Source organism: Streptomyces sp. NPDC017940 (genome assembly GCF_044328435.1).
In the GTDB taxonomy this organism is placed as follows: domain Bacteria; phylum Actinomycetota; class Actinomycetes; order Streptomycetales; family Streptomycetaceae; genus Streptomyces.
The window spans coordinates 1263726-1321175 of the sequence record NZ_JBIRHJ010000001.1 but is presented as its reverse complement, the minus strand read 5'-3'; the positions used below and the strand labels follow the sequence as shown (position 1 = coordinate 1321175).

At 71.6% G+C, this 57450-nt stretch carries 50 protein-coding genes; 16 read left to right on the top strand and 34 right to left on the bottom strand.

All coding sequences use genetic code 11. The annotated features are described in order from the left end of the window. Window position 1: 1 nt before the first annotated feature. The 11 genes from dapD to ACH4DX_RS05510 all read right to left on the bottom strand — a co-directional run bounded on the left by dapD (window position 2) and on the right by ACH4DX_RS05510 (window position 8839). On the bottom strand, window positions 2-991 hold the full coding sequence (gene dapD, locus ACH4DX_RS05560; RefSeq protein ID WP_398154069.1) for a 2,3,4,5-tetrahydropyridine-2,6-dicarboxylate N-succinyltransferase: 990 nt from the start codon (window positions 989-991) through the stop codon (window positions 2-4). A gap of 130 nt (window positions 992-1121) precedes the next feature. Next, window positions 1122-1694 (bottom strand): TetR/AcrR family transcriptional regulator, encoded by a 573-nt coding sequence (locus tag ACH4DX_RS05555; protein ID WP_398154068.1) that lies wholly within the window; start codon window positions 1692-1694, stop codon window positions 1122-1124. Then, the gene (locus tag ACH4DX_RS05550; RefSeq protein WP_398122707.1) at window positions 1694-2014 is read right to left on the bottom strand and encodes a DMT family transporter; all 321 of its coding nucleotides are present in this window, start codon (window positions 2012-2014) and stop codon (window positions 1694-1696) included. The genes ACH4DX_RS05555 and ACH4DX_RS05550 overlap by 1 nt, the downstream gene beginning before the upstream one ends. Window positions 2015-2132: 118 nt before the next feature. Beyond that, on the bottom strand, window positions 2133-2471 hold the full coding sequence (locus ACH4DX_RS05545) for a metal-sulfur cluster assembly factor (RefSeq protein WP_030564757.1): 339 nt from the start codon (window positions 2469-2471) through the stop codon (window positions 2133-2135). Then, complete coding sequence (gene sufU / locus ACH4DX_RS05540) at window positions 2468-2947, bottom strand: Fe-S cluster assembly sulfur transfer protein SufU (RefSeq protein ID WP_398122708.1); 480 nt, start codon at window positions 2945-2947, stop codon at window positions 2468-2470. The genes ACH4DX_RS05545 and sufU overlap by 4 nt, the downstream gene beginning before the upstream one ends. A gap of 13 nt (window positions 2948-2960) precedes the next feature. Next, window positions 2961-4229 (bottom strand): cysteine desulfurase, encoded by a 1269-nt coding sequence (locus ACH4DX_RS05535; RefSeq protein ID WP_398122709.1) that lies wholly within the window; start codon window positions 4227-4229, stop codon window positions 2961-2963. Continuing rightward, window positions 4226-4990, bottom strand: coding sequence for a Fe-S cluster assembly ATPase SufC (gene sufC, locus ACH4DX_RS05530; protein ID WP_398122710.1), 765 nt, complete (start codon window positions 4988-4990; stop codon window positions 4226-4228). Before sufC ends, ACH4DX_RS05535 begins: the two co-directional genes overlap by 4 nt. Window positions 4991-4997: 7 nt before the next feature. Further along, complete coding sequence (locus tag ACH4DX_RS05525; protein ID WP_398122711.1) at window positions 4998-5327, bottom strand: bifunctional 3-phenylpropionate/cinnamic acid dioxygenase ferredoxin subunit; 330 nt, start codon at window positions 5325-5327, stop codon at window positions 4998-5000. After that, window positions 5327-6550, bottom strand: coding sequence for a Fe-S cluster assembly protein SufD (gene sufD, locus ACH4DX_RS05520; protein ID WP_398154187.1), 1224 nt, complete (start codon window positions 6548-6550; stop codon window positions 5327-5329). Before sufD ends, ACH4DX_RS05525 begins: the two co-directional genes overlap by 1 nt. A 109-nt stretch (window positions 6551-6659) precedes the next feature. After that, complete coding sequence (gene sufB, locus ACH4DX_RS05515; protein WP_058851576.1) at window positions 6660-8081, bottom strand: Fe-S cluster assembly protein SufB; 1422 nt, start codon at window positions 8079-8081, stop codon at window positions 6660-6662. After that, the gene (locus ACH4DX_RS05510) at window positions 8078-8839 is read right to left on the bottom strand and encodes a helix-turn-helix transcriptional regulator (protein ID WP_398154067.1); all 762 of its coding nucleotides are present in this window, start codon (window positions 8837-8839) and stop codon (window positions 8078-8080) included. Before ACH4DX_RS05510 ends, sufB begins: the two co-directional genes overlap by 4 nt. A 161-nt stretch (window positions 8840-9000) precedes the next feature. On the opposite strand from ACH4DX_RS05510, the gene ACH4DX_RS05505 reads away from it, so the two are divergent. The 4 genes from ACH4DX_RS05505 to ACH4DX_RS05490 all read left to right on the top strand — a co-directional run bounded on the left by ACH4DX_RS05505 (window position 9001) and on the right by ACH4DX_RS05490 (window position 12803). Continuing rightward, the gene (locus ACH4DX_RS05505) at window positions 9001-9807 is read left to right on the top strand and encodes an aminoglycoside N(3)-acetyltransferase (RefSeq protein WP_398122713.1); all 807 of its coding nucleotides are present in this window, start codon (window positions 9001-9003) and stop codon (window positions 9805-9807) included. A 187-nt stretch (window positions 9808-9994) separates the two neighbouring features. Then, window positions 9995-10921, top strand: coding sequence for an ABC transporter ATP-binding protein (locus ACH4DX_RS05500; RefSeq protein ID WP_398154066.1), 927 nt, complete (start codon window positions 9995-9997; stop codon window positions 10919-10921). Next, window positions 10918-11688, top strand: a complete 771-nt coding sequence (locus ACH4DX_RS05495) for an ABC transporter permease (RefSeq protein ID WP_398122715.1) — start codon at window positions 10918-10920, stop codon at window positions 11686-11688. The genes ACH4DX_RS05500 and ACH4DX_RS05495 overlap by 4 nt, the downstream gene beginning before the upstream one ends. 104 nt (window positions 11689-11792) lie before the next feature. Next, complete coding sequence (locus ACH4DX_RS05490; RefSeq protein WP_398154065.1) at window positions 11793-12803, top strand: heme A synthase; 1011 nt, start codon at window positions 11793-11795, stop codon at window positions 12801-12803. 102 nt (window positions 12804-12905) lie between these two features. Here ACH4DX_RS05490 and ACH4DX_RS05485 read toward each other — a convergent pair whose 3' ends face one another. After that, window positions 12906-13994, bottom strand: a complete 1089-nt coding sequence (locus tag ACH4DX_RS05485; protein WP_398154064.1) for an amidohydrolase — start codon at window positions 13992-13994, stop codon at window positions 12906-12908. A gap of 117 nt (window positions 13995-14111) precedes the next feature. After that, on the bottom strand, window positions 14112-14393 hold the full coding sequence (locus tag ACH4DX_RS05480; RefSeq protein WP_398154186.1) for a hypothetical protein: 282 nt from the start codon (window positions 14391-14393) through the stop codon (window positions 14112-14114). Window positions 14394-15349: 956 nt separating this feature from the next. Between ACH4DX_RS05480 and ACH4DX_RS05475 the strand changes: the two genes are divergently transcribed. Beyond that, window positions 15350-16681, top strand: coding sequence for an AMP-binding protein (locus tag ACH4DX_RS05475; RefSeq protein WP_398154063.1), 1332 nt, complete (start codon window positions 15350-15352; stop codon window positions 16679-16681). A 44-nt stretch (window positions 16682-16725) separates the two neighbouring features. Here ACH4DX_RS05475 and ACH4DX_RS05470 read toward each other — a convergent pair whose 3' ends face one another. Further along, window positions 16726-17679 (bottom strand): heme o synthase, encoded by a 954-nt coding sequence (locus ACH4DX_RS05470; protein WP_398122719.1) that lies wholly within the window; start codon window positions 17677-17679, stop codon window positions 16726-16728. Between the two features lie 390 nt (window positions 17680-18069). Here ACH4DX_RS05470 and tkt point away from each other — a divergent pair, with 390 nt between their 5' ends. From tkt to pgl, 5 genes are read left to right on the top strand one after another with little or no spacing between them, the layout of a single operon-like run. Then, window positions 18070-20157, top strand: a complete 2088-nt coding sequence (tkt, locus tag ACH4DX_RS05465) for a transketolase (protein WP_398122720.1) — start codon at window positions 18070-18072, stop codon at window positions 20155-20157. Between the two features lie 34 nt (window positions 20158-20191). Then, window positions 20192-21334, top strand: a complete 1143-nt coding sequence (gene tal, locus ACH4DX_RS05460) for a transaldolase (protein ID WP_398154062.1) — start codon at window positions 20192-20194, stop codon at window positions 21332-21334. A gap of 4 nt (window positions 21335-21338) precedes the next feature. Beyond that, window positions 21339-22871 (top strand): glucose-6-phosphate dehydrogenase, encoded by a 1533-nt coding sequence (gene zwf, locus ACH4DX_RS05455; RefSeq protein WP_398122722.1) that lies wholly within the window; start codon window positions 21339-21341, stop codon window positions 22869-22871. Further along, window positions 22868-24025, top strand: a complete 1158-nt coding sequence (gene opcA / locus ACH4DX_RS05450) for a glucose-6-phosphate dehydrogenase assembly protein OpcA (protein WP_398154061.1) — start codon at window positions 22868-22870, stop codon at window positions 24023-24025. The genes zwf and opcA overlap by 4 nt, the downstream gene beginning before the upstream one ends. After that, window positions 24022-24801 carry a 6-phosphogluconolactonase gene (gene pgl / locus ACH4DX_RS05445; protein ID WP_398154060.1) on the top strand — a complete coding sequence of 260 codons (780 nt, stop codon included), beginning with the start codon at window positions 24022-24024 and terminating at the stop codon, window positions 24799-24801. The genes opcA and pgl overlap by 4 nt, the downstream gene beginning before the upstream one ends. Window positions 24802-24929: 128 nt before the next feature. Here pgl and pgi read toward each other — a convergent pair whose 3' ends face one another. From pgi to ACH4DX_RS05375, 14 genes are all read right to left on the bottom strand, one after another. Beyond that, window positions 24930-26591 (bottom strand): glucose-6-phosphate isomerase, encoded by a 1662-nt coding sequence (gene pgi / locus ACH4DX_RS05440; RefSeq protein ID WP_398154059.1) that lies wholly within the window; start codon window positions 26589-26591, stop codon window positions 24930-24932. 72 nt (window positions 26592-26663) lie between these two features. Continuing rightward, window positions 26664-27941: an MFS transporter gene (locus ACH4DX_RS05435; protein ID WP_398154058.1), complete on the bottom strand. Its 1278-nt coding sequence runs from the start codon at window positions 27939-27941 to the stop codon at window positions 26664-26666. Between the two features lie 195 nt (window positions 27942-28136). Then, window positions 28137-28472: an RNA polymerase-binding protein RbpA gene (locus ACH4DX_RS05430; RefSeq protein ID WP_003957010.1), complete on the bottom strand. Its 336-nt coding sequence runs from the start codon at window positions 28470-28472 to the stop codon at window positions 28137-28139. Between the two features lie 250 nt (window positions 28473-28722). Continuing rightward, window positions 28723-28953, bottom strand: a complete 231-nt coding sequence (gene secG / locus ACH4DX_RS05425) for a preprotein translocase subunit SecG (protein WP_030358806.1) — start codon at window positions 28951-28953, stop codon at window positions 28723-28725. Between the two features lie 142 nt (window positions 28954-29095). Then, window positions 29096-29881: a triose-phosphate isomerase gene (gene tpiA / locus ACH4DX_RS05420; protein ID WP_398122727.1), complete on the bottom strand. Its 786-nt coding sequence runs from the start codon at window positions 29879-29881 to the stop codon at window positions 29096-29098. A gap of 8 nt (window positions 29882-29889) precedes the next feature. After that, entirely contained in the window at window positions 29890-31101 is a 1212-nt protein-coding gene (locus ACH4DX_RS05415) for a phosphoglycerate kinase (RefSeq protein WP_398122728.1), read from the bottom strand. Window positions 31102-31227: 126 nt separating this feature from the next. Then, entirely contained in the window at window positions 31228-32238 is a 1011-nt protein-coding gene (gap, locus tag ACH4DX_RS05410) for a type I glyceraldehyde-3-phosphate dehydrogenase (protein WP_398122729.1), read from the bottom strand. 188 nt (window positions 32239-32426) lie between these two features. Continuing rightward, window positions 32427-35387: a M14 family zinc carboxypeptidase gene (locus ACH4DX_RS05405; protein WP_398154057.1), complete on the bottom strand. Its 2961-nt coding sequence runs from the start codon at window positions 35385-35387 to the stop codon at window positions 32427-32429. 359 nt (window positions 35388-35746) lie between these two features. Further along, complete coding sequence (whiA, locus tag ACH4DX_RS05400) at window positions 35747-36736, bottom strand: DNA-binding protein WhiA (RefSeq protein ID WP_030564696.1); 990 nt, start codon at window positions 36734-36736, stop codon at window positions 35747-35749. Further along, window positions 36727-37743: a uridine diphosphate-N-acetylglucosamine-binding protein YvcK gene (gene yvcK, locus ACH4DX_RS05395; protein WP_398122731.1), complete on the bottom strand. Its 1017-nt coding sequence runs from the start codon at window positions 37741-37743 to the stop codon at window positions 36727-36729. The genes whiA and yvcK overlap by 10 nt, the downstream gene beginning before the upstream one ends. Continuing rightward, window positions 37740-38675 (bottom strand): RNase adapter RapZ, encoded by a 936-nt coding sequence (gene rapZ, locus ACH4DX_RS05390; protein ID WP_058851595.1) that lies wholly within the window; start codon window positions 38673-38675, stop codon window positions 37740-37742. The genes yvcK and rapZ overlap by 4 nt, the downstream gene beginning before the upstream one ends. A 48-nt stretch (window positions 38676-38723) precedes the next feature. Beyond that, complete coding sequence (gene uvrC / locus ACH4DX_RS05385; RefSeq protein ID WP_398154056.1) at window positions 38724-40874, bottom strand: excinuclease ABC subunit UvrC; 2151 nt, start codon at window positions 40872-40874, stop codon at window positions 38724-38726. Between the two features lie 289 nt (window positions 40875-41163). Continuing rightward, window positions 41164-42054, bottom strand: a complete 891-nt coding sequence (locus ACH4DX_RS05380) for a hypothetical protein (protein ID WP_398122733.1) — start codon at window positions 42052-42054, stop codon at window positions 41164-41166. Between the two features lie 5 nt (window positions 42055-42059). Next, window positions 42060-42725 carry a papain-like cysteine protease family protein gene (locus ACH4DX_RS05375; RefSeq protein WP_398122734.1) on the bottom strand — a complete coding sequence of 222 codons (666 nt, stop codon included), beginning with the start codon at window positions 42723-42725 and terminating at the stop codon, window positions 42060-42062. 413 nt (window positions 42726-43138) lie between these two features. On the opposite strand from ACH4DX_RS05375, the gene ACH4DX_RS05370 reads away from it, so the two are divergent. Beyond that, complete coding sequence (locus ACH4DX_RS05370) at window positions 43139-44044, top strand: hypothetical protein (protein ID WP_398122752.1); 906 nt, start codon at window positions 43139-43141, stop codon at window positions 44042-44044. 18 nt (window positions 44045-44062) lie between these two features. On the opposite strand, the gene ACH4DX_RS05365 is transcribed toward ACH4DX_RS05370, so the two are convergent. Continuing rightward, window positions 44063-44482: a Rieske (2Fe-2S) protein gene (locus tag ACH4DX_RS05365; protein ID WP_398154055.1), complete on the bottom strand. Its 420-nt coding sequence runs from the start codon at window positions 44480-44482 to the stop codon at window positions 44063-44065. A gap of 213 nt (window positions 44483-44695) precedes the next feature. Here ACH4DX_RS05365 and ACH4DX_RS05360 point away from each other — a divergent pair, with 213 nt between their 5' ends. Further along, window positions 44696-45811, top strand: coding sequence for a carbohydrate kinase (locus ACH4DX_RS05360; RefSeq protein WP_398154054.1), 1116 nt, complete (start codon window positions 44696-44698; stop codon window positions 45809-45811). A gap of 190 nt (window positions 45812-46001) precedes the next feature. Here the strand turns inward: ACH4DX_RS05360 and ACH4DX_RS05355 are convergent, their stop codons facing one another. Further along, on the bottom strand, window positions 46002-46862 hold the full coding sequence (locus ACH4DX_RS05355) for a helix-turn-helix domain-containing protein (protein ID WP_398154053.1): 861 nt from the start codon (window positions 46860-46862) through the stop codon (window positions 46002-46004). Window positions 46863-46974: 112 nt separating this feature from the next. On the opposite strand from ACH4DX_RS05355, the gene ACH4DX_RS05350 reads away from it, so the two are divergent. Then, a complete protein-coding gene (locus tag ACH4DX_RS05350) occupies window positions 46975-47571 on the top strand; it encodes a YceI family protein (RefSeq protein WP_398154052.1) in 597 nt (198 codons plus the stop codon). A 56-nt stretch (window positions 47572-47627) separates the two neighbouring features. Here ACH4DX_RS05350 and ACH4DX_RS05345 read toward each other — a convergent pair whose 3' ends face one another. Beyond that, window positions 47628-48686, bottom strand: coding sequence for a crotonase/enoyl-CoA hydratase family protein (locus tag ACH4DX_RS05345; RefSeq protein WP_398154051.1), 1059 nt, complete (start codon window positions 48684-48686; stop codon window positions 47628-47630). A gap of 273 nt (window positions 48687-48959) precedes the next feature. Beyond that, a complete protein-coding gene (gene uvrA / locus ACH4DX_RS05340) occupies window positions 48960-52070 on the bottom strand; it encodes an excinuclease ABC subunit UvrA (RefSeq protein WP_398154050.1) in 3111 nt (1036 codons plus the stop codon). Between the two features lie 237 nt (window positions 52071-52307). Between uvrA and ACH4DX_RS05335 the strand changes: the two genes are divergently transcribed. Together ACH4DX_RS05335 and ACH4DX_RS05330 are read left to right on the top strand one after the other, a co-directional pair. Continuing rightward, window positions 52308-53006: a maleylpyruvate isomerase family mycothiol-dependent enzyme gene (locus ACH4DX_RS05335; protein WP_398122740.1), complete on the top strand. Its 699-nt coding sequence runs from the start codon at window positions 52308-52310 to the stop codon at window positions 53004-53006. A gap of 10 nt (window positions 53007-53016) precedes the next feature. After that, window positions 53017-53673 carry an MBL fold metallo-hydrolase gene (locus tag ACH4DX_RS05330; protein WP_398154049.1) on the top strand — a complete coding sequence of 219 codons (657 nt, stop codon included), beginning with the start codon at window positions 53017-53019 and terminating at the stop codon, window positions 53671-53673. A 44-nt stretch (window positions 53674-53717) separates the two neighbouring features. Here ACH4DX_RS05330 and aroQ read toward each other — a convergent pair whose 3' ends face one another. After that, on the bottom strand, window positions 53718-54182 hold the full coding sequence (gene aroQ, locus ACH4DX_RS05325; protein WP_398154048.1) for a type II 3-dehydroquinate dehydratase: 465 nt from the start codon (window positions 54180-54182) through the stop codon (window positions 53718-53720). Between the two features lie 487 nt (window positions 54183-54669). Here aroQ and ACH4DX_RS05320 point away from each other — a divergent pair, with 487 nt between their 5' ends. After that, complete coding sequence (locus ACH4DX_RS05320; RefSeq protein ID WP_398154185.1) at window positions 54670-55938, top strand: MFS transporter; 1269 nt, start codon at window positions 54670-54672, stop codon at window positions 55936-55938. 214 nt (window positions 55939-56152) lie between these two features. On the opposite strand, the gene ACH4DX_RS05315 is transcribed toward ACH4DX_RS05320, so the two are convergent. Further along, a complete protein-coding gene (locus ACH4DX_RS05315) occupies window positions 56153-57253 on the bottom strand; it encodes a calcium:proton antiporter (RefSeq protein ID WP_398154047.1) in 1101 nt (366 codons plus the stop codon). Between the last annotated feature and the right edge of the window lie 197 nt (window positions 57254-57450).

Sequence of the window (57450 nt, the reverse complement as noted above, 5' to 3'; positions counted from 1 at the left end):
GTCAGTTGTGGCTGTGCAGGACGTCGTTGAGGCCGCCCCAGACCGCGTTGTTCGGGCGGGCCTCGACGGCGCCGGTGACCGAGTTGCGGCGGAAGAGGATGTTCGAGGCGCCGGACAGGTCGCGGGCCTTCACGATCTCCCCGTCGGGCATCGTGACGCGCGTACCCGCGGTGACGTACAGGCCCGCCTCGACGACGCACTCGTCGCCGAGCGCGATGCCGACACCGGCCTCGGCGCCGATGAGGCAGCGCTCGCCGATGACGATGCGGACGTTGCCGCCGCCGGAGAGGGTGCCCATGGTGGAGGCGCCGCCGCCGATGTCGGAGCCGTCGCCGACGACGACGCCGGCGGAGATGCGGCCCTCGACCATGGAGGTGCCGAGGGTTCCGGCGTTGAAGTTCACGAAGCCCTCGTGCATCACGGTGGTGCCCTCGGCGAGGTGCGCGCCGAGCCGCACGCGGTCGGCGTCGCCGATGCGCACGCCCTTGGGGGCGACGTAGTCCGTCATGCGCGGGAACTTGTCGACGGAGGTCACCGCCAGGTGCAGGCTCTCGGCGCGGGCGTTCAGGCGCACCTTCTCCAGGTCGTCGACGGCGACCGGGCCGAGCGAGGTCCAGGCCACGTTGGCGAGGAGCCCGAACATGCCGTCGAGGTTCTGGCCGTGCGGCTGGACCAGGCGGTGGCTGAGCAGGTGCAGGCGCAGGTACACGTCGTGCGCGTCCAGCGGCTTGTCGTCCAGGGACGTGATGACCGTGCGGACGGCGACGACCTCCACGCCCCGGCGGGCGTCGGCACCGATCGCCTTCGCGGCACCCTCACCGAGCAGTTCCACGGCGCGCTCGGCGGAGAGCCGCTCGCTGCCCGCGGGGCCCGGCTCGGCGATGAGCTCGGGCGCGGGGAACCAGGTGTCGAGAACGGTGCCGTCGGCAGCGACGGTGGCGAGCCCGGCGGCAGCGGCGCCGGTAACGCGAGGAGCAGTCGTATCGGTCATGGGGGAAACCTAACCGGGGCGGGGGCACGGAGGCGAACCGGTGCGGGGGAACGCCTCAGGCACCGGCCGTCCCGACCTGCGCACGGGTCGCTTCCCGGTCGCACCGGGGGCCTCCCGCCCCGCCCAGCCGTCAGCCGCCCTCCGGCCGAGGAGAGGCGGCCCGCGCCGGGGTCAGGACCCGCGTGAGCATCTCCCGCGTGTACGCCTCGTCGTACTGCCCGCCCGTGAGCAGCACCTGGAGACAGATCCCGTCCATCATCGCGACCATGCCCCGCGCGGTGACGGGGTCCGTCCGCTCCCGCAGGACCTCGGCGACCCCCTCGCACCACTCGGCGGCCACCGGGCGCAGGGCGGGGCGGCGCAGGGCGGCCAGATACAGCTCGTACTCCAGCTCGACGCCCTCCCGCCCCCCTGCGGCCCACTCGCCGAGCAGCGCCGCGAGTTCGGCGGGCAGGTCGGCGTCGGGGTCCCGGAGCACGCCGCGCTCCCGCACGAGTCGCGCGAACCCTTCGTTGGACTGCCGCAGCGCGGCCACGAGGAGGTCGTCGAGGGTCTTGAAGTGGTACGTGGTCGACCCGAGGGGGACGTCGGCCTCGGCGGCGACGGACCGGTGGCTGAGGCCCGCGATGCCCTTCCCTGCCGCGACCCGCATCGCCGCGTCGATGATCCGCTGCCGTCTCCCGGGGTCGTAGCGCCGGCCCATCAGTGAGCACCGCCCAGGTTCAGGACCACGACGCCCGCGATCACGAGCACGATCCCGAGGACCTTGACCGGGTTCGCCGACTCCCCGAGGAACAGCATCCCGATGCCCGCGACCGCGGCGGTCCCCACCCCGGCCCAGATCGCGTAGGCGGTCCCCACCGACAGTGTCTTCAGGGTCTGCGCGAGCAGCGTGAAGGCCAGCAGATACCCCGCGACGGTCAGCAGCGAGGGCCAGAGCCTGCTGAAACCCTCGCTGTACTTCATGGCCGTCGTTCCGGCCACCTCCGCCGCGATGGCCGCGGCCAGCAGTCCGTATCCCATGCGTACAAGCGTACACAACGATGCGTACGCCAGTACATATGCAGGCGCATACGAAAGGGCCCGCACCGGTCGGTGCGGGCCCTTTCGAGGTGCTCGGCTGCGCCTGTCGCGGGCGGAGTCAGACGTTGAACCCCAGCGCCCGCAGCTGCTCGCGGCCGTCGTCGGTGATCTTGTCGGGGCCCCACGGCGGCATCCAGACCCAGTTGATCCGCAGTTCGTTGACGATGCCGTCCGTCGCGGACTTCGCCTGGTCCTCGATGACGTCGGTCAGCGGGCAGGCCGCGGACGTCAGCGTCATGTCGATGGTGGCGATGTTGGCGTCGTCGACGTGGACGCCGTAGATCAGGCCCAGGTTGACGACGTCGATGCCCAGCTCGGGGTCGACGACGTCGTAGAGCGCCTCCCGGACCTCCTCCTCGGAGGCGGGCTTGGTCGTGAGGGTCTCGTTCTCGCTCATGCCGTCTTCCTTTCGGCCTCGGCGGCCTCGACGTCGGCGCCCAGTGCCTGCGCCGTCGCGTCCTTCCACGCCATCCAGCTCAGCAGAGCACACTTGACGCGCGCGGGGTACTTGGAGACACCGGCGAACGCGACCGCGTCCTCCAGGACCTCCTCCATCGCGTCGTCCGGCTCCAGCCTGCCCTTGGACTGCATCAGCTCCAGGAACACGGCCTGGATCCGCTGCGCCTCGGCCAGCTCCTTGCCGACGAGCAGGTCGTTGAGCACGGAGGCGCTGGCCTGGCTGATGGAGCAGCCCTGGCCCTCGTAGCTCACGTCCTCGATGCGGGCGCCGTCGTACTTCACCCGCAGCGTGATCTCGTCGCCGCACGTCGGATTGACGTGGTGCACCTCGGCGTCGCCGGGGCGAAGACCGCGCCCGTGCGGGTGCTTGTAGTGGTCCAGGATCACGTCCTGGTACATCGAATCCAGCTTCACACCAGCCAGCCCCTCAGCCGAAGAAGTTCCGTACGTGCTCCAGGCCGTCGGCGAGGGCGTCGATCTCGCCGGGCGTGGAGTACAGATAGAACGACGCTCGCGTGGTCGCGGGAATTCCGTACCGCAGGCAGACGGGGCGGGCGCAGTGGTGGCCGACCCGGACCGCGATGCCCTGCTCGTCGAGGACCTGGCCCACGTCGTGCGGGTGGATGTCGCCGAGCGTGAAGGAGATCGCGGCGCCGCGCTCCTCGGCCGTCGCCGGGCCGATGATCCGGAGGTCGGGGACCTCCAGGAGGCGCTTGACCGCGTACTCGGTGATCACCTGCTCGTGCTGCGCGATCCTGTCCATGCCGATCGAGGTCAGGTAGTCCACCGCCGCGCCGAGGCCCACGGCCTGCGCCACCGGCGGGGTGCCCGCCTCGAACTTGTGCGGCGCCGGGGCGTACGTCGACGAGTGCATCGACACCGTCTCGATCATCTCGCCGCCGCCGAGGAACGGCGGCAGGTCCTCCAGGAGCTCCTGGCGGCCCCACAGCACGCCGATGCCCGTCGGGCCGCACATCTTGTGGCCCGTGAAGGCCACGAAGTCGGCCTGGAGGGCCTGTACGTCGAGCGGCATGTGCGGCGCGGCCTGGGAGGCGTCGATCAGGACCAGGGCCCCGACCTCCTGGGCGCGGCGCACGATGGCCTCGACCGGGTTGTGCGTGCCCAGGATGTTGGAGACGAGCACAAAGGAGACGATCTTCGTCTTCTCCGTGATGACCTCGTCGATGTTCGACAGGTCGAGCCGGCCGTCGTCGGTGAGGCCGAACCACTTCAGCTTCGCACCGGTGCGCTGCGAGAGCAGCTGCCACGGCACGATGTTGGAGTGGTGCTCCATCTCCGTGATGACGATCTCGGTCTCGTGGTCGACGCGGTAGGGCTCGTCGGCCCAGCCGAGCATGTTGGCCACGAGGTTGAGCGACTCGGAGGCGTTCTTGGTGAAGATCACCTCGTCGCGGCTCGGCGCGTTGATGAACTCCGCGACCTTGTCACGGGCGCCCTCGTACAGCGCCGTGGCCTCCTCGGCGAGGACGTGCACACCGCGGTGGACATTGGCGTTGTGCTGCTCGTAGTACTCAGTGAGCACGTCGATGACCTGGCGCGGCGTCTGCGACGTCGCCGCGTTGTCCAGGTACACCAGCTTCTTGCCGTCGTGGAGCGTGCGCTCCAGGATGGGGAAGTCCTTGCGGAGCGCCTCGGTGTCGAGGAGGCCGGGCAGCCCCTGTCGGGCCACAGTCACTCGGATGCGCCACCCTTCACATAGGCCTCGTAGCCCTCGTTCTCCAGCTTGTCGGCGAGCTCGGCGCCGCCGGACTCGGCGATCCGGCCGTTGGCGAAGACGTGCACGAAGTCGGGCTTGATGTAGCGCAGGATGCGCGTGTAGTGCGTGATCAGGAGCGTGCCGACCTCACCCGTCTCGCGGATGCGGTTGACGCCCTCGGAGACCACGCGCAGGGCGTCGACGTCCAGGCCGGAGTCGGTCTCGTCGAGGATCGCGATCTTCGGCTTGAGGAGCTCCATCTGGAGGATCTCGTGGCGCTTCTTCTCGCCGCCGGAGAAGCCCTCGTTCACGTTGCGCTCGGCGAAGGAGGGGTCCATCTGGAGCGCGGCCATCGACTCCTTGACCTCCTTCACCCAGGTGCGCAGCTTGGGGGCCTCGCCGCGGATCGCCGTCGCCGACGTGCGCAGGAAGTTGGAGACGGAGACGCCGGGGACCTCGACCGGGTACTGCATGGCGAGGAACATGCCGGCGCGGGCGCGCTCGTCGACCTCCATCTCGAGGACGTCCTCGCCGTCGAGGGTGACGGTGCCCTGGGTGATCGTGTACTTGGGGTGGCCCGCGATGGAGTAGGCGAGGGTCGACTTGCCGGAGCCGTTCGGGCCCATGATGGCGTGGGTCTCGCCCTGCTTCACGGTCAGGTCGACACCCTTGAGAATTTCCTTGGTGCCGTTCTCGACCTCGACGGTCACGTGCAGGTCGCGGATTTCAAGCGTTGCCATGGGTGCCTCAGGACTCCTGGGTGACGGAGGCGCGTACGTCAACGAGGACGCTGCCCCCTTCGATCTTTACGGGGTATACGGGGACGGGGCGCGTCGCGGGCAGGCCGGACGGCTTGCCGGTACGCAGGTCGAAGGCGGAGCCGTGCAGCCAGCACTCGATCTGGCAGTCCTCCACCTCGCCCTCGGAGAGGGAGACGTTCGCGTGCGAGCAGATGTCGTGGATCGCGAACACCTCGCCCTCGGTGTGGACGACCGAGACCGGCGTGCCGTCGAGTTCCACCCGCTTCGGGGTGTCCTCCTCCAGCTCGCTCAGGTCGCAGACGCGTTCGAATGCCATCAGACGGACGCCTCCAGCTCCTCGTCGATCTTCACGAGGAGGCGCTCTTCGATGTCGTCGACCCCGATCTGCTGGACCAGCTCGGCGAAGAAGCCGCGCACGACGAGACGGCGCGCCTCCTGCTGCGGGATGCCGCGCGCCATCAGGTAGAACAGCTGCTCGTCGTCGAACCGGCCGGTGGCGCTCGCGTGCCCCGCGCCGACGATCTCGCCGGTCTCGATCTCCAGGTTGGGCACGGAGTCGACGCGGGCGCCGTCCGTCAGGACGAGGTTGCGGTTCATCTCGTAGGTGTCGGTGCCCTCGGCCTTGGCCTCGATGAGGACGTCACCGATCCACACGGCGTGCGCCTGCTCGCCCTGCAACGCGCCCTTGTAGACGACGTTGGACTTGCAGTGCGGGACGTTGTGGTCGACCAGGAGGCGGTGCTCCTGGTGCTGGCCCGCGTCCGTGAAGTACAGGCCGAACAGCTCCGCCTCGCCGCCGGTGCCCGCGTACGCCACCCGGGGGTGCAGGCGCACGAGGTCGCCGCCGAAGGTGACCACGAAGGACTTGAAGGTGGCGTCCCGGCCGATCAGGGCGTTGTGCTGGCCGACGTGCACGGCCTTGTCGTCCCAGTCCTGCACGGAGACGACGGTCAGCTTGGCGCCGTCCCCGAGGACGTAGTCGACGTTGGCCGCGAGCGCGGCGTCGCCGGTGTGGTCGATCACCACGACGGCCTCGGCGAAGGCGCCGAGCTCGATGACCTGGTGGCCGTAGGCGACCCCGCCCTGGCCGTGCACGGCGATGCGGATCGGCTCGGTGAGCACCGTCTCCTTGGGGACGGTGACGACACCGGCCTCCTTGAACGCGGAGTAGGCCTGGGCTGCGACGCGGTCCACGGGGACGCCCGCCCTGCCGAGGCGCGCGTCGTCACGGCCGACGGTCTCGACGACGACGGCCTCGGGGGCCTCGATGTCGATCCTCACTCCGCCGCCGGTGGCGACCGCGGTGCCGTCGTGCAGCCCGCGCAGGCGCTCCAGCGGGGTGAACCGCCACTCCTCCTCGCGGCCGTGCGGCACCGGGAAGTCCGCCACGTCGAAGGACGGGGGCGCGCTCATGCGGGTGGCGACGGTCGACTCGGCGGCCACCGCGATCGAGCCGGAGGTCGTGGTGCCGCCCACCGAGGGGGGTCCCCCCTGCCCGAGCGAAGTCGAGAGCTTGGGGGCGTTCTGAGCCTGAGCCATGGCTTCGGTGTTGCTCGCTTTCTGCCTCATCGTGTTCACCTGCCGGCGACGGCAGGCTCGTGGGGCTCAGCGACTGAGCCCCGTGTCGTGGTCGGTCCGGCGGGGCGCCCTAGCCCACCGCGCCTTCCATTTGCAGTTCGATCAGCCGGTTGAGCTCCAGGGCGTACTCCATGGGCAGCTCCTTCGCGATGGGCTCCACGAAGCCGCGCACGATCATCGCCATCGCCTCGAACTCGGTGAGGCCGCGGCTCATCAGGTAGAAGAGCTGGTCCTCGGAGACCTTGGAGACGGTGGCCTCGTGGCCCATGGAGACGTCGTCCTCGCGAACGTCCACGTACGGATACGTGTCGGAGCGGGAGATGGTGTCGACGAGCAGCGCGTCACAGAGCACGTTGGACTTGGAGCCCGGGGCGCCCTCGCCGATCTCGACCAGGCCGCGGTAGGAGGTGCGGCCACCGCCACGCGCCACGGACTTCGACACGATGTTGGACGAGGTGTTCGGCGCCATGTGGACCATCTTGGAGCCGGCGTCCTGGTGCTGGCCCTCGCCCGCGAAGGCGATGGAGAGGGTCTCGCCCTTGGCGTGCTCGCCCATCAGGTAGACGGCGGGGTACTTCATCGTCACCTTGGAGCCGATGTTGCCGTCGATCCACTCCATGGTCGCGCCCTCATAGGCCACGGCGCGCTTGGTGACCAGGTTGTAGACGTTGTTCGACCAGTTCTGGATCGTCGTGTAGCGGCAGCGGGCGCCCTTCTTGACGATGATCTCGACGACCGCGGAGTGCAGGGAGTCCGACTTGTAGATCGGCGCCGTGCAGCCCTCGACGTAGTGGACGTAGGCGTCCTCGTCGACGATGATCAGCGTCCGCTCGAACTGGCCCATGTTCTCCGTGTTGATGCGGAAGTAGGCCTGGAGCGGGATCTCCACGTGCACGCCCTTCGGCACGTAGATGAAGGAGCCGCCGGACCACACGGCGGAGTTCAGCGAGGCGAACTTGTTGTCGCCGACCGGGATGACCGTGCCGAAGTACTCCTTGAAGAGCTCGGGGTGCTCCTTCAGGGCCGTGTCGGTGTCCAGGAAGATGACGCCCTGCTCCTCCAGGTCCTCACGGATCTGGTGGTAGACGACCTCGGACTCGTACTGCGCGGCGACACCGGCGACCAGGCGCTGCTTCTCCGCCTCGGGGATGCCGAGCTTGTCGTACGTGTTCTTGATGTCCTCGGGCAGGTCCTCCCAGGACTCCGCCTGCTTCTCCGTGGAGCGCACGAAGTACTTGATGTTGTCGAAGTCGATGCCGGAGAGGTCCGAGCCCCAGTTCGGCATGGGCTTCTTCTCGAAGAGGCGCAGGCCCTTGAGACGGAGCTTGGTCATCCACTCCGGCTCGTTCTTCTTCGCGGAGATGTCCCGGACGACGTCCTCGTTGATGCCGCGCTTGGCAGAGGCACCGGCCGTGTCGGAGTCGGCCCAGCCGTATTCGTACTTGCCCAGGCCCTCGAGTTCGGGGTGGGCAGTCTCCGTGGGGAGAGTCATGCGGGGTTCCTCCCGGCCGTGCTTGCAGAAGTGTTGGCAGTGGTGTCTGTGACCGCAGGGGGCTGCGGGGCCGCCTTCGGGATGAACGTCGTGCAGACGCCGTCCCCGTGGGCGATGGTGGCGAGCCGCTGGACGTGGGTCCCGAGGAGCTCGGAGAAGATCTCCGTCTCCGCCTCGCAGAGCTGTGGATACTGCTCGGCCACGTGCGCGACGGGGCAGTGGTGCTGGCAGAGCTGCTCGCCCACGGGCGCGCTGCGCGCCGTAGCAGCGTACCCGTCGGCGGTCAATGCCTTCGCCAGGGCGTCGGTGCGCTGCTCCGGGGGGGCGGCTTCGACGGCCTCGCGATAGGCCTCGGCCTGCTCGGTGATGCGGGCGCGGGCGAATTCCGCGACCGCGGCCTCGCCGTGGGTCAGGGCGATCCAGCGCAGGGCGTCGGCCGCGAGCTTGTCGTAGGACTGGTCGAAGGCGTCGCGGCCGCAGTCCGTCAGCGCGAAGACCTTGGCCGGGCGGCCCCGGGTGCGCGCGCCGTAGACCCGCTTCTCGCGTCCCTCGACCACGTTCTCCTGGACCAGGGTGTCCAGATGGCGGCGGACCGCGGCCTGGGTCAGGCCGAGCCGCCCGGCGAGGTCGGCGACGGTGGAGGGGCCGTGGTCCAGGATGGAGCGCGCGACGCGGTTGCGGGTGGACCGCTCACCGGTCGCGAGCTCTTCCTGCGGGGCCCTCGCCGGGGCCTCCCGAGCCTCGCCAACGTTTTTCACAACGCCATTGTTGCGTAATTCCTCAGAGCCTGACAACCCGCGTCCGGATCAGTGTTCGGTGCCGTGTGTCACTTAGGTATACCTAAACTGACCTGCGGAAACGATCATTGATCGATCAAAGGAGTGGCGTCGGGCGCTCCCGTCCACAAGACTCCCTGACCATGTCGACACCCCCTCTCACCGGCCCTTTGTGCACGCGCGACTCGCTGGCACAGGACCTGCGCGCCCTGGGCCTGCGCCCCGGTGACACCGTGCTCGTCCACACCTCGCTCAGTTCGCTCGGCTGGGTCAACGGTGGCCCGGAGGCGACCGTTCTCGCCCTGCTCGACTGTCTGGGTGACGGCGGGACGCTGGTGGTGCCCGCCCACTCCGGCGACAACTCCGAGCCCGCCGAGTGGCAGCACCCGCCGGTGCCCGCCGCGTGGTGGCCCGCCATCCGCGACACGATGCCCGCCTACGACCCGCGCACCGCCCGCACGCGCGGCATGGGCGTACTCCCCGAGACCGTGCGCACCTGGCCCGGTGCCGTCCGCAGCGCCCACCCCCAGACGTCCTTCGCGGCGCTCGGCCCCCGCGCCGCAGCCCTGATGGACGGCCACGCCCTGGACTGCCGGCTCGGTGAGCGCAGCCCGCTCGCCCGCCTCGAGGCCGCCGGGGCACGGGTGCTGCTCCTCGGCGCGGGCTTCGCATCCTGCACCGCCTTCCACCTGGCGGAGTACCGGCTCCCGGCGCCGCCGCTCGTGGAGAACTCGTTCGCCGTCATGACGGACGAGGGCCGCCGCTGGATGACGGTTGGCGACACCGACATCGACGAGACGTGCTTCGACGAACTCGGCGCCGACTACGAACGGGCGCGGCCCGTGCTGCGCGGCGCGGTCGGTGCGGCGACGGCCCGCCTGTTCCCGCTGGCCGACGCGGTGGCCTACGCGCAGACGTGGCTGCCGAAGCACCGGCCGGGGGCCCCGTGAGGGGTGCGGGGAACCGCGCGCTCGGCGTGCGGTACCGCGCGCTCGGCGCGCGACGAGCGGCAGACGCGCCCGCCGAGAGGGCGCAGACGCGTCTGCGGGTGCTTCGTCGCTGGTAGCGCGGTTCCCCGCGCCCCTGACGGGGCGCCCCCCGGCCGAGAGTCGCGCGGCGCTCTCTAGACTTCCCGGCATGGGAAATGAGTCCGTCGTCCAGGCCGAGGGTCTGGTCAAGCGGTACGGGACCAAGACCGCGGTGGACGGCCTCGACCTGGACGTCCGCGCGGCCGCCGTCACGGCCGTACTCGGCCCGAACGGCGCCGGCAAGACCACCACCGTGGAGATCTGCGAGGGCTACCGCAGGCCGGACGCGGGCGAGGTCCGCGTCCTCGGCCTCGACCCGGTCCGCGAGGCCGCCGCGCTGCGGCCCCGCATCGGCGTGATGCTCCAGTCCGGCGGCGTCTACTCCGGCGCCCGCGCCGACGAGATGCTGCGCCACGTCGCCAAGCTGCACGCCCACCCCCTCGACGTCGACGCCCTCATCCAGCGCCTGGGCCTCGGCTCCTGCGGCCGCACCACCTACCGGCGCCTCTCCGGCGGCCAGCAGCAGCGCCTCGCGCTCGCCATGGCCGTGGTCGGCAGGCCCGAACTCGTCTTCCTCGACGAGCCGACCGCGGGCCTCGACCCCCAGGCCCGCCGGGCCACCTGGAGCCTGGTCCGCGACCTGCGCGCCGACGGCGTCTCGGTGATCCTCACCACGCACCACATGGACGAGGCCGAGGAACTCGCCGACGACGTCGCGATCATCGACGCGGGCAGGGTCATCGCCCGGGGCAGCCCCGAGGAGCTGTGCCGCGGCGGCGCCGAGAACACGCTCCGCTTCACCGGCCGCCCGGGGCTCGACGTGGCCTCCCTGCTCAAGGCCCTGCCACCGGACTCCGCCGCCGCCGAACTCACCCCCGGCGCCTACCGCGTCAGCGGCACCGTCGACCCCCAGCTGCTCGCCACCGTCACCTCCTGGTGCGCCCAGCACGGCGTCATGCCGGACCGGATCTCGGTCGAACGCCACACCCTCGAAGACGTCTTCCTCGAACTCACGGGCAAGGAGCTGCGCGGATGAGCGCCGCCGGTACGTACACGCCCAGGCCGGGCGCCGCCCCGCTCCCCCGCATGATCGGCGCGCAGGCCGCACTCGAGACGAAGATGCTGCTGCGCAACGGCGAGCAGCTCCTGCTCACCGTCGTCATCCCGACGCTCCTGCTCGTCCTCTTCAGCGCGGTCGACATCGTCGACACGGGGAAGGGCGACGCGGTCGACTTCCTCGCGCCCGGCGTCCTCGCTCTCGCCGTCATGTCGACGGCCTTCACCGGGCAGGCCATCGCGACGGGCTTCGAGCGGCGGTACGGCGTGCTCAAGCGGCTCGGCGCCTCGCCGCTGCCGCGCTGGGGCCTGATGGCCGCCAAGACGCTGTCCGTCCTGGTCACCGAGGTGCTCCAGATCGCGCTGCTCACCGCGATCGCCTTCGCGCTCGGCTGGTCGCCGCACGGCAACCCGCTCGCCGTCCTGCTGCTCCTGGTCCTCGGCACCGCCGCCTTCTCCGGCCTCGGCCTGCTGATGGCGGGCACGCTCAGGGCGGAGGCGACCCTGGCCGCCGCGAACCTGGTCTTCCTGCTCCTGCTGGTGGGCGGCGGCGTCATCGTGCCGCTCGACAGGTTCCCCGGGGGCGTCGAGTCGGCGCTCGGACTGCTGCCCATCTCGGCGCTCTCCGACGGACTGCGGGACGTGCTCCAGGACGGCGCGTCGATGCCGTGGGGCGACCTGGGGATCCTCGCGGCGTGGGCGGTGCTCGGGCTGGGTGCGGCGGCCCGGTTCTTCCGCTGGGAGTAGCGGCTCCACCGCGGGGCCGGGGACGTCACGTAACCGGCGTCACAGATGGACCGGATACGTCCCCCTCGTGAAGCCGTGCACAAGCGGCCCCCTACGATGGGTCCGTGCCAAACGTGACCCGGGCCGAACTGGCTCAAGCAGCACGCAATCCGCTCGCCTTCATCGCGGAACGCTGGACCCCGACCGATCGGACCGTCCGGCGCGCGGTGCTCGCCTCGCTCGTGATGACGGTGGTCATCGTGGTCACCGGCGGCGCCGTCCGGCTCACCGGGTCCGGACTCGGCTGCCCGACCTGGCCCAAGTGCACCGACGACTCCCTCACCACGACCCACGAGATGGGCTTCCACGGGGTCATCGAGTTCGGCAACCGCCTGCTGACGTACGTGCTGTGCGCCGCCGTCGGCTGGGCCATCATCGCCGTACGCTCGCAGAAGCCGTGGCGGCGCAGCCTGACCCGGTACGGCTGGGCCCAGTTCTGGCTGGTCATGGGCAACGCGGTGCTCGGTGGCATCGTCGTGCTCGTCGGCCTCAACCCGTACACCGTCGCCGCGCACTTCCTGCTCTCCACCGCCCTGATCGCGGTCGCCACGTCGATGTGGCAGCGCACGCGGGAGGGCGACGGGGAGCCGCGCCCGCGGGTCGGCAAGGCCGTCGCGCAGCTGGTGTGGGTCATGGTCGGGGCCTCGGTGCTGCTCATCGCCGTGGGTACGGTGGTGACGGGCGCGGGTCCGCACGCCGGTGACTCCAGCGACGTACCGCGCATGGACGTCGGCGCGGTGGGCCTGGACTGGGAGGGTGTCTCCAAGCTGCACGCCGTCCTCGCGTGGATCGTGGTGACGCTGACCTTCGCCCTGTGGTTCGTCCTGAAGGCGGTGGACGCGCCCCCCGGGCCGCTCGCCCGCACCCGGGACCTGTTCGTGATCCTGCTCGCGCAGGGCGTCATCGGCTACGTCCAGTACTTCACGGACCTGCCCGAGGCGCTGGTGGCGGCGCACATGCTGGGGTCGTGCCTGGTGTGGATCGGGGTGCTGCGGGTGCTCCTGTCGCTGCGGGAGCGGCCCGCGGTGGCGCCGGGGGTTCCGGCGCAGGCGGATCCGGCGCTCTCCACGGTCTGAATCCGCTCCGGCCCGCGGCGATACCCCTTCTGGTCGTGGCGGTCCGAACCTGCCCGCCGGTCGCGGCGGTCTGGACCCGCCTGCCGCGACCGGCGGCCCTGCCTACTCCTCCGCCAGTCCGTACACCCGCTCCGCGTTCCCCGCAGCGATCAGCCCCGCCACGCGTTGCGCGTCCGTCAGCGACCACGCGCCGTCCGCGACCCAAGTGCCGAGCACCCGCCCGAGTGCCTCCCTGAACAGGTGTGCGCCCACCACGTGCAGCTCCGGCAGCCCGTGCGCGCCGCTGGAGAACAGCAGCTTGCCGAAGGGAGCGAGTTCCAGGATCTCCGCGAGGACGGCCGCGGCCCGGGCCCCGGTCCGTACGAGCGCGGAGCCGAGGTCGGCGTACACGTGCGGGAAGACACCCGCGAGGTGGGCCGCCGCCCGGTGGTGCGGATAGGTGCCGAGGAGCACCAGGTCGGTGCCGAGCCCGGCCGTGGCGCGGGCGAAGTCCTTGAAGGAGCCCTCCGGGTCGGCGGCGCCCGCGTGCAGTTGCAAGGGCAGGCCGGAGGCGACGGCGATCCACAGCAGGTGCCGCAGCAGCACCGGGTCCGCCAGCTCACCGCCCACCTGCCGTCCGGCCAGCCACCGCCCCGCCGCCCCGCGCACCTCGCCGGGACCCGGCGGTTCGGCGGTGAGGGCCGGGCATCCGCGCGCCCCCGCGACGGAGGCGAAGGCCACGGCACCGTTCGCGGCGCCGTGCACGGACTCGGCGAGGTTGGCGAGAAAGCAGTCGACCGTGCCGGAGGTGTCGGCGACCTGTTCGGCGAGGAGTTCCAGGCGGACGATCTCGTGGGCGTCCGCCGCCCCCGCCGACGCCAGCTCGCCCGGCCCCGTCAGGTCGCCGGGCAGACCGGTGTCGACCAGGTACGTCGTGATGCCGCTGCCGCGCAGCAGCAGCCGGCCCGCGTCCAGGACCCCGAGCTCGCGGCGGCGCGCGAGATAGCGGGCGGGCGGGCAGTGCGGTTCCAGGCCGAGCAGCGGCGGACACCAGCGGCGTACGGCGAAACCCGTCTGGGTGTCGAAGAAGGTGGTGCCGGGGGCGGGCGGGCCCTCACCCCGGCCGAGATGGGCCTCGAAGGTGCCGAGTCCCAGCTCCGTCCGCAGGACGCCGTGGCAGTGCTGGTCCACCAGGGACGGCGTTCCGATCATCCTGGCTCCCTCGCGTGGACCGTGTTCGGCTGTGTTCCGCTGGTTTCACGGTCCTAACGGTCGAGCCCGGCGTCAGGTGTTGCCCGCCGTGCCGCCGGGGCGCGCCGCACGCGTGTCTCAGTCGTTCGCCGGTCCGCCGACCTGGATGCCCGCCATGCGGGTCCACTCATACGGTCCGGTCTTCACCTTGGCCGCGAACTCGCCGTCGAAGTCCTCGTGGACGGTGATTTCGGACCGTTCCACGGCGCTCGTCGCGATGGCGTGGGTCGGCGCCACGAGGTCGCCCCAGTTGCCGTCCGCGCCGACGAGGACGATCCGCGCGCCCCGCTCACCGATGTAGGCGACCTGGCCGTCGGCGCCGCCGTGCTTCCGCGCGAACGCCGTGATCGCCTTGGCCAGCTTGGCGGCCGCGCGGTCGGCCCGAACAGCCTCCTTGTCGGGCTTGCCGCCTGCGGCGGCCTTGCCCTGGGGGGCGGGGGTTTCGTCTGTGGCGGTTTTGGTCGTGGCTGCCTCGGCCGTGGCGGCGGTGTCGGTGGCGGCCTTGGCCGTGGCGGCGGTGTCGGCGGGGGTCTTGGTCGTAGCGGCGGTGGCCGCAGCGGTCTTGCCCGTGGCGGCCTTATTCGTCGCGACGGTATCCGTGGCGGTCTTGCCCGCGGCGGCGGTGTCCTTGCCGGTCCTGTCCGTAGCACCCGTGTCCGTGGCGGTCTTGGCCGCAGCGGCGGCGTCCACAGTGGTCTTGGCCGCAGCGCCGGTGTCCGCAGCGGCCTTGCCCGCAGCACCGGTGTCCGCAGCGGCCTTGGCCGCAGCACCGGTGTCTGTGGCGGTCTCATCCCCAGCGGCGGCGCCCACAGCGGCTTTGTCCGCAGCGGCGGCGTCCACAGCGGCCTTGTCCGTAGCGGCCTTGTCCGCAGCGGCGATGCTCGCGGTGGCCTTGTCCGCAGCGCTGGTGTCCGTGGCGGTCCTATCGGTAGCGGCGGCGCCCGCAGCGGCGGTGCCCGCAGCGCCGGTGCTTGCGGTGGCCTTGTCCGCAGCGGCGACGTCCGCAGCAGCCTTGTCCGCAGCGCCGGTGCCCGCGGCGGCCTCAGCCGTAGCACCGCCGTCCGCGGCACCGGTGCCCGCAGCGGCGGCCTCCGCGGCGGCGCCGTCCGTAGCGCCGGTGCCCGCAGCGCCGGTGTCCTGGTCCGTGCTCTGGTCCCTGCCCTGCTCCGTGTCAGCCATGGCACAGGATGCTACCGACGGGTAGATCATTCGGCGACGTCCGGGTGGCGTGGTCTCGGCCACGGTGCGGCCGGAGTCGGCCCATGACCCGTACGTACGTTCCCCCGTGCGCCGCCCCCATGGTAGGACCGGGGACCATGTCCGGTCTGCTGATCGACGAGGTCTTCCGGTCCGCCGCGGGAGCGGCCCCGCACCGCCCGGCCGTGGTGTGCGGGGATCGCGCGCTCTCCTTCGCGGAGCTGGACGCGGCGGCCGACCGGGCCGCCGGGCGCCTGCGGGCGTGCGGTGTCCGGCGCGGGGATCGCGTGGTCTGCCTGACGGGCGACCTGTTCGCCGCGCTGCCGCTGTTCGCCGGGGCGGCGCGGGCCGGAGCGGCGTTCGTCCCGCTGGACCCGCTGGACCGGGGCGCGGCCTCCGTCCCTGTCGTGCGGACCGCGGCGCCACGCCTCGTCGTGACGGACGGGCCGTGGGCGGAGGCGGAGGCCGGGACGGGGGCACGGCTCGCCGCCGCGGCCGGCGCCAGGCACCTCGTACTCCCGAAGCAGGAGGAACTCCTCGTACCGGCACAAGAGGCCGCAACGGGTGGGAAGCCCCCGGGACGCCCGCCGCGAAGGCCCGCCGGACGGTCACCGTCCGAGTCCGACGCCCACCTCGTCCTCTTCACCGGCCGCACCGGCGCGCTCCCCGGCCCCACCCCCGTACGCACCGGCGCACCGCGCCCGCGAGGCGTCGTCCTCTCCCACCGCGTGAGCGCCCTGCGCACCCACCCGGGGAGCCGGCCCGAGCCCCCGGGCCCCCTGGTGTGCGGCTTCCCGCCGGGTCACCCGGCCGCCTGGACGGCCGTCCTGCGGCAGTGGCAGACCCGGGGCACCGTGGTCCTGCCCGCGGAGCCGGGCCCGGCGGCGGTCTGCGCGGCCGTGCGGGAGCACCGGGCCGCCCGCCTGACGGGCCCGCCCGACGTGTGGTGGGCCGTCCTGGACACCGCTCCCCACCAGCTGGCCCCCCTGCGCCTCGCCGTGGTGGAGGCGGCGGATCCGGCCGACACGCCACCGCGGCTCATCGAAGCCGTCCGCACCGCCACCCCCGCCGCGCTGGTACGTGCCGTCCTCGGCACCCCCGAGACGGGCGACATCGCCGCGCTCGACCACGCCGACGTCCGCGCCAGGCCGGGCAGCTGCGGCTCGCCCGCGCCGGGTGTCGGGGTGCGGGTCGTGGACGGCGAGCTGTGGGTGCGTGGCCCGTCCCTGTTCGACGGGTACTACGGGGACGCGGAGGCCACGGACGCGGTGCTCAGGAACGGCTGGTTCCGCACCGGCCGCACGGTCCGGAGGGACGGGGACGGCTACCTGTACCCCGGCGCGGAACCGGAACCGGAACCGGAATCGGAACCGCCGGAGGAACCGGAAGAGGGACCGGAAGCGGAAGCAGCACGACCGGACGCAAAGAACAGAGCGGCCCCGCCGTCCTGAGGACGACGGGGCCGCTCACCGCTCGCGCGGGGAACCGCCGGAGGCTAGCGCAGGAAGGGATCCACCGCGACCGCCACGAACAGCAGCGAGACATAGGTGATCGACCAGTGGAAGAGCCGCATCTCCTTCAGCTTGCCGCCGGTCGCCTCGGACTTGGCGCGGTTCTGGAGGCCGTGCGCCTCCCACAGCCACCAGCCGCCGGTGGTGAGGGCGACCGCGGTGTAGAACCAGCCGGTGTAGCCGAGGGGCTGCAACAGCAGCGAGACGGCGACCATGACCCAGCTGTAGAGGACGATCTGGCGCGCGACGACCTTGTTGGAGGCGATCACCGGAAGCATCGGCACGCCCACGCGCGCGTAGTCCTCCTTCACCCTCATGGACAGCGGCCAGTAGTGCGGCGGCGTCCAGAAGAACATCACGAGGAAGAGGACGACCGGCGCCCAGGACATCGAGTTGGTGACGGACGACCAGCCGATGAGGACCGGCAGGCAGCCCGCGATGCCGCCCCAGACGATGTTCTGGGAGGTACGGCGCTTGAGCAGCATCGTGTAGACGACGACGTAGAAGAGCAGCGCCCCGAGCGACAGCCAGGCGGAGAGCCAGTTGACGGTGAGGCCGAACAGGAGCGTGGAGACGACGGCGAGCGTGATGCCGAAGACCAGGCACTCCCGGGGGCTGACCATGCCCGTGACCAGCGGCCGCTGCGACGTACGTTCCATGAGGGCGTCGATGTCGCGGTCGATGTACATGTTGAGCGCGTTGGCTCCACCGGCCGAGAGATAGCCGCCCACGCAGGTGAGCAGGACCAGCGTGAGGTCCGGCACCCCCTGCTCGGCGAGGAACATCACCGGAACGGTGGTGATCAGGAGCAACTCGATGATCCGCGGCTTGGTCAGCGCCACGAACGCCTTGACTCGGGCCCCGAACGGCCGGTTGCTCGGGTTCTGGCTAGTCCCGATTACCCCCGCTGGACGGGATTCGACGGCCGTCACGCACACCCCTGACAGAGACTCCCAGCAAGCCCTGCGTCGGACGTTCGGACATGAAGATCCGGTAAAGGCTCGCGCGTACCACGCCACTGTAGACGTTGCCCATACCTTGCCCTTCGCGGGGGTGGGTTCGTGTTGAGGGGCAACACGGGTGGAGTGGGAAGCGTCGCGCGCATCCGGTGCGCGGCGTCGCCGGGGCGACCGGAACCGGCCACCAGATGAGCAGTACCGCATTCACATGGTGAACGAGGGATTCCTTTCAGGAGGCGGATTCGAATCCGCCCCTGCACTCTGGAATGACTCGAAAGAATGCACGTTCTTGCAGCGGTAGGCTCGTCAGCGGCCGGTGGATCCATACGCCGCCGGCATTCGACATGTGGAGAGGAGCCCTGACCCAGGGTGAGCACCAAGCCGACCACCACAGACCTCGAGTGGACCGAACTGGACCAGCGGGCTGTCGACACCGTCCGCGTCCTGGCCATGGATTCCGTACAGAAGGTCGGCAACGGCCATCCGGGTACGGCCATGAGCCTCGCGCCTGCCGCGTACACCCTTTTCCAGAAGGTGATGCGGCACGACCCGGCGGACGCCGACTGGACCGGCCGCGATCGTTTCGTCCTGTCCGCGGGACATTCGTCTCTGACGCTTTACATTCAGCTGTACCTGGCCGGGTTCGGCCTGGAGCTCGACGACCTGAAGGCCTTCCGCACCTGGGGTTCAAAGACCCCGGGCCACCCGGAGTACGGCCACACGGTGGGTGTCGAGACGACGACGGGCCCGCTCGGCCAGGGCGTCGCCAACGCCGTGGGCATGGCCATGGCCGCCCGCTACGAGCGCGGCCTCTTCGACCCGGCCACCGCGGCCGGCGAGTCGCCGTTCGACCACTACATCTACGCCATCGCCGGTGACGGCTGCCTCCAGGAGGGCATCTCCGCCGAGGCGTCCTCCATGGCCGGGCACCAGAAGCTCGGCAATCTGATCCTGCTGTGGGACGACAACCACATCTCGATCGAGGGCGACACGGAGACCGCGATCTCCGAGGACACCGAGAAGCGGTACGAGGCCTACGGCTGGCACGTGCAGCGCGTGGAGCCCAAGGAGGACGGCGACCTGGACCCGGCCGCGCTGTACGCGGCGATCCAGGAGGCCAAGGCCGTCACCGACCGGCCGTCCTTCATCGCGATGCGCTCCATCATCGCCTGGCCCGCCCCGAACGCGCAGAACACCGAGGCCGCGCACGGCTCGGCGCTCGGCGACGAGGAGGTGGCGGCCACCAAGCGCGTCCTCGGCTTCGACCCGGAGCAGTCCTTCGAGGTCGCCGACGAGGTGCTCGCGCATACCCGCGCGGCGCTCGACCGGGGCCGCGAGGCCAAGGCGACCTGGTCGAAGTCCTTCGCCGAGTGGCGCACGCAGCAGCCCGAGCGCGCCGCGGAGTTCGACCGCGTCGCCGCGGGCGAGCTGCCGGCCGGCTGGGAGGAGAAGCTCCCGGTCTTCGAGACGGGCAAGGGCGTCGCGACGCGAGCCGCGTCCGGCAAGGTCCTCCAGGCGCTCGGCGCGGTGATCCCCGAGCTGTGGGGCGGCTCCGCCGACCTCGCGGGCTCGAACAACACCACGATCGACAAGACGTCGTCGTTCCTGCCCGAGGGCAATCCGCTGCCGGGGGCCGACCCGTACGGCCGTACGATCCACTACGGCATCCGTGAGCACTCCATGGCCGCGGAGATGAACGGCATCGCGCTGCACGGCAACACGCGCATCTACGGCGGCACGTTCCTGGTCTTCTCGGACTACATGCGCAACGCGGTGCGGCTCTCGGCCCTGATGCACCTGCCGGTGACGTACGTGTGGACGCACGACTCCGTCGGCCTCGGCGAGGACGGCCCGACGCACCAGCCGGTCGAGCACCTGGCCTCGCTGCGCGCCATCCCCGGCCTGAACGTGGTCCGCCCCGCGGACGCGAACGAGACCGCTCTGGCGTGGCGCGAGATCCTCAGGCGCTACACGAAGGAGTTCGGCAAGGGCGCCCCGCACGGCCTCGCGCTGACCCGTCAGGGCGTGCCGACGTACGAGCCCAACGAGGACGCCGCCAAGGGCGGGTACGTCCTGTTCGAGGCGGAGGGCGGCACTCCCGAGGTCGTCCTGATCGGCACCGGCTCCGAGGTGCAGCTCGCCGTGGAGGCGCGCGAGCAGCTCCAGGCGGCGGGCGTGCCGACGCGGGTCGTCTCGATGCCGTCGGTCGAATGGTTCGACGAGCAGGACCAGGGGTACCGGGACTCGGTGCTGCCGCCGTCGGTCAAGGCGCGAGTGGCGGTCGAGGCGGGCATCGGCCTGACTTGGCACCGCTTCGTCGGGGACGCGGGCCGCATCGTCTCGCTGGAGCACTTCGGTGCGTCGGCGGACGCCAAGGTGCTCTTCCGCGAGTTCGGCTTCACCGCCGACGCGGTCGCCGCGGCCGCGCGGGAATCGATTGCCGCCGCTCAGCGCTGACGCCCATATACGACCAAGTAGGAGATGTAATTCCATGACAGACGCACTCAAGCGCCTCTCCGACGAAGGCGTCGCGATCTGGCTGGACGACCTGTCGCGCAAGCGGATCACGTCCGGCAACCTCGCCGAGCTGATCGACCAGCAGCACGTCGTGGGCGTCACGACCAACCCCTCGATCTTCCAGAAGGCGATCTCGGAGGGCGACGGCTACGACACGCAGCTCACCGACCTCGCCGCCCGCGGGGTCACGGTCGAGGAAGCCATCCGCATGATCACGACGGCGGACGTCCGTGACGCCGCCGACATCCTGCGCCCGGTGTTCGACGCGACCGAGGGCCAGGACGGCCGGGTCTCGATCGAGGTCGACCCGCGGCTCGCCCACAACACGCGCGCCACGGTCGCCGAGGCCAAGCAGCTCGCGTGGCTGGTGGACCGGCCGAACACGCTGATCAAGATCCCCGCGACCAAGGCGGGCCTGCCGGCCATCACCGAGGTCATCGGGCGCGGCATCAGCGTCAACGTCACGCTGATCTTCTCCCTCGAGCGCTACCGCGAGGTCATGGACGCCTACCTCGCCGGTCTGGAGAAGGCCAAGGCGGCGGGCCTGGACCTGTCGAAGATCCACTCGGTGGCGTCGTTCTTCGTGTCCCGCGTGGACACCGAGATCGACAAGCGCATCGACGCCCAGGGCACGGACGAGGCCAAGGCGGCGCGCGGCAAGGCCGCCCTCGCCAATGCCCGGCTCGCCTACGCGGCGTTCGAAGAGGTGTTCGGCTCTGCCGACAAATCGACCCAGGGCTCGGACCGCTGGGCCGCGCTCGACAAGGCGCACGCCAACAAGCAGCGCCCCCTGTGGGCGTCGACGGGCGTCAAGGACAAGGCGTACAAGGACACGCTGTACGTCGACGACCTGGTGGCCCCCGGCACGGTGAACACCATGCCCGAGGCCACCCTCGAGGCCGTCGCCGACCACGGCCAGGTCACCGGCAACACCATCGCCGGTGCCTACGACCAGGCGCGCGCGGACATCGCGGCCCTGGAGAAGCTCGGGGTCTCCTACGACGAGGTCGTGCAGCTCCTCGAGGACGAGGGCGTGCAGAAGTTCGAGGCGTCCTGGAACGACCTGCTCAAGTCGACCGAGGCGGAGCTGAAGCGCCTTTCCCCCTCGGAGGGCTGACACCTTGACCGCAGTTCATGGAGCCAATCCGCTTCGTGACGCCGCGGACCGACGGCTCCCGCGTATCGCGGGGCCGTCGGGCCTCGTCATCTTTGGCGTCACGGGCGATTTGTCCCGTAAAAAGCTGATGCCCGCTGTCTATGACCTCGCCAACCGGGGCCTGCTGCCGCCCGGCTTCTCGCTCATCGGGTTCGCCCGCCGCGAGTGGCAGGACGAGGACTTCGCACAGGAGGTGCACGACGCGGTCAAGCAGCACGCGCGCACGCCCTTCCGCGAGGAGGTCTGGCAGCAGCTCATCCAGGGGATGCGTTTCGTCCAGGGCAACTTCGACGACGACGACGCCTTCGAGCAGCTGAAGGACACCATCCAGGAACTCGACAAGGCACAGGGCACGGGTGGCAACTTCGCCTTCTACCTCTCGGTGCCGCCGAAGTTCTTCCCGCAGGTCGTCCAGCAGCTGAAGAAGCACGAGCTTGCGGACGCGCCGGAGGGCGCCTGGCGCCGCGCGGTGATCGAGAAGCCGTTCGGCCACGATCTGAAGTCCGCGAAGGAACTGAACGCGATCGTGCACGAGGTGTTCGCCCCGGACCAGGTGTTCCGGATCGACCACTACCTCGGCAAGGAGACCGTCCAGAACATCCTGGCGCTGCGCTTCGCCAACCAGATGTTCGAGCCGATCTGGAACCGGTCGTACGTCGACCACGTGCAGATCACGATGGCCGAGGACATCGGCATCGGCGGCCGCGCCGGCTACTACGACGGCATCGGCGCCGCGCGCGACGTCATCCAGAACCACCTGCTCCAGCTGATGGCCCTGACCGCCATGGAGGAGCCCGCCTCCTTCGAGGCCGACGCGCTCGTCGCGGAGAAGGCGAAGGTGCTGGGCGCGGTCCGGCTGCCCAAGGACCTGTCCAAGGACACCGTGCGCGGGCAGTACGCGGCGGGCTGGCAGGGCGGCGAGAAGGCCGTCGGCTACCTCCAGGAAGAGGGCATCGACCCCAAGTCGAAGACGGACACGTACGCCGCCATCAAGCTGGGCGTCGACAACCGCCGCTGGGCGGGCGTGCCCTTCTACCTGCGCACCGGCAAGCGCCTCGGCCGCCGTGTCACGGAGATCGCGGTCGTCTTCCAGCGCGCCCCGCACTCCCCCTTCGACCAGACGGCGACGGAGGAGCTCGGGCAGAACGCGATCGTCATCCGCGTCCAGCCGGACGAGGGCATCACGGTCCGGTTCGGCTCGAAGGTGCCGGGCACCTCGATGGAGATCCGGGACGTGTCGATGGACTTCGCGTACGGCGAGTCCTTCACCGAGTCCAGCCCGGAGGCGTACGAGCGCCTGATCCTGGACGTCCTGCTCGGCGATGCCAACCTGTTCCCGCGCACGGAGGAGGTCGAGCTGTCCTGGAACATCCTCGACCCGATCGAGCAGCACTGGGACGAGAACGGCACGCCCGCGCAGTACCCGGCCGGCACCTGGGGTCCGGTCGAGGCGGACGAAATGCTCGCACGAGACGGACGGAGCTGGCGTCGGCCATGAAGATCGACCTGACGGACACCACGGCCAGCAAGATCAACAAGGCCCTCGTGCAGGGCCGCCGCGCCATCGGCTCACCGGCCGTCGGCATGGTGCTCACCCTCGTCATCGTCACCGACGAGGAGAACGCGTACGACGCGCTGCGGGCGGCGAGCGAGGCATCTCGCGAGCACCCCTCGCGGACCCTGGTCGTCATCAAGCGGGTCTCGCGCTCCCCGCGCGACCGCACGACTTCGCGCCTGGACGCCGAGGTGCGGGTCGGCGCGGACGCGGGCACCGGCGAGACGGTGATCCTGCGCCTGTACGGCGAGGTGCTCAACCACGCCCAGTCGGTGGTCCTGCCGCTGCTGCTCCCGGACGCGCCGGTGGTGGCGTGGTGGCCGGTGAACGCCCCGCTCGACCCGGCCAAGGACCCGCTCGGTGCCCTGGCCCAGCGCCGCGTCACTGACACCTACGCGGCCGAGCAGCCCATCCACGAGCTGACCGCGCGCGCCGAGGCCTACTCCCCCGGTGACACGGACCTGTCCTGGACGCGCATCACGCCGTGGCGCTCGATGCTGGCCGCCGCCCTCGACCAGGTGGCCTGCGAGGTCACCGGTGCGCAGGTGGAGGGCGAGGAGTTCAACCCGAGCGTCGAACTGCTCGCGATGTGGCTCGCGGAGCGCCTGGACGTGCCGGTCAAGCGCGCCCTCTCCCCGGGCCCCGGCCTGACGGGCGTGCGGATGGACACCAACTGCGGCCCGATCGTCCTGGACCGCGCCGACGGCTCCCTCGCGACGCTGTCCATCCAGGGCCAGCCGAACCGCGCGGTCGCGCTCAAGCGCCGCGAGACGCCCGAGCTGATCGCGGAGGAGCTGCGGCGCCTCGACCCGGACGACACCTACGCGGCCGCGCTGCGGTTCGGCGTGGACCGGCTCGGTGAGACGGTGGTGCCGGAGCCGTCGGTGGACGCGCGGGACGAGGAGTCCCCGGGGTCCGGCTCGGGTTCCTCCGGGGGTTCCGCCGCCGGGGACGGCTCGTCCGGCAAGGACGACGCCTCCGGTGGGGACGACGCCCCGGACAAGGACGACGCCTCCGCCAAGGACGGTGGGAGCAAGTCGGGTACCGCCAAGAAGGCGGCGGCGAAGGCCCCGGCCAAGAAGGCGGCGCCCAAGTGAGCACCGCCCCGCAGCTCGTCGTGCACCGCGACAAGGAGCTGATGGCCCGTGCCGCAGCGGCCCGGCTGATCACGAGGATCGTCGACGCGCAGTCGGCCCGCGGCTCCGCCTCCGTGGTCCTCACCGGCGGCCGCAACGGCAACGGCCTGCTCGCGGCGCTCAGTTCGGCGCCCGCCCGCGACGCCGTGGACTGGTCGCGCCTCGACCTGTGGTGGGGCGACGAGCGGTTCCTGCCGGACGGCGACCCCGAGCGCAACCACACGCAGGCCCGCGAGGCCCTGCTCGACTCGGTGCCGCTCGACCCGGCGCGGGTGCATCCGATGCCCGCGTCCGACGGGCTCCACGAGGCGGACGCGGCAGCGGAGTCGTACGCCGCCGAACTCGCCGCGGCGGCGGGCCCCGAGGACCACGGTCCGGTCCCGACGTTCGACGTGCTCATGCTGGGCGTCGGGCCCGACACCCATGTGGCCTCGCTGTTCCCGGAGTCGCCCGCCGTGCGGGAGACCGAGCGCACGGTGGTCGGCGTCCACGGCGCGCCCAAGCCGCCGCCCACGCGCGTCTCGCTGACCCTGCCGGCGATCCGGTCGGCCCGCGAGGTGTGGCTGCTCGCGGCGGGCGAGGACAAGGCGAAGGCCGCGGCGATCGCGCTGTCCGGGGCGGGCGAGGTCCAGGCCCCGGCGGCGGGAGCGTACGGCAGGGCGCGCACGCTGTGGCTCCTGGACGCGGCGGCGGCGTCACAGCTGCCGCGGAGCCTGTACCCCCCGGCGTCCGCCTGACGGAGCGTCGGCCGGGCGGCACGCCCGCCCGACGGCGTGTCCGCCCACGGCACGCATGGTGCTCTACGCGGGGCCCCGGACCGGGAATCGGTCCGGGGCCCCGCGCGTGTGCGCCGTACGGCGGGGGCTCAGCGCCCGCGCAGCTGCCGGTACTTGGTGACAAGGGCCGTGGTCGACGGGTCGAGGCCCGGGACGTCCGCGCCCTCCGTCAGGGCGGGCTCGACGCGCTTGGCGAGCACCTTGCCGAGTTCGACGCCCCACTGGTCGAAGGAGTCGATGTTCCAGACGGCGCCCTGCACGAAGACCTTGTGCTCGTAGAGCGCGATGAGCTGCCCGAGGACCGAGGGGGTCAGCTCCTTCGCGAGGATCGTCGTCGTGGGGTGGTTGCCCTGGAACGTCTTGTGCGGAACGAGGTCGTCCGGAACGCCCTCCGCGCGGACCTCGTCCGGTGTCTTGCCGAAGGCCAGGGCCTGCGTCTGCGCGAAGAAGTTGGCCATCAGGAGGTCGTGCTGGGCGACCAGGCCCGGCCGCAGATCGGCGACCGGCTCGGCGAAGCCGATGAAGTCCGCGGGGATGAGCTTGGTGCCCTGGTGGATGAGCTGGTAGTACGCGTGCTGCCCGTTCGTGCCCGGGGTGCCCCACACCACGGGTCCCGTCTGCCACCCCACCGGGTTGCCGTCACGGTCCACGGACTTGCCGTTGGACTCCATGTCCAGCTGCTGGAGGTAGGCCGTGAACTTGGACAGGTAGTGCGAGTACGGCAGGACGGCGTGCGACTGGGCGTCGTGGAAGTTGCCGTACCAGATGCCGAGCAGACCGAGCAGCAGCGGTACGTTCGTCTCGGCGGACGCCATGCGGAAGTGGTCGTCGACGAGGCGGAAGCCGTCGAGCATCTCGCGGAAGCGGTCCGGGCCGATGGCGATCATCAGGGAGAGGCCGATCGCCGAGTCGTAGGAGTAGCGCCCGCCGACCCAGTCCCAGAACTCGAACATGTTGGCCGTGTCGATGCCGAAGTCGGAGACCTTCTCCGTGTTCGTCGACAGCGCCACGAAGTGCTTGGCGACCGCGCTCTCGTCGGCCCGCAACTCGGTGAGCAGCCAGTTCCGCGCGGACGTCGCGTTCGTGATCGTCTCGATCGTGGTGAACGTCTTGGAGGCGACGATGAACAGCGTCTCGGCGGCGTCCAGGTCCCGGATCGCCTCGTGCAGGTCGGCGCCGTCCACGTTCGACACGAAGCGGACGGTCAGCTCGCGGTCGGTGAAGGAGCGCAGCGCCTCGTACGCCATCGCGGGGCCGAGGTCGGAGCCGCCGATGCCGATGTTGACGACGTTCCTGATGCGCTTGCCGGTGTGGCCGGTCCACTCGCCGGAGCGGACCTGGTCGGCGAAGGACGACATCTTGTCGAGCACGGCGTGCACGGCGGGGACGACGTTCCCGCCGTCCTCGCCGTCGACCTCCACGACCGTGTCGCGCGCCGCGCGCAGGGCCGTGTGCAGGACCGCGCGGTCCTCGGTGGTGTTGATCTTCTCGCCGCGGAACATGGCGTCGCGCAGACCGAAGACGTCCGTGGCCGCGGCGAGGTCCCGAAGGAGCGCCAGGGTCTCGTCGGTCACCAGGTGCTTGGAGTAGTCGATGTGCAGGTCGCCGACCTGGAGGGTGTACTCGTCGGCGCGCGCCGGGTCGGCGTCGAACAGCTCCCGCAGCCGCACCTCCCCCAGCTGCTCCTTGTGCTTGGCCAGCGCCGTCCATTCGGGCGTCTGATTCAGCCTGGTACGGACTTCTGCATTCATCTCGGACTTCAGCTCTCTCTCGTGCCACCTGAGTACCGTGCGTGCGCCCCTGGGCCCTTCCAACCTAATTGATCAGCGCCCGCTACGAGTCGTCTGCCCGCTGTCTGCGGACTCGACCACGGGTGCTTCGGACTCGGCCAGGGGGGTGAGGGCGAGGACCGAGAGCGCGAACAGGGCGGCGGCGAGCAGCATCGGCGTCCGGGGGCCCCACAGGGCCGCGGCGGCCCCGCCCAGGACGGCGCCGAGGGGCGCTCCCGCGACCGCCAGGGTGCGGAACGCCGAGCTGACGCGGCCGAGCACGGCGGCGGGCGGTCGCTGCTGCATGAGGGTGTGGCTGCTGACGTTCCACACCATCCCCATGGCCCCGAACAGGGTCATGCTCACGACGAGCGCCTCGATGTCTCGGATCGTGCCCATCGCCACGAGCGCGGCGACCTGGGCCGTTCCGGCGACGAGCACGCTGCGGACGCGTCCGAACCTGCGGGCAAGCCGCCCCGCCAGCGCACCGCCCACCAGGCTTCCGGCGGCGTAGGCCGTCATCGCCGCCGCGTACCCGCCGCTGCCCGCGTGCAGCCAGTGGGTGACGAGGACGACGAGGGTGGCCAGGAGCGCGCCTATGCCGACATTGCCGAGGGCGGTCGCCACGCACAGGCCCCGCAGCACCCGGTCCCGCCACAGGGCCCGCAGTCCGTGCGCGATGTCGGACCGCAGGGTGGCCCCCGCCGGTCTGGGCGGACGCTCGGGCACGGGCACGCGCAGGGAGGCCACGAGCGCGGCCGCGACCAGATACGTCGCCGCGTCCGCCGCGTACGGCAGGCCCGGTCCCGCGGCCATCAGGAAGGGCACCGCGGGCGCGGCGACGAGGCCGCCGGCGAACTGCTGTCCGGTGAGCAGCCGGGCGTTCGCACTGCCGAGGGCATCGCGGTCCACGAGGGCGGGAAGGAGTGCCGTGGCGGCGTTGTCGAACAGGGTCTGGAGGGTGGTGAGCAGCAGGGCGAGGGCGATGAGCAGGCCGATCGTGGCGTGGCCGAGGGTGACGGCCACGGCGAAGGCGGCCACGAGCAGGCCCCGCACCACGTCCACCATCCACATGGCGCGCCGCTGGTCCACCCGGTCGGCGACGGCACCGCCGAGCAGTCCGAAGACGAGCCAGGGCAGATAGCCGCAGGCGGTGACCGAGGCGATGAGCAGCGGGTCGTCCGTGAGGGACGCGGCGAGCAGGGGCAGGGCGGCCTTGCGCAGCGCGTCGCCGAAGCTGGACAGGGCGGCGGCGCTCCACAGCCGCCCGAAGCCGCCGCGCCACGCGACGCTCCGCGTACCGATGTCCGGCGTCTCGACAGCACTCGCCACAACTCCCCCTTGGAGCCGACGGGTTCACGGCTCGGCCCGGCGGTCCACCGAGCCACGACCAACCGTGGACGCCACCACTGACACTCGGCCGGGCACGCCGTTGACCAGGCGCTCTGTGAGGTGCGGCAGCTCGCAGGAAGCCGGAGGGGATACAGCTTCGGCCGGGCACCTCAGGATGCCCGGCCGGTTCGTGTCCTAGATCTCGCCCCGCAGTTTGGCGAGCGCCTCCGCGAGGATGGCTTCGCCGTCCGCGTCGCTGCGCCGCTCGCGGACGTAGGCGAGATGCGTCTTGTACGGCTCGGTGCGCGGCGGGTCCGGGGGGTTGTCCCGGTCCTGGCCCGCCGGAAAGCCGCAGCGGGGGCAGTCCCAGGTGTCGGGGACCTGCGCGTCGCTGGCGAAGCTCGGCTGCGTCTCGTGCCCGTTGGAGCACCAGAAGGAGATGCGCAGCCGCGGCGCGGACTCACCGCGCTCGGCCTCGCCCATCGGCCCCGCCCCGACCCGGCTTCCCCGGATCGCGTTGCCACTTGCCACGGTCGTAACTCCCTGCGTGATGGTGCTGCCTGTGTCGAACGGCGGCTGCGCCGCGGGGTCGACTGCGGCTCCGCTGCGGGCGCCTCAGTCTACGTAAGGCCCAACGCGCGTCCAGTGTTGGGAGTTACACCCCACCCCGACACGCAAGCCCCATGATAAGCCGCGCACGGGGGCGCGTACTGAACATGGGGCTATCAGCGGGACAGCGAACCGAACCGCCGCCGCAGGGGCAAGCGGCTCACGCCTGCTGTCAGTTGTTGACCTTCATCAGGATGCCGAGCACCACAATGCTCGCGAACCACAGCAGACCGACCACGACCGTGATGCGGTCGAGGTTGCGCTCGGCGACCGAGGAGCCGCCGACCGACGACTGCATTCCGCCACCGAACATGTCGGAAAGGCCGCCGCCCTTGCCCTTGTGCATCAGCACCAGCAGCATCAGCAGCAGGCTGAAGACGATCAGGGCGATCGAGAACCCCATAACCACGGCTGGACCAACTTCCTCGGATCTGAATCGACGACGGGGCCCGAAGCCTTCTCGTGAGCGCGGAACACTCAGGACGCAGGCCTCGGACCCCGCAAGAGTACGACGTATCGCCGCTAGCGCATACTCACTGCTGACGTCACTGGTCGCCGAAGCGAACGATCTTGACGAACTCGTCGGCGTCGAGCGCCGCGCCGCCCACCAAGGCACCGTCGACGTCCGGCTGCGCCATGATGTCGGCGACGTTCTTCGCCTTCACCGAGCCGCCGTACTGGATGCGGACCTTGTCGGCCAGTTCCTGCGAGTACAGCTCGGCGAGGCGGCGGCGGATCGCGCCGCAGACCTCCTGCGCGTCCTCGGGGGTCGCGACCTCGCCGGTGCCGATGGCCCACACCGGCTCGTAGGCGATCACGATGGTCCCGGCCTCGTCGGCCGGTACGTCCTTGAGGCCGCCGTCGAGCTGGTTCAGCGTGTACTGGACCTGCTGGCCGGCCTTGCGGATGTCCAGGCCCTCGCCGATGCACAGGATCGGCGTGATGCCGTGCTTGAAGGCGGCCTTGACCTTGGCGTTGCAGATCTCGTCGGTCTCGTCGTGGTACTGGCGGCGCTCGGAGTGGCCGACGGCCACGTAGGAGCACTTCAGCTTGGCGAGCATCGGGCCCGAGATCTCACCGGTGTAGGCGCCGGAGTCCTGGGCCGAGATGTCCTGGGCGCCGTACTTGATCTTCAGCTTGTCGCCGTCGACCAGGGTCTGCACGGACCGCAGGTCGGTGAAGGGCGGCAGGACGGCGACCTCGACGGCCTCGTAGTCCTTGTCGGCCAGGGCGAACGCGAGCTTCTGGACGTGCGCGATGGCCTCGAGGTGGTTGAGGTTCATCTTCCAGTTGCCCGCCATCAGGGGCGTGCGGGTGGTCTGATTCGTCATGAGGGGTGTCAGTTCTCCAGTGCGGCGAGGCCGGGGAGCGTCTTGCCCTCGAGGTATTCGAGGGAGGCGCCGCCACCGGTCGAGATGTGGCCGAATGCGTTCTCGTCGAAGCCCAGGGTGCGCACGGCCGCGGCGGAGTCGCCACCGCCGACGACCGTGAAGGCCGACGAGTCCAGAAGCGCCTGGGCGACCGCCTTGGTGCCCTCGGCGTAGTCGGGGTGCTCGAAGACGCCCATGGGGCCGTTCCAGAAGACGGTGGCGGCGTCGGCGAGCTTCGAGGCGTAGAGCTTACGGGTCTCCGGGCCGATGTCGAGGCCCTCCTGGTCGGCCGGGATGGCGTCCGCGGCGACCGTGGTCGGGTGGGCCGGGGCCTTGGTCTTCAGGTCCGGGAACTCACCGGAGACCAGGACGTCGACGGGCAGGACGAACTCGACGCCACGCTCCTCGGCGCGCTTCAAGTAGCCCTGCACGGCCGGGACCTGGTCCTCCTGGAGCAGCGAGATGCCGACCTCGTGGCCCTTGGCCTTCAGGAAGGTGTACGCCATGCCGCCGCCGATCAGGATGCGGTCGGCCTTCTCCAGGAGGTGCTCGATGACGCCGAGCTTGTCGGAGACCTTGGCGCCGCCGAGGACGACCGCGTACGGCCGCTCGACGTCGTCGGTGAGCTTCTTCAGTACGCCGACCTCGGTGCTGATCAGGTAACCGGCGTAGTGCGGCAGACGGGCCGGCAGGTCGAACACCGAGGCGTGCTTGCGGTGCACGGCGCCGAAACCGTCGCCCACGTAGACATCGGCCAGTTCGGCGAGCTGATCGGCGAAGGCACCGCGCTCGGCGTCGTCCTTGGCGGTCTCGCCGGCGTTGAAGCGCAGGTTCTCGACGACGGCGACCTGGCCGTCGGAGAGTGCGGCGACGGCGGCCCTGGCCGAGTCCCCCACCGTGTCGTCGGCGAAGCGGACCTCGGCGCCGAGGAGTTCACCGATCCGTCGCGCGGCCGGGGCCAGCGAGAACGCCGGGTCCGGGGCGCCCTTGGGGCGGCCGAGGTGCGACGCGACGACCACGCGGGCGCCCGCGCCGGCGAGCGCCTTGACGGTGGGCAGCACGGCGCGAATGCGGCCGTCGTCGGTGATGGTCGTGCCGTCGAGCGGCACGTTGAGGTCGGCGCGGACGAAGACCCGCTTGCCTGCGACACCGTCGGCGAGAAGTTCGTCGATCGTCTTCATGTAATAGGACTCCGTGACTGGGACTTCTGGAGAGGGGCTCACGCACCACAGGGTCCGAACCGCGCCACCCTGCGCTGTCCGGACCCTGTGCTCACATCGAGATGCCTGGCTCTGCGACTGGACCGCTCAGAGCTGGTTGCCGACGAAGACCGTGAGGTCGACGAGGCGGTTGGAGTAGCCCCACTCGTTGTCGTACCAGCCGAGGATCTTCACCGACTTGCCTTCCTGGACCATGGTCAGGGAGGAGTCGAAGGTGCAGGAGGCCGGGTCGCTGACGATGTCGGACGACACGATCGGGTCCTCGGTGTAGAAGAGGATGCCCTTCAGGTCGCCGTCCTCGGCGGCCTTCTTGAACGCGGCGTTGACCTCGTCCTTGGTGACCTCGCGGGACACCTCGACGACCAGGTCGGTGGCCGAGCCCGTGGGGACCGGGACGCGCATCGCGATGCCGTCGAGCTTGCCCTTGAGCTGCGGCAGGACCAGGGCGGTGGCCTTCGCGGCACCCGTCGTGGTCGGGATGATGTTCTCGGCGGCGGCGCGGGCACGACGCAGGTCCGAGTGCGGGAAGTCCAGGATGCGCTGGTCGTTGGTGTACGCGTGCACCGTGGTCATCAGGCCCTTGACGATGCCGAAGTTCTCGTCGAGAACCTTGGCCATCGGCGCCACGCAGTTGGTGGTGCAGGAGGCGTTGGAGATGACGTGGTGGTTCGCCGCGTCGTACTTGTCCTGGTTGACGCCCATCACGATGGTGATGTCCTCGTCCTTGGCCGGAGCCGAGATGAGGACCTTCTTCGCGCCACCGGCGATGTGCTTCTCGGCGTCCGCCTTCTTGGTGAAGATGCCGGTGGACTCGATCACGATGTCGACGCCGAGCTCGCCCCACGGGATGTCGGCGGGGTTGCGCTCCGACAGCACCTTGATGGTGTGGCCGTCGACGGTGATGGTGTCCTCGGTGTGCGACACCTCGGCCTTGAGGCGGCCGAGGATGGTGTCGTACTTGAGCAGGTGCGCCGTCGTGGCGGTGTCACCCAGGTCGTTGACAGCCACGATCTCGATGTCCGCACCCTGCTCGAGCAGCGCGCGGAAGTAGTTGCGCCCGATGCGGCCGAAGCCGTTGATGCCTACGCGGATCGTCACGAACCGATCTCCTCGTTGGTACGCCGGTCTGAGACGCCGGCGAGATGTATGGGATGTCCCCGACCGCCTCCGACCCTACCTCTCTGAAGCCCCATAGGTGACATCGAGCGGGGCCGGAAACGACTCGATGGCCCGTACCCCTCGGTAGGGGTACGGGCCACCGGGTCCTTGGTCCTGACTACGCAGCGTCAGCTGCGCAGATGTGCCAGGGCAGCGCCCATAAGAGCGGCCCTCTCGGCCTTTCCGGGCAGGTGCTCGAACCCGAAGCCGAGCAGCACGCTGTCACGCGCTGTGACGGCCGCGTAGGGCTTGTAGAGCTCGCCGGTGCGCGCCCAGTCCCCTGTGATATTGGAGCTCCCCGCCGGGGGCGGGGCGGCGGCCCAGGAGCCGAGCGAGGACTCGAAGTCCTCGGTCCCGGTCGCGGTGCCGCCGACGACCATTTGGGCGTTGTCGGCGAAGAGGCCGCGCCCGCCGTCGGAGGAGTCGGTGACCGAGCTGAGCGACACCTCGACCTTCTTGCCCGCGTAGGCGCCGAGGTCGAAGGAGACCTGCTTCCAGCCGCCGGATGAGCCGGTGAAGCTGTTCCAGGCGCCGCTGGTGCCGCCGGCCGTGCAGCCCGTCGCGCCGCGTGTCAGGTAGTGCCCCAGGAACGGGTGGGCGTTCATGAAGAAGCCCGCGGCGCACTGGGTGGGCACGGTGGCGGAGGAGGCGCCGCCCCGGTCCGGCAGCGTGGTCCAGTCGTCGGCGCCCACGGTGTGCGCTTCGAGGAGCCCGTGGTCGAAGCCGGACTCCAGGCTCCAGTTGAGCGCGAGGCGCAGTTCCGGCCTGTCGGCGGCCGTGACACCGGTCAGGTCGAAGGTGTGGGTGAGCCGCTTGTAGTCCCGGTCGGCGTGGGTCGCGGAGGCCATGCCCTGGCCCGCGAACGGCGCGTACGGGTTGCTCAGGCCCGGGTAGGAGCCCGCCGCGGCGCTCTTGAACTGCGGGAACTCCTTGGCGGGCAGGTTGTCGGAGGTGACGGTGAAGCGCCCGGCCTTGTCGAGCGGGTTGCCGTCGGCGGCGCCGAGCGTGCCCCCGGTGCGGGCGAGCGCGCCGCTGCCGGTGAAGCGCTGCGCGCCGGGCGCGGGGAGCCGTTCGTGCGCGCCCAGGTAGTACTGCGCGAAGTCGTCGGTCAGGGCCTCGCCGAGGTCGACGTCGCCACCGGCCCGCTCGCCGGACTCGATGAGCTTGCCGCCCTCGTTGAGGTAGGCGCGCAGGGCGAGCTGGGTGGGCGCTCCGGGCACGGGGTCGCCGGTGCCGTGCACGACCGCGCGGAAGTGCGACAGGACGCCGAGGGGGTGCGGGGCGCCGCGTTCGGCGACGTCCCAGACGGCGGGCGCCCGGCCGTTGGCCTTGACCGCGTCGACGTACTTCTGGATCTGGGTGGCCTTCGCGCCCTCCTCGGCGACGACGAGCGTGTCCGCCCTGGGGCGTTCGGCGACGGTGTAAGTGAAGTGCTCGCTCTCGGTGCGGCCCTTCTTGGTGCGGCCGGTGAACCACACCTCGACCTTGTCGCCCGCGCGCGTGTCCTCGATCTCGGCGCGGTACTGGTCGAAGTACAGGTTGTCCTCGCCGCCGTAGGTCTCGCCGCCCTTCCAGCGCGCGAGGTCCTCGGTGCGCGTGCGGCCGCCGTCGACGCGGTAGCGGAGCTCCTTGTCGCGTACGGACCTGCGGGCGGTGACGGCGACCTCCTGGTCACCGCCGCGCGCGTAGGAGGTGGTGAAGGAGTCGGGGGTGAAGTCGGGCGCGTCGACGCCGGACACGGACACCGGGCGGTCGGGGTGCAGCGCGGTCTCGGCGACGGCGAGCGCGAAGGGCACGTTCTTCGCGAACTCCTGCTGTATCAGCTTCTCGTCGTCGGGGAAGGTGAAGATGGACGCGCAGTCCTCGGGCCTCCAGGCGTCGCCGGGGTCGACGTTCGACGCGGTCTGGCAGGTGGACATCTCGGGGGTGAACATCGCGATGCCGTTGACGTTGCCCGCGTGGCCGTCGGCCTCGCCGTTGGTGGTGTACAGCTCGGAAGAGACCTGCGGGTGGTAGCCGGGGACCGCGGGCTTCTCGGGGGTGCCTGCGAGTGCCTTGTAGAGCACGTCGTCGGGGGTGGGCGTGGCGACCTGCCAGCCCACTCCGTAGAGGATCAGTTCGGCCGCCGAGTGGTAGTTGATCCCGTACGTGAAGCCGATGCGCTTCTGGAAGCGGTCGATCGCCTTCGTCTCGGGTTCGGACATCGCTCCGGTGCCGCGGTAGGTCTCGGAGGACGGGTTGGGGGACGAACCCTCGTTGTCGTAGCCCCACTTGTAGGCGAAGTTGCGGTTGAGGTCGACGCCGTCGCCCGCGGCGATCCGGCCGTCGCCGTCGATGTCGCGGAGGTTCTTGCGCCACTGGCGGTCGCCGCCGGCGGCGTGCGTGAAGTCGTAGCCGTCCGGGTTGGCGGAGAGCACGAACCACAGCTCGGTGGAGTTCACGAGCCTGGTGACGCGCTTGTCCTTGCCGTAGTTGTCCAGGTAGTGGTGCAGCAGGCGGCGGGTCATCTCCGGGGTGATCCACTCGCGCGCGTGCTGGTTGGACATGTACAGCGTGGCGGGCTTGGAGCCGTCCTTGGACTTCTTGGCGCCCTTGGAGAGCTTCAGCGCGAGGATGTCCTTGCCCTGGACCGTCTTGCCGATGGAGACGACCTTGGTGATGCCGGGGTGGGCCTGCGCCGTCCTGACGATCTCCTCCTGGAGCCCTCCCTTGCCGCTGTAGGGCCGGTAGACGCCGTCGCCCGCGGCCTCGACCCGCTTCGCGGCGGCCGCGGAGACCTTGTGCTCCCGGAGTTCGACGCCCCGGCGCTCGATCTTCTCTGCCTGGGCCTTCGTCAGGTACAGCTCGACGCTGCCGGTGCCGTGCTCGGGTGCTTGTCCGGCCAGTTCGTGCGCGTCCTGGCCCGCCTCGACCAGGATCGGGATCTGCTTCTTGGTGACGTCGGCACGGTAGACCTGTACGGCTGTGCCGTCGTCGGCGGTCGCGGCCTTCGCCGGTCCGCTCGCTCCGGCGTGCGGTGCGGCGGCGAGTCCGCCGACGAGCAGTGCGCCGGCGGCGAGGATCGATCTCGCGCGCGCTCTTCGTCTCATGAGCCCCCCTTGCAGTTGTCCGGCACGGTTGTGCGCGAACGCCAGGCTTGTCACCCTTCATGATCATGTCAATACGTCGGGTGGGCGGTTCCCGTACGGGCGGGGTTGCGGGGTGCGGGGCGGCGGATACGGGGTGGGCCGCGGCGGCGGCCGACGGCAACGGGGAAGCCGCCGGGGCCCGTGGGGCGCCGGCGGCTCCGTGGGGTCCGCGGGGGCGTCGGAGCACCGGGTTCGTCAGAGTCGGACCACCAGGTTCGTCAGAGCACCCTGCTCGTCGGACCACCCTGCTCGTCGGACCACCAGGTTCGTCGGACCACCAGGTTCGTCGGACCACCAGGTTCGTCGGACCACCCTGCTCGTCAGACCACCATGTTGTCGGCGAGCTCGTCGCTCAGATTGGACTCCGTACCCGGAATGCCCAGGTCCTGCGCCCGCTTGTCGGCCATGGCGAGCAGGCGCCGGATGCGTCCGGCCACGGCGTCCTTGGTCAGCGGCGGGTCGGCGAGCGCGCCGAGCTCCTCGAGGGAGGCCTGCTTGTGCTCCATGCGCAGCCGGCCCGCGGCCGCCAGGTGCTCAGGCACCTCGTCGGCGAGGATCTCCAGGGCGCGCTGCACCCTGGCGCCCGCGGCGACGGCGGCACGGGCCGAGCGGCGCAGGTTGGCGTCGTCGAAGTTGGCCAGGCGGTTGGCGGTGGCCCGGACCTCGCGGCGCATCCGCCGCTCCTCCCAGGCGAGCACCGACTCGTGGGCGCCGAGCCGGGTGAGGAGGGCGCCGATCGCGTCCCCGTCACGGACGACGACCCGGTCCACGCCGCGCACCTCGCGGGCCTTCGCGGCGATCTGCAACCGCCGGGCCGCGCCGACCAGGGCGAGCGCCGCCTCGGGCCCCGGGCAGGTCACCTCCAGGGAGGAGGAGCGGCCGGGCTCGGTCAGGGAGCCGTGCGCGAGGAACGCGCCGCGCCAGGCGGCTTCCGCGTCGCAGGTGGCCCCCGAGACCACCTGCGGCGGCAGGCCGCGGATGGGACGGCCGCGGCCGTCCACCAGACCGGTCTGGCGGGCCAGCTGGTCACCGCCGGCAACCACCCGTACGACGTAGCGCGAGCCGCGGCGCAGGCCGCCCGGGGCCATCACGATCAGCTCCGAGCCGTGCCCGAAGATCTCCAGGATGTCCCGCTTGAGCCGCCGGGCCGCCATCGCCGTGTCCAGCTCCGCCTCGATCACGATGCGGCCGCTCACCAGGTGCAGGCCGCCCGCGAACCGCAGGATCGCCGAGACCTCTGCTTTTCTGCAGCAGGTCCGGGTGACGGGGAGCCGGGAGATCTCGTCCTTCACCGCTGCCGTCATCGCCATGGGCCGATCCTTCCATGCATCCGAAAAATACGGTCGTACGCGGCGGCCAGCAGCTCCGGGTCGTGCCGGGGGCTGCCGTCCTGCCGGGCCACCGGCGCCAGCTCCACCGTGGCGCCGAACCGCTTGGCGGCATCGGTGAGGGATCCACGGTCGGGCACGGCGGCCTCGTCGGCCAGCACCACGTCCAGGGCGAGTTTAGGGGCGTGTCGGGCCAAAACCTCCAAATGACGCTGCGGAGAGAACCCCTCGGTTTCTCCGGGCTGCGGCGCGAGGTTCAAGGAGAGCACCCGGCGGGCCTTGGTCCCCGTGAGCGCGTCGAGCAGCTCGGGCACGAGCAGGTGCGGGATCACGGAGGAGAACCAGGATCCGGGGCCGAGAACCACCCAGTCGGCGTCCAGGACGGCCTCGACGGCCTCGGGGACGGCGGGCGGGTCCTGCGGGACGACGTGCACGGACTGCACCTCGCCCGGCGTGAGCGCGACCGTGGCCTGGCCGCGGACGGTGTCCACGTCGTCGGGCCGGTCCGGGTCGTGGCCCCTGACCAGCGCCTGGAGCTCCAGCGGCACGGCGGACATGGGCAGCACCCGGCCCTGCGCGCCGAGCAGCCTGCCGACCAGGTCGAGGGCCTGGACGTGGTCGCCGAGCTGCTCCCACAGGGCGACGATCAGCAGATTGCCGACCGCGTGCTCGTGCAGGTCGCCGCGGGACTGGAAGCGGTGCTGGATGACGCGCGCCCAGGTCTGGCCCCAGTCGTCGTCGCCGCACAGCGCGGCGAGGGCCTTGCGCAGATCGCCGGGCGGCAGCACCCCGAGCTCGGCGCGCAGCCGCCCGCTGGAGCCGCCGTCGTCGGCGACCGTCACCACGGCGGTGAGGTCGCCGGTGATGCGACGCAGCGCGGCGAGCGAGGCGGACAGGCCCATGCCGCCGCCGAGGGCGACGACCTTGGGCTGGGCGCCCCGCTTGCGGCCCGTGCGGTTCAGGCGGAGCACCCGGCGGTTGGGCTTCATTCGCGCCCCATGTCCCGGTGGACGAGGACGGTCTCGATCCCGGCGGCGGTCAGCCGGGCGGCCAGCTTCTCGGACGTGGCGACGGAGCGGTGCTTGCCACCCGTACAGCCCACGGCGATGGTCACGTACCGCTTGCCCTCGCGGCGGTAGCCCGCGGCGATCAGCTGGAGCAGTTCGGTGTAGCGGTCGAGGAACTCCTTGGCGCCGGGCTGGTTGAAGACGTACGCCGACACCTCCTCGTTGAGTCCGGTGTACGGGCGCAGCTCGGGCACCCAGTGCGGGTTGGGCAGGAAGCGCATGTCCACGACCAGGTCCGCGTCGACCGGCAGGCCGTACTTGAAGCCGAAGGACATGACCGTGGCCCGCAGCTCCGGCTCCTCGTCGCCGGCGAACTGGGCGTCCATCTTGGCGCGCAGCTCGTGCACGTTCAGGCTGGAGGTGTCGATGACCAGGTCGGCGTCGCCGCGCAGCTCGCGCAGGAGTTCGCGCTCGGCCGCGATGCCGTCGACGATGCGGCCGTCGCCCTGGAGCGGGTGCGGGCGGCGCACCGACTCGAAGCGGCGCACCAGGGCGTCGTCCGATGACTCGAGGAACACGATGCGCCGGGTGACGTGCTTGGACTCCAGGTCCGCGAGGGACTGGCGCAGGTTGTCGAAGAAGCGGCGGCCGCGGACGTCGACGACGACCGCGATGCGCGCGACATTGCCCTGGGAGCGGGCGCCCAGCTCCACCATGGTGGGGATCAGCGCGGGCGGCAGGTTGTCCACGACGAACCAACCGAGGTCCTCCAGGCACTTGGCCGCCGTGGAGCGGCCCGCACCGGACATCCCGGAGATGATCACCAGCTCGGGGATGGCCGCCTCCGCCGCCTCGCCCGGTTCGATGGTGGTGCCCGTACTCACTTGCGCTCCGTCTTCGTCGTGCTCGCTCATGTCTCCATCCCCCGTCGTCCGTGTGCGGCGCCCACGCGCGTGGGCGCCCTAGCCGTTGCTCGGGGCCCGGGCCCGACCGGTCCCTTCCCCGTCGTGCGAGTCTCCCGCACCCGCGGGCGGCTCGCCGTCGTATGCGTCACCCGCGCGTGTGGGGGCCGCGGGTTCCCGCGGGTCCGCCGCCCCCGCGGGCTCGTCGCCGTGTCCGGAGTCACTCGCCGGGGCGGGCGGCGCGTCCTGCTCGTCCTCCATGATCTCGCCGGTGGCGGTGTTCACGGCGGGTGCCGCCGGTTCCGCCCGGGCGAAGGCGGCGAGGACGGCCTCCGCCGTCTTGCGGCCTATGCCGGGCACCTCGCAGATCTGGTCGATGGTGGCCGACCGGAGTCTCTTCACCGAACCGAAGTGTTTGATCAGTGTCTGCTTACGGGCGTCGCCGAGACCGGACACGTCGTCGAGCGGGCTCGAGCGGAAGCGCTTGGTCCGCTTCGTGCGCTGGTAGGCGATCGCGAAGCGGTGCGCCTCGTCCCGCACCCGCTGCAACAGATAGAGGCCCTCGCTGGTGCGCGGCAGGATCACCGGGTCGTCCTCGCCGGGCACCCAGACCTCTTCGAGGCGCTTGGCGAGGCCGCAGACGGCGATGTCGTCGATGCCGAGCTCGTCCAGGGCACGCTGGGCGGCCGCGACCTGCGGCTGCCCGCCGTCCACGACGACGAGCTGCGGCGGGTACGCGAACTTCTTGGGCCGCCCGTCCTCCTCGGTGAGGCTTTCCTGCACCTCCTCCGACGACCACTCCCCGGTCTTCTCCTTCTCCACCAGATAGCGCCGGAAGCGGCGCGTGATCACTTCGTGCATGGACCGGACGTCGTCCTGGCCCTCGAAGCCCTTGATCTGGAAGCGGCGGTACTCGCTCTTGCGGGCCAGGCCGTCCTCGAAGACGACCATGGACGCCACCACGTCGTCGCCCTGGAGGTGCGAGATGTCGTAGCACTCGACGCGCAGGGGCGCGCTGTCGAGGTCCAGGGCCGCCGCGATCTCCTCGAGGGCCCGGGAGCGGGTCGTCAGGTCGGAGGCGCGCCTGGTCTTGTGCAGGACGAGGGACTGCTGGGCGTTGCGCGCGACGGTCTCCATGAGGGCCTTCTTGTCGCCGCGCTGGGGGATGCGCAGCGACACGTTCGACCCGCGGCGCTGGGTGAGCCAGTCCTGGACGGGCTCCACGGGGTCGGGCAGGGCGGGGACGAGGACCTCCTTGGGGACGGCGTCACCCGTCTCCTCTCCGTAGAGCTGCTGGAGGGCGTGCTCGACCAGGTCGGCCGTGGAGACGGCCTCGACCTTGTCCGTGACCCAGCCGCGCTGGCCGCGTACGCGCCCGCCGCGTACGTGGAAGATCTGGACGGCGGCCTCCAGCTCGTCCTCGGCGACCGCGATCAGGTCGGCGTCGGTGGCGTCGGCGAGGACGACGGCGCTCTTCTCCATGGCCTTCCTGAGGGCCCCTATGTCGTCGCGGAGCCGGGCCGCGCGCTCGTACTCCATGTCCTCGGCGGCTTCCGTCATCCGGTGTTCGAGGCGCCGGATGTAGGTGCCCGTGCGGCCGGTCATGAACTCGCAGAAGTCCTCGGCCAGTTCGCGGTGCTCCTCGGGGGAGACGCGCTCGACGCAGGGCGCGGAGCACTTGCCGATGTAGCCGAGGAGGCAGGGGCGGCCGGTGCGGGCGGCGTTCTTGAAGACGCCGGCGGAGCACGTGCGGACGGGGAAGACGCGCAGGAGCAGGTCCACCGTGTCGCGGATCGCCCAGGCGTGGCCGTACGGGCCGAAGTAGCGCACGCCCTTCTTCTTCTGACCGCGCATCACCTGCACGCGCGGGAATTCCTCGTTCATCGTCACCGCGAGGTAGGGGTAGCTCTTGTCGTCGCGGTACTTCACGTTGAACCGCGGGTCGTACTCCTTGATCCAGGTGTACTCGAGCTGGAGCGCCGCGGTCTCCGTGGCGACGACGGTCCACTCCACGGACGCCGCGGTGGTGACCATCGTGGCCGTGCGCGGGTGCAGGTTCGCCAGGTCCTGGAAGTAGCTCGCGAGACGCTGGCGCAGGCTCTTGGCCTTCCCGACGTAGATCACCCGGCGGTGCTCGTCACGGAACTTGTAGACCCCCGGCGAGTCGGGGATCTGTCCCGGCTTGGGGCGGTAGCTGGATGGGTCGGCCATGTCGGACAGCCTACTGGCGAGCAGTGACAGTCAGTCGCGGCGGCCGAACGCCCGGGTTCCGGTCGCCCTCCGGGCCGGGGTGCGGGACCGCCTCCGGCTCGGGGTGCGAGGCCGCCTCCGGCTCGGGGTGCGAGGCCGCCTCCGGCTCGGGGTGCGAGGCCGCCTCCGGCTCGGGGTGCGAGGCCGCCTCCGGCTCGGGGGCGGCGTGGGGCCACCCCCGGGCCGGGGTGCCCCGCCCGCCCCGGCAGGGCGGACGGGTGGGGAACGTCACGGCCGGAGGCCGGTCACCTCAGCCCAGACGGCGCCCCCGCCGCCGGACCACGGCGGCTCCGGACAGACCGAGCGCGACCAGCGCGCCCGCTCCGGCCAGGGAGGAGGCGACGGTCACCGCCCCGCCGTCCCCGGCAGGGGACGCCGCGCTCCCGGCCGGGGCCGAGGCACCCCCGGCCTGGTCCCGCGCCCCCTCGGCGAAGCCCCCCGCCTTGCCGGACTTCGCGTACGCCGACCCGGGCAGCTTGTCGCCGTACTCCTTGCGCACCCGCTGCTGATAGGCGGCGGTGGTCGTGCCGCCGGCACCGACCGCCCGCCGGGCCTCCTTGTCGAGCGGCAGGACGCGGGTGCCCTTGGTGACGTACCAGGCGTTGATCTGCGGCTCGTGGAAGACGGTGCCTCCGGGGAGCTTGTCGGCGCCCACGCGCGCGTAGTGGGTCTCGTCGTCCCCGGTGGCGATGTTCACGATCTGCCAGGAGCCGCCCTGCCGTACGGACCACAGGGAGGCCTCCTGGCCGTCGGCCGAGACCGCCCTGCTGGCGAGGAACTCCATCCGGGCGACGGGTGCCTCCTTCTTGCCCGCCACGAAGTCCGGCGACAAGTAGTAGACGGGTACGGCCTTGTCGCCCGGCACCCGCGGGTCGGCCGCCGCCTTCGTGACGGCTCCCTCGCGGGCGAAGAAGCGGGAGAGCGTCTCCAGGGTCTTCGGGGCCCCGGCCGCTTCGTGGGCGGCGTCGCGAGAGGCGTCCGAGGGCGCGCCGGGCGCGGGCGGGACGGGCGCTGCGGGGCGGGCGGCCGGGCCCGGGGCGGCGGAGGCGTGCGGTGCCGCGAGGCCGAGGAGCAGCGCGGCGGCCGTCCCCGCGAGCGTGGCCTTCAGGACCTGACCGGTGCGGGCTTCGTGACGGGTCATCGCGCTCACGCCCCTATCCGGTACAGCGAGTGGGTCCAGGAGAAGGTGTTGTTGTTCACGTACCAGTCGTGGGAGGCCCAGTTGTAGCGGTCGCTCGAGGGCCAGGGGTCGCCCCAGTACACCCAGCTGTTGGCCGTGTCGTAGCCGTAGATGGTGTGCATGTGACCGCCGCCGTTGGACCACAGGATGCGGGTCTCGATGGGGCGGTCGGCGTCGATCTCCGCCTGCACGGTGGGGTAGCGGAGCCAGCCCGTGACGTACGAGCCCCGGTTGATGCCCGCCCAGGCCAGGGCGTTCTGCACATTGCCCAGGGTGGCCTGGTTGTTGGGGCACTCGGTGTTCTGGTTGCGGCCGAAGGCGGCGTTGCAGAACTGGTTCTGGCTGTAGTTCCTGCCCAGGTACGTGGCGATGGTGTTGCCCGCCGCGGCCCAGCACCAGTTGTTCTTCTGCTGTGCCTGCATGGTGATGTTCAGACGCTTGGCCGCGAGAGCCGACGTGCCGGCCGCTCCCGAGGCGGCCGGGGCGTCGGTCGACGACACGCTGTGGGGGGACGGCGTCCCGTTAGGCGCGGCAGCGGCGGTGGCCGCCGGTACGGCGAGGAAGGCCGCCGCGGCGACGGTGAGCGCGGAGATCCGTCTGCGACGGCTGGATCCGCTGTTTCTGTGGTGCATCGCGTTCCTCCCGAGCGAAGTGGGGTGAGAGGTGGAGGAGCGCGTCCGGACGCTGCGATTGAGCATCAGGTGTTGTCCGGTGCAGGTCAACACGCTTCAATGCGGAATGAATTGCAGCGTGAACGGCGGCGTACCCGTGTGAACACCGGTCGTACGCCCACCAGGCCGCCCGCCCCGACCGGGGCGTACACCCGCGCGGCAGCAGTGAACGTTCACAGAAAGGACCTGCGGTGCGGCACGCCTCCCCCCACGCCTCCCCCGTCGCCTCTCCCTCCGCCACCCCCCTCGCTCCTCCCTCGACCTCCCCTCCCATCACTCCCCTCGCCCCTCCCTCCACCTCCCCTTCCGCCACTCCCCTCGCTCCTCCCTCCGCCTCGTCTTCCGCCGCTCCCCCGGACGACCGCGCCGAGGACCTGGCCACCGCCCTGCGCACCGGCCCGTTCCACGTCGCCCTGCGGGCCGCCATCGCCGCCCGGCGGCTGCCCCTTCAGCGTGTGCGCCACCACCTGGCGCGGGCGGGCGTCCACGTCGGCGTGACCAGCCTGAGCTACTGGCAGCAGGGCGCGCGGCGCCCCCAGCGCCCCGAGTCGCTGCGCGCCGTACGCGCCCTGGAGGAGATACTGCGGCTCCCCGAGGAGTCCCTGATCAGGCTGCTCGCCAAGGCCGACGAGCGGCCGGACGCGGAGCGGCCCGCAGCCCGCTCCTACCGCTCCCTGATGGAGGCGTCCGACGTCCTTCAGTCGCTGCTCGCCGACCTGGAGGCACCGCGCGACGGCGGTCTGCACACCGTCGGCCATCACGAGCGCGTACGCATCGGCGCGCAGCGCGAACTCCTCGGGCGCGACTCCCAGCACGTCGTGCGCTCCCACAAGGACGGCATCGACCGCTACCTGGCCATCCACCACGGCGACCCCGGCTCCTCCCCCGAACACGTGCAGGTGCGCGCCCTGGAGAACTGCCGCACGGGCCGTGTCCGCTGGCACCACGACACCGGCGTCCTGGTCGCGGAGCTCCTGTTCGACGCGCGGCTGCGGGCAGGCGACACCCATCTGTTCTGCTACGGCTTCGAGGACGGCACGGCGGGCACGAGCACCGAGTACGTACGCAGTTTCAGCTTCGCCGGCGGCCAGTACGCCCTCCAGGTCAGGTTCGCCGAGAACGCGCTCCCCGTACGCTGCCACCGCTTCACCCAGCACTCGGCGGCCGCCCCGCGCCTGGGGCGCCAGGAGCTGACGCTGAGCGGCAGCCACCGGTCGGTGCACCTCGTGGAACCGCAGGTGCGGGCCGGGCTGATCGGGATGGTCTGGGACTGGCAGTGAGTGCGGGCTCCGGCCCGGTCAGGCGCCCGGACCCGCCACGATCTTGCCGCCCTCGACCTTCACCGGCAGCTCCTTCAGGGGTGACACCGCGGGCTCACGGAGCACCTCGCCGCTCCTGGCGTCGAACTCGCTGCCGTGGCACTGACAGGTCAGCTTGGCGCCCCGGAGCTTGCGGATGGGGCACCGGGCATGGGTGCAGATGGTGCTGAACGCCTTGTACTCGTCGTCGGCGATCCGGCTGACCACCACGTTCTCGGCGGTGTAGAGCTTGGAGGAGCCCACCGGGACCTCGTCGGCCGCGCCCAGGTCCACCGGTTCCCGCGGCGCCGACCGGTTGCCGTCGCCGCCGGTCGAGCAGGCGGCGAGCCCGAGCCCCGCGGCCGGGACGAGCGCGGCGGCGCGGAGCACGGTACGGCGGGCGGGGGGCGTGCCGGGCATGGACTCTCCACAGGTCAGGGGGTTCGGCGACGCATAGACCCTACCGGGGGGCGATCCGGTGACCGGGTGCGGCTCCGCGGCGCCCGAGTGCCGCCCGCATCACCCGCACCCCCCGCCGCAGGCCCTAGCCTGTGCGCAGAACGCAGCCGGGACGCCGTCGGGACACCGGGGCGCCGGGGTGCCGGAGCACGGGAGCGCGGAAGGGGACCATCAGTGATCGTCGTCGCAGGAGAGGCCCTGATCGACCTCGTTCCGCAGGCCCCTACGCCGCGGGACGGGAGGTATGTGGCGGGGGTGGGTGATGCTGGGGTCGGCGGGGGCGGGGGTTCGGGGGCGAACCCGGGTGCGGACCTGGGCGGGGGTGGGGGTGTGGGCCCGGCCTCGGGCGCGGGGGTGCACTCGGGCGCGGGGGCGAACCCGGCCGCAGGCGCGGGCGCGAACTCGGCCGCGGGCGCCGTAGGCCAGGCCCCCGCCCTGCCCGCGCTGGCGCCGCGCCTCGGCGGCGGTCCGTACAACACCGCGATCGCCCTCGGCCGCCTCGGCTCCCCCGCCGCCTTCTGCTCCCGGGTCTCGACCGACGCGTTCGGCGATGCGCTGCTCGCGGGGCTGCGGGCCGCCGGTGTCGACGTGCGGCACGTCCAGCGCGGGGACGAGCCGACGACGCTGGCCGTCGCCTCGATCGGCGCGGACGGTTCCGCCGGTTACTCCTTCTACGTCGACGGCACCGCGGACCGCCTCTTCTCCGCGCCCTCCCGGCTTCCGGACGGCGTGCGGGCGATGTCCTTCGGGACCTGCTCGCTCGCCCTGGAGCCGGGCGCGACCGCCTACGAGCAACTGATGCGGGACGCGGCGGAGCGCGGCGTCTGCACGGCGCTCGACCCCAACATCCGCTCCGGCCTCATCCCCGACGCCGACACCTACCGCGCCCGCTTCAAGAGCTGGCTGCCCTCGGTGACGCTCCTGAAGGTGTCGGAGGAGGACGCGCGCTGGCTGGGCGGCACGCCCCAGGAGTGGCTGGCGTCGGGACCCGCGGCCGTGGTGGTGACGCGGGGCGGCGACGGCCTCCGCGTCTACACGCGTGCCGGCGTCGAGGTGTCCGTGCCCGGTGTCGCGGTCGACGTCGTGGACACGATCGGCGCGGGCGACACGGTCAACGCCGCGCTGCTGCACGCCCTCGACGCACGCGACGCGCTGTCCGCGGACGCGGTGGCGGGCCTCGGCGCCGACGACTGGGAGACGGTGCTGCGGTTCGCGGCGCGCGCGGCGGCGATCACCTGCTCGCGCGCGGGCGCGGAGCCACCGTACGCGCGGGAGTTGCACGAGGCGTAGCAGTGCCGGGTGAGGTGCTGGGACCGGGCGCGGCGCTGGGGCCGGGCGCGGCGCTGAGCCGGTTCAGGCGCTAGGGCTGGGTGGCGCTGGGGCCGAGTGGCGCTAGGGCCGAGTGGCGCTGGGGCCGGGTGAGGCGCTAGGGCCAGGTGGGGCACCAGCGCCGGACGGGGGCACAGGAGCCGGGCCCGGGTCAGTCGCCCACCGCGCGCAGGCCGCCCGGCCGGCGGCCGTTCAGACGGTCGAGCGCCGCCGTGGTGGCGTCGTCCGCGGGCAGCTGGACCAGGAGCCGCTGTCCGTCGACGTCCGGCAGGGCGAGCGACTCGTACGCCAGGCGCAGCGCACCCACCTGCGGGTGAGTCAGGCTCTGTACGCCGCTGCGGCGCGGCACCCCGGGGACACCCTCGACGCGCTCGGCGAACGGCTTCCCCGCGAGCACCGTCAACTCGTCGACGAAATTCCGCACATGGGGGTCGATCATCGGCGACTCGCTGCGCAGGTGCGCGATCTGGTCGTCCGCGACGAGGTCCCACTCGGTGAACGCGGTGCGCGCCCGTGCGTCGGTGAAGACGAAGCGCAGCAGGTTGGGCCTGTCGTCGTCGAGCAGGCCTAGGGGCCGGACGATCCGTTCGTAGCCGGTCGTGTACGCGAGGACGTCGCTGAGCCGGTTGAGCAGCACCGCCGGAGTGGGTTCGAGGCGGTCGACGAGGGCGCGCACGGTGGGCCGCACGGACAGGCCGGGCGGTGGCGCCGCCGAGCAGCAGGGGTCGTCCGCCGCGCTGCTCACCCTGTCGAGGCGGCGCAGATGCAGGCGCTCCTCGACGTTCAGCCGCAGTACGTCGGCGAGCGAACCGAGCACGGACGGCGAGGGGTTGCGGTCACGCCCCTGTTCGAGGCGGGTCAGATACTCCACGCTGATGCCCGCGAGGGTGGCGACCTCGGAGCGCCGCAGCCCGGGGGTGCGGCGGCGCGGGCCGCTCGGCAGCCCCGCTTCGGTGGGGGTGACGGCCTCGCGGCGGGCGCGCAGAAAGGCTCCCAGCTCGTTGTCGCTCACCGTTCGAACGTACCAGGACGCTTTCCCGCATGACCGCCCTCAGCGTGTCCCTGCCACTACCAGTCTCGGCCCGGCCTCCCTCCGGTGCCCGCGCCGCCGCAGAGTGGACGGCATGACCTTCGAGACCGAAACTTCCGCCGCTGCCCCTGCCGTTGCTCCCCCGGCCTCCGCGGCCGTCCCCGCCCTGCCGTTGCCCGCGGGCCGCTGGGTACACGACCCGCTGCACTCGGCCGTCAACTTCACCATCCGCCACCTCGGCATCTCCAAGGTGCGGGGCCGCTTCACGGAGTTCGAGGCGGAGCTGGTGGTGGGCGAGACCCTTGCGGACACCGCGGTGAACGCCACCATCGCCCTGGCGTCGATCGACACCGGCAACACCGACCGCGACGCCCACGTGCGCGCCTCCGACCTGCTCGATGTGGAGCGCCGCCCGACGATGGCGTTCCGTTCGCGCCGGATCACGGGCGCCGGTGCGGAGTGGGCGATGACGGGCGACCTGACCATCGGCGACGTCACCCGTCCGGTGACGCTCGCCGTGGAGTTCGGTGGCCTCGGCGCGTTCGGCGACGTCCGGCACGCCGGCTTCGAGGCGACGGGTGAGATCCGCCGCAGCGAGTACGGCCTCACGTTCGCCCCCGGCATGCTCGGGGAGGTCGTGAAGATCCAGCTCGACCTGCAATTCTCGGAGCCGGGCGCCGGGGAGGCGTAGGGACCGGGTTCGGGGTGCGCCCCGGTACGTCGCCGTGAGCGGCCCGGCCCGGACGCCTACGTGTCATCCCTGCCGAAGGCGCCGTGCCGTCCCGCTCCCGCGGCGAACCGTGCGGCGCCGTCGGCCGCTTCGGCGAGCGAGTGCAGGCCGTGCCGCAGCTCGCCCGCGAGGGCCTGCCGTTCGGGAAGGCCGTGCTGTTCGCGGACGGAGAGCCGGTCGTGCCGCAGGCAGGTCTGCGGGAACGCGGCGATCTCCGCGGCGAGCCCCTCGGCCGCCGCACGCCCGGCTCCCTTCGGTACGACGCGGTTGACGAGCCCCATGCCGAGTGCCTCCGCCGCGTCCACCGGGCGACCGGTGAGGACGAGGTCGAGGGCGCGGCCCTCGCCGACGATCCGGGGCAGCCGTACCGTTCCGCCGTCGATGAGAGGAACACCCCAGCGGCGGCAGAACACCCCGAACACGGCGTCCTCCTCCGCCACCCGCAGGTCGCACCAGAGCGCCAGCTCCAGGCCGCCCGCCACGGCATGGCCGGAGACCGCGGCGATCACCGGCTTGGACAGGTTCAGACGCGTCGGCCCCATCGGCCCGTTGTCGGGACCGCCGACGCCTTGGGTGCTGCGGACGCCATGGGTGCCGCTCGCGTCCTCGGTGCCACTCACCCCGCCGGTGCCACCCGCCCTGTCGGTGCCGCTCACCTCGCCAGTGCCACCCGCCATGTCGGTGCCACTCGCCCTGTCGGTGCCGCTCACCCCGCCAGTGCCACCCGCCCTGTCGGTGCCACCCGCGTCCTCGGTGCCGCCCGCGGCGTCTATCTCGGTGACGTCGTTGGCGTCGGGCGTGCCCAGGGCCTTGAGGTCGGCGCCCGCGCAGAAAGTGCCGCCCTCACCCCGCAGGACGGCGACCGACGCCTCGGAGTCGGCCTCGAAGGCCCGGAAGGCGTCGGCGAGCACACGGGCGGTGGGGCCGTCGACCGCGTTGCGGACGTGCGGGCGGGAGAGGACGACCGTGGTGACGGGGCCACTGCTGCGCGCGTCGACTCCTCGGTCATGGTCCGCACTCTCCTCGCAGCTCGGTCCGGGGGCCGGGTGCGGGGCCCGCACGGCCCAGCCGATCACGTCGGCGCACGCGCAACAAGACGTCGGCGGCGGGGGGCCCCCCGGGGGGCCCCCCCCCCCCGCCCCCCCCCCCGCCCCCCCCCGGCCCCCCCCGGGGGGGGGGCCCCCCCCCCCCCCCCCCCCCCCCCGCCGCCCCCCCCAACCCCGCGGGGGGGGGGGGGCCCCGGGGGGGCCCCCCCCCCCGACATGCGCCCGGACCGGAACCGAAACGGGAACCGGGGCGGTGGGGACCTCCCGCCACCGCCCCGGAACCGGACCGGGCGGGCCGGGCACTCAGGCCGTGCGAGACCGCGTGCCGACCTTCTTCGCTGCACCCTTCTTGGCCACCGTCTTCTTGGCCACCGTCTTCTTAGCGCCCGCCTGCGTGGCGGCCGTCTTCTTGACGGCTGCCTGCTTGGTGGACGTCTTCGCCGTGGCTGTCTTCGCCGTGGACGTCTTGGCCGTGGCCGTCTTCTTGGTGGACGCCGTCGCGGCCACCGTCTTCCTGGCGGGGGCCTTCTTCGCGCCCCTGCGCGCCTGCGGCACCGCGGCGTCGCTGATCCGGTCCGCGGCGATGATGTCCCGCAGGAACTTGCCGGTGTGGCTGGCGGGCACGCCCGCGACCTGCTCGGGGGTGCCCTCGGCGATGACGAGGCCACCGCCGCTGCCGCCCTCCGGGCCCATGTCGACGACCCAGTCGGCGGTCTTGATCACGTCGAGGTTGTGCTCGATGACGATGACCGTGTTGCCCTTGTCGACGAGCCCCGAGAGGACCGTGATGAGCTTGCTGATGTCTTCGAAGTGCAGACCGGTGGTCGGCTCGTCGAGGACGTAGACCGTGCGGCCCGTGGAGCGCTTCTGGAGCTCGCTGGCCAGCTTGACGCGCTGGGCCTCGCCGCCGGAGAGCGTGGGCGCGGACTGGCCGAGCCTGACGTACCCGAGGCCCACGTCGTGGAGGGTGCGCAGGTGGCGGGCGATGGCGGGCACCGCCTCGAAGAAGTCGAGCGCCTCCTCGATGGGCATGTCGAGGACCTCGGCGATGGACTTGCCCTTGTAGTGCACGTCCAGGGTCTCGCGGTTGTACCGCGCGCCGTGGCAGACCTCGCACGGGACGTACACGTCCGGGAGGAAGTTCATCTCGATCTTGATGGTGCCGTCGCCGGAGCAGTTCTCGCAGCGGCCGCCCTTGACGTTGAAGGAGAAGCGCCCGGGGAGATAGCCCCGGACCTTGGCCTCCGTGGTCTCGGCGAACAGCTTGCGGACGTGGTCGAAGACTCCGGTGTACGTCGCCGGGTTCGACCGCGGGGTGCGGCCGATGGGCGACTGGTCGACGTGCACCACCTTGTCGACGAGGTCGTCGCCCTCCACGCGCGTGTGCCGCCCGGGGACGGACCTGGCGCCGTTCAGCTCCCGGGCCAGGTGGGTGTAGAGGATGTCGTTGACCAGCGTCGACTTGCCGGAACCCGAGACGCCCGTGACGGCCGTGAGGACGCCGAGCGGGAAGGAGACGTCGATGTCCTGGAGGTTGTTCTCCCGGGCGCCGTGGACCGTGAGCCGGCGCGTGGGGTCGGCGGGGCGGCGGACGTCGGGGACGGGGATGGCCCGCTTGCCCGACAGATACTGCCCGGTGACCGACTTGTCGTTGTCGAGCAACTCCTTCAGGGAGCCGCTGTGCACGACCTTGCCGCCGTGCTCGCCCGCGCCGGGGCCGATGTCGACGACCCAGTCGGCGACCTTGATGGTGTCCTCGTCGTGCTCGACGACGATCAGGGTGTTGCCCATGTCGCGCAGCCGGACCAGCGTCTCGATGAGGCGGTGGTTGTCGCGCTGGTGCAGGCCGATGGACGGCTCGTCCAGGACGTAGAGCACGCCGACGAGGCCGGAGCCGATCTGCGTGGCCAGTCGGATGCGCTGGGCCTCACCGCCGGAGAGGGTGCCCGCGGCGCGGTTCAGCGACAGATAGTCGAGACCGACGTCGACCAGGAAGCGCAGCCGTTCGTTGACCTCCTTCAGGACGCGCTCGGCGATCTTCTTGTCGCGGGCGGTCAGGCGCAGCCGGGCGAGGAACTCCGCGCAGTCGCTGATGGACATCGCGGCGACCTCGGCGATGGACTTCTCCATCACCGTGACGGCGAGGACGATCGGCTTGAGGCGCGTGCCCTCACAGGTGGGGCAGGGCACCTCGCGCATATAGCCCTCGAAGCGCTCGCGGCTTGAGTCGCTCTCGGCCTCGCTGTGCCGCCGCTTGACGAAGGGGACGGCGCCTTCGAAGGCGGTGGTGTAGACCCGCTCCCTGCCGTAGCGGTTGCGGTAGCGGACCTCGATCTGGGTCTTGTGGCCGTTCAGGAGGGCCTTCTTGGCGCGCTGCGGCAGGCCGGCCCACGGCATGTCCGTGGCGAAGCCGAGCGCGTCGGCGAGGGCGCCGACCAGGCGGGCGAAGTAGTCCTTCGTGTGGCCGTGCGACCAGGGGTGGATGGCGCCCTCGTCGAGCGACTTGTCCTCGTCGGGGACGATCAGCTCGGGGTCGACCTCCATGCGCGTACCGATGCCGGTGCAGTCGGGGCAGGCGCCGAAGGGCGAGTTGAAGGAGAAGGAGCGGGGCTCCAGCTCTTCGAAGGACAGGTCGTCGTAGGGGCAGTAGAGGTGCTCCGAGTACATCCGCTCGCGCTCGGGGTCGTCCTCGGGGAGGTCCACGAAGTCCAGGACGACCATGCCGCCGGAGAGGCCGAGCGCGGTCTCCACGGAGTCGGTCAGGCGGCGCTTGGCGCTGTCCTTGACGGTGAGGCGGTCGACGACCACCTCGATGGTGTGCTTCTCCTGCTTCTTCAGCGTGGGCGGCTCGGAGAGCTGGATGGTCTCGCCGTCCACCCGGGCGCGGCTGTAGCCCTTCGTCTGGAGGTCGGAGAAGAGGTCGACGAACTCGCCCTTGCGCTCGCGCACCAGCGGCGAGAGGACCTGGAAGCGGCTGCCCTCGGGCAGCTCGAGGACCTTGTCGACGATGGCCTGCGGCGACTGGCGGGAGATCGGGCGGCCGCACTCGGGGCAGTGCGGCTTGCCGATGCGCGCGAAGAGCAGGCGGAGGTAGTCATAGACCTCGGTGATGGTGCCGACCGTGGAGCGCGGGTTGCGCGAGGTCGACTTCTGGTCGATGGAGACCGCCGGGGAGAGGCCTTCGATGAAGTCCACGTCCGGCTTGTCCATCTGGCCGAGGAACTGGCGGGCGTACGAGGACAGGGACTCGACGTACCGGCGCTGACCCTCGGCGAAGATCGTGTCGAACGCGAGCGAGGACTTGCCGGACCCGGACAGACCGGTGAAGACGATGAGGGAGTCACGCGGGAGGTCGAGCGAGACGTTCTTGAGGTTGTGCTCGCGCGCTCCACGGACGATGAGACGGTCGGCCACGCCGGTCCGCACCTTTCTTGAGAGAAGTGACAGGGGCGGGGCCCCCGTCCTTCACAGACTAGAGCGACCCACTGACAACGCCGGGCTTGATCTTCGAATGGATGGAGTCGGGGAGCGGGGGAAGCCCGACCATCAAGAGTGCCCGATGCCATCATCGAGCGTATAGCACGGGCATTCGATTTGCGGGGCTCATCCAGCGCCTTCACCCGAACGTGTGGCGAAGCTATCGTCGGGCCCATGATTGATCATGTGCGCGACCTGGCGTCTGTACGTGACGCGACCGAACGACTGCTCGCCGCAGCCACCGCCCTGGACGATGTCTCGGCGGCCGAGCCCTCCCTGCTTCCCGGCTGGACGCGGGGCCATGTCCTCGCCCACGTGGCGCGGAACGCCGACGCCCTCGTGAACGTGCTGGCCGGACGGCCCATGTACCCGAGCGGTGCGGCCCGCGACGCCGACATCGAGCGGGACGCACCACGGCCGATCGCGGCCCACCTCGTCGACCTGCGGGAGTCCGCCGCGCGCCTGGAGGCGCAGGCCGCGCTCCCCGCCGACTGGTCCCGCACCGTCACGATGCGCAACGGCATCACGGACTCGGCGGCACGGGTGCCGTTCCGGCGCTGGGTCGAGGTGGAGCTGCACCACGTCGACCTCGGGGTCGGGTACGCGCTCGAAGACCTGCCGGCCGAGTTCCTCGAGCGCGAGACCGACTTCCTCACCGACCGCTTCTCGGGGAACCCCGACGTGCCCGCGACCCGCGTCACCGACGGCACGCGCGCGTGGCGCACGGGCCGCGCCGCGGAGAAGCCCGAGGTGACCGTCACCGGCCCGGCCCCGGCCCTGGTCGGCTGGCTCGCCGGGCGTCGCCGCGGCGACGCCCTCGCGGCCGACCTGACCTCCGAAGGCGGCCCTCTTCCCGCCCTCCCCCCGCTATAGGCTGGCGACCATGACGTACAGCGGAGCGGTGCGGGTCGGCGGAGCCGCGGACGTGCACGAGTTGCAGGACCTGATGATCTCCAAGGTCGCGGTCGGGCCGATGGACAACAACGCCTACGTGCTGCGCTGCCGGGCCACCGGCGAGCAGCTCCTCGTCGACGCGGCGAACGACGCCCGGACGCTCCTGACGCTGATCGGTGACGACGGCATCGGGTCCGTCGTCACCACGCACCAGCACGGGGACCACTGGCAGGCCCTGGAGGAGGTGGTCGCGGCCACGGGCGCGCGCACGTACGCGGGCCGCGAGGACGCCGAGGGCATCCCGGTGCCCACGGACGTCCTGGTCGACGACGGCGACACCATCGCCTTCGGCCGGGTCACGCTCACGGCCAGACACCTGGTGGGCCACACCCCGGGCTCGATCGCCCTCGTGTACGACGACCCCCACGGGCACCCGCACGTCTTCACCGGCGACTGCCTGTTCCCCGGGGGCGTCGGCAACACCTGGAAGGACCCGGAGAGATTCGCGAACCTCATGGACGACGTCGAGGCGAAGATCTTCGGCACGCTGCCCGACGAGACGTGGGTCTACCCGGGCCACGGCGGCGACACGACCCTCGGCGCCGAGCGGCCGCACCTCGCGGAGTGGCGTTCGCGCGGCTGGTGAATCCTGCCGGCGGGGCGGGCCCAGGGCCTTTCGGACAGGCGGCCCTAGGCCCGCGCCGCCACCAGCGCCGCCACCCGCTCGACGCCGAACACGTACCCCTGCACCCCGCATCCCGCGATGACGCCGTCGGCGCGCTGGGAGACGTACGAGTGGTGCCGGAACGCCTCGCGCTGGTGGATGTTGGAGATGTGGACCTCCACCACGGGCAGCCCGTCGCAGGTGTTGAGGGCGTCGAGGATCGCGACCGAGGTGTGCGAGTACGCGGCCGGGTTGATGACGATGCCCGCGTGCTGCTCGCGTGCCTCGTGGATCCAGTCCACCAGCTCCCCCTCGTAGTTGGACTGGCGCAGGTCGACCGTACCGCCGTGCGCGGCGGCCGCCTTGGCGCACATCGCCTCGACGTCGGCGAGCGTGTCGGTGCCGTAGATCTCCGGCTGGCGCTTGCCGAGGAGGTTCAGGTTGGGCCCGTTGAGGATCATGACCGGGGCGGTGGCGAGGGTGTGGGGCACAGGGTCCTCCATGCGTCGGGCTGCTGCTCACAGATGGTCTATCACGGTGCCCGAGCGCCGCTCCCGGCCTCGGGCTGCTGCCCTGTTCACGCCAGGACCCTACGAACTGCGGCCCACCCCGCGCTTCCGCGACATCGCCCCCCTGGGACGACCCGGCTGCCCTCGCCGCCGAGTACGACGGGCGCGTGCTGTTCCTGAAGACCACCGAGGAACTCCGCGTACGCCCCCGCCGTTACGGCCGTCGATTCCAGCCGTCTTTGACGTGGACCTCAGCCACACGGACCCCCCAGTACGTGCTCCCGTACGGAGGGCTGACACGCGTCGACGGAACCGAGCGGCGCGTCCGCGTCACCTGCGGACACCCACGGCTCGTGCGCGCCCCAAGAGCCTCCGCACGCCCCCGTAACCGCCTGTCACACCGGGTAGGTGACGCAGCGTGCACACTAGTAACTCTCCGTCAACAGACCAGACCGCAGACGCCCCCTCGCTGCCACGGCTCGCCGCCGCGTCGCTGGCCGGAACGGCCATCGAGTTCTACGACTTCTTCATCTACGGCACCGCGGCGGCACTCGTCCTCGGGCCGCTGTTCTTTCCGACCTTCTCCCCGCTGGCGGGAACGCTCGCCGCGTTCGCGACCTTCGGTGTGGGCTTCGTGGCCCGGCCGCTCGGCTCCGTGCTCTTCGGACATCTCGGTGACCGGCGCGGCCGGCGTCCCGTCCTGATGATCTCGCTGCTCATGACGGGTCTGGCCACCGTGGCCGTCGGCTGCGTACCGACGTTCGAGTCGATCGGCGCCGCCGCTCCCGTGCTGCTCCTGGTGCTGCGCTTCGTCCAGGGCGTGGGGCTCGGCGGCGAGTGGGGCGGCGCGGTCCTGCTCACCGCCGAGCACGCGCCGCCCGAGCGGCGCGCACTGTGGTCTAGCTTCCCGCAGGTCGGCCCGGCGATCGGGTTCCTGCTGGCCAACGGCGTCATGCTGACGCTCTCCGCGACACTGACGGACGCCCAGTTCGCGTCCTGGGGATGGCGGGTCCCGTTCTGGGGGGCGGGGCTCCTCGCCCTGGTCGGACTCGTGCTGCGCGCCTCGCTCGTGGAGAGCCCGGACTTCCTCCAGGTGCGCGAGCACGCGCGCGTGCCCTTCGTCGAGGTGGCGCGCGAGCACTGGCGCCTGGTGCTGCTCACGGCGGGCGCGCTCGCGGTCGGGTACGCGGTGTTCTACGCGGTCACGACGTGGTCGCTCGCGTACGGCGTGGAGCGGCTCGGCGTGAGCCGTACGGTCATGCTGGCCTGCATCATGGCGGCCGTCGTCGTCCAGGGCGCCCTGACGCCGGTGGCGGCCCTGCTCGGCGACCGGTACGGGCGGCGGCCGATGTGTCTGGTGGGGTGCGCGGCCACCGCCCTGTGGATGTTCCCGATGGTCGCCCTCCTGGCCACGGGAGAGCCGCTCCTGATGTTCACCGGTTTCCTGGTGGCGATGCTCGCGTTCGTCACGATGTTCGCCGTGGTCTCCGCGTATCTGCCCGAGCTGTACGCGCCCCGCGTGCGCTGCACGGGCGCGGCGGTCGGCTACAACCTCGCCGGGGTCTTCGGCGGCGCGCTCACGCCCATGGTGGCGACCGCGGCGGCCCGGGGCGAGGGCACTCCGTGGGGTGTGGCCGCGTATCTGGTGGCGATGGCGGTGCTGAGCCTCGGGTGCTTCGCGCTGCTTCCGGAGACGCGGCCCGTGCGGAAGGGGGTGGCGGTGCCGGTCGCGGGGTGACCGTACGCCACCGCCCGGGAGCCCGTGGGGGCGTGCGCGCGGTGCGGCGTGACGCCCGGCCGGACCGCACGCGCCCCTCGGCCAGGCACCAGTCCCGGCCAGGCACCAGTCCCGGCCAGGCATCGGTTCCGGCCCGGCACCAGTCCCGGTCCGGCATCGGTCCGGCCGGGCATTCAGGCCCGGCCTCGCACCAGCCCCGGCCGGGCGCGGCCTCTCATGGATTGACCGCGAGCTCCAGGTACGCCGCGAACAGCACCAGGTGCACACCGCCCTGCAAGGGCGTGGCGCGTCCGGGGACGACCGTGAGCGTGCCGACGAGGACCGTGAGGACGAGCAGCACCATGTGGGTCGAGCTGAGCCCGAGCACGAGCGGCCCCGACAGCCATACGGAGGCGATGGCGACGGCCGGGATGGTCAGGCCGATGCTGGCCATCGCCGAGCCGAGGGCCAGGTTGAGGCTGGTCTGGACGCGGTCCCTGCGGGCCGCGCGCACGGCCGCGATGGTCTCGGGAAGGAGCACGAGCAGGGCGATGATCACGCCGACCACGGCATGCGGCAGGCCTGCGGACTCGACGCCCGACTCGATGGTCGGCGACACGCCCTTGGCGAGCCCGACGACGCCGACCAGGGCGAGCCCGAGCAGGCCGAGGCTGATGAGGGCGGTGCGCGCGGAGGGCACTTCGGCGTGGTCGTCGGCGTCGACGACCTTGCCCTGCTTGGTGACCGGCAGGAAGTAGTCGCGGTGCCGTACGGTCTGGGTCGCGACGAACAGGCCGTACAGGACGAGTGAGGCGAGGGCCGCGAAGGTCAGCTGCGAGGTGGAGAACTCCGGGCCCGGTTTGGACGTCGTGAAGGTCGGCAGGACCAGGCTGAGCGTGGCCAGCGTGGCGACGGTCGCGAGCGCGGCGCCGGTGCCCTCGGAGTTGAAGACGGCCACGCGGTGGCGCAGGGCGCCGGTCAGCAGGCAGAGGCCCAGTATGCCGTTGCAGGTGATCATGACGGCCGCGAAGACGGTGTCGCGGGCCAGGGTCGCGCTCTTGTCGCCGCCGTCGGCCATCAGGGTGACGATGAGGGCGACCTCGATGATCGTGACCGCCACGGCGAGGACCAGGGATCCGAAGGGTTCACCGACGCGGTGCGCGATGACCTCGGCGTGATGGACCGCGGAGAGCACGGCCCCGGCAAGGACCGCCGTCACCAGGGCGACGACCACCCCCGGCAGATCGCGCCCCCAGGTGAGGACGAGGAGGACGACTCCGAGCACGGGCACGGCGGTCGTCCACCGCGCGGCGAGTGCCCGGAACTTAGGGATCATGTGATTGATGCTGCCCCGCTCACGGGAGGGCCGCGACTTCATGTGTGCCTTTCTACGCGAGAGCGGTGGGCGGGGGGCGGCCCCCCCCGCCCCCCCCCCGGGGGGGGGGTGACCCCCCCCCCCCCCCCCCGCGGTGCGTATTGGTGTAGTGCGTTGCCCACGGGCCCGCCCCCGCGGCCGCCCCCGCCCCCCGCATG

Coding starts and splice junctions, on each gene's coding strand:
- opcA (WP_398154061.1), top strand. CDS start 22,868: ATGAAGATCGACCTGACGGACACCACGGCCAGCAAGATCAACAAGGCC.
- ACH4DX_RS05555 (WP_398154068.1), bottom strand. CDS start 1,694: ATGGGCCGGCGCTACGACCCCGGGAGACGGCAGCGGATCATCGACGCG.
- tal (WP_398154062.1), top strand. CDS start 20,192: ATGACAGACGCACTCAAGCGCCTCTCCGACGAAGGCGTCGCGATCTGG.
- ACH4DX_RS05500 (WP_398154066.1), top strand. CDS start 9,995: ATGGGAAATGAGTCCGTCGTCCAGGCCGAGGGTCTGGTCAAGCGGTAC.
- ACH4DX_RS05335 (WP_398122740.1), top strand. CDS start 52,308: ATGATTGATCATGTGCGCGACCTGGCGTCTGTACGTGACGCGACCGAA.
- ACH4DX_RS05350 (WP_398154052.1), top strand. CDS start 46,975: ATGACCTTCGAGACCGAAACTTCCGCCGCTGCCCCTGCCGTTGCTCCC.
- ACH4DX_RS05365 (WP_398154055.1), bottom strand. CDS start 44,482: ATGCCCGGCACGCCCCCCGCCCGCCGTACCGTGCTCCGCGCCGCCGCG.
- dapD (WP_398154069.1), bottom strand. CDS start 991: ATGACCGATACGACTGCTCCTCGCGTTACCGGCGCCGCTGCCGCCGGG.
- ACH4DX_RS05550 (WP_398122707.1), bottom strand. CDS start 2,014: ATGGGATACGGACTGCTGGCCGCGGCCATCGCGGCGGAGGTGGCCGGA.
- ACH4DX_RS05405 (WP_398154057.1), bottom strand. CDS start 35,387: ATGAGACGAAGAGCGCGCGCGAGATCGATCCTCGCCGCCGGCGCACTG.
- ACH4DX_RS05315 (WP_398154047.1), bottom strand. CDS start 57,253: ATGATCCCTAAGTTCCGGGCACTCGCCGCGCGGTGGACGACCGCCGTG.
- ACH4DX_RS05505 (WP_398122713.1), top strand. CDS start 9,001: ATGTCGACACCCCCTCTCACCGGCCCTTTGTGCACGCGCGACTCGCTG.
- ACH4DX_RS05380 (WP_398122733.1), bottom strand. CDS start 42,054: ATGACCCGTCACGAAGCCCGCACCGGTCAGGTCCTGAAGGCCACGCTC.
- ACH4DX_RS05485 (WP_398154064.1), bottom strand. CDS start 13,994: ATGATCGGAACGCCGTCCCTGGTGGACCAGCACTGCCACGGCGTCCTG.
- secG (WP_030358806.1), bottom strand. CDS start 28,953: ATGGGGTTCTCGATCGCCCTGATCGTCTTCAGCCTGCTGCTGATGCTG.
- tpiA (WP_398122727.1), bottom strand. CDS start 29,881: ATGACGAATCAGACCACCCGCACGCCCCTGATGGCGGGCAACTGGAAG.
- ACH4DX_RS05545 (WP_030564757.1), bottom strand. CDS start 2,471: ATGAGCGAGAACGAGACCCTCACGACCAAGCCCGCCTCCGAGGAGGAG.
- ACH4DX_RS05495 (WP_398122715.1), top strand. CDS start 10,918: ATGAGCGCCGCCGGTACGTACACGCCCAGGCCGGGCGCCGCCCCGCTC.
- sufD (WP_398154187.1), bottom strand. CDS start 6,550: ATGGCTCAGGCTCAGAACGCCCCCAAGCTCTCGACTTCGCTCGGGCAG.
- ACH4DX_RS05330 (WP_398154049.1), top strand. CDS start 53,017: ATGACGTACAGCGGAGCGGTGCGGGTCGGCGGAGCCGCGGACGTGCAC.
- ACH4DX_RS05475 (WP_398154063.1), top strand. CDS start 15,350: ATGTCCGGTCTGCTGATCGACGAGGTCTTCCGGTCCGCCGCGGGAGCG.
- ACH4DX_RS05375 (WP_398122734.1), bottom strand. CDS start 42,725: ATGCACCACAGAAACAGCGGATCCAGCCGTCGCAGACGGATCTCCGCG.
- pgi (WP_398154059.1), bottom strand. CDS start 26,591: ATGAATGCAGAAGTCCGTACCAGGCTGAATCAGACGCCCGAATGGACG.
- ACH4DX_RS05415 (WP_398122728.1), bottom strand. CDS start 31,101: ATGAAGACGATCGACGAACTTCTCGCCGACGGTGTCGCAGGCAAGCGG.
- ACH4DX_RS05525 (WP_398122711.1), bottom strand. CDS start 5,327: ATGGCATTCGAACGCGTCTGCGACCTGAGCGAGCTGGAGGAGGACACC.
- yvcK (WP_398122731.1), bottom strand. CDS start 37,743: ATGAAGCCCAACCGCCGGGTGCTCCGCCTGAACCGCACGGGCCGCAAG.
- whiA (WP_030564696.1), bottom strand. CDS start 36,736: ATGGCGATGACGGCAGCGGTGAAGGACGAGATCTCCCGGCTCCCCGTC.
- sufC (WP_398122710.1), bottom strand. CDS start 4,990: ATGGCAACGCTTGAAATCCGCGACCTGCACGTGACCGTCGAGGTCGAG.
- sufB (WP_058851576.1), bottom strand. CDS start 8,081: ATGACTCTCCCCACGGAGACTGCCCACCCCGAACTCGAGGGCCTGGGC.
- rapZ (WP_058851595.1), bottom strand. CDS start 38,675: ATGAGCGAGCACGACGAAGACGGAGCGCAAGTGAGTACGGGCACCACC.
- uvrC (WP_398154056.1), bottom strand. CDS start 40,874: ATGGCCGACCCATCCAGCTACCGCCCCAAGCCGGGACAGATCCCCGAC.